Consider the following 57671-nt stretch of genomic DNA (forward strand, 5'->3'; position numbering starts at 1 on the left):
GCCAGCGCGGCGGTGCGCGCCTCCGGGTCGAGCCGGTCGACGAACACCACGCCGTCGAGGTGGTCGACCTCGTGCTGCACCGCGCGGGCCAGCAGGTGCGAGCCCTCGACCCGGACGGGGTCGCCGTGCTGGTTCCAGCCGGTCGCCACCACGTGCAGGTGCCGGCGGCAGTCGAAGCGGTACCCCGGGATGGACAGGCAGCCCTCGGGTGCCTCCTCGGTCTCCTCGCCGACCAGGTCCACCGACGGGTTGACCAGGTGGCCCACCTCGCCGTCGACGTACCAGGTGAACACCCGCAGCCCGACGCCGATCTGGGGCGCGGCCAGCCCGGCGCCGCCGGCGGCGTGCATCGTCTCGGTCAGGTCGGCGACCAGGCCGCGCAGCTCGGCGTCGAAGTCGACGACGGGGGCCGCGGGCCGGTGCAGGACGGGGTCGCCCAGCAGCCGGATCGGGGTGACGCTCACCGGCCGATCGTAGGTGAGCGGCGCAGATGGCCATCCCTGCCGCCCGAGGGCCGGGACTAGACGAGGTCCAGGGGGTCGAGCTGGACCCGCACGTGCTCGGGGACCTTCCTGGCGCTCCGCACGCTCTGCACCTCCGCGAGCGCGGTGGCCAGCGCCAGGCCCTCGCCGCGCGGCACCCGCACGAGGAAGCGCTCCCGCTCCCCCTCCTGCCCCGGCCGCGGCGGCTCGGGGACGGGGCCGAGCAGGTCAGCGGCGGCGGGCAGCCGGGCGGCGGCGAGGAACTCCGCCAGCGCCGACGGCGACCCCGACAGCGACGCCATCCGGGTGGCCGGCGGGAACCCGAGCTCGCGGCGGTCGGCGAGCTCGCGCTCGGCCAGCCAGCCCGGGTCCCAGCGGACCAGCGCCTGGACGACGGGGTGCGCGGCGTCGGCGGCGACGACGACCGAGCCGTGCGGCCGCACCAGCGTGGCGGCGTTCATCCAGCGGCGCAGGGTCTCCTCCCCCGCGCGCAGGTCGGCGCGCCCGAGCAGCGCCCACGAGTCGAGCAGCAGCGCCGCGCCGTAGCCGCCCTCGGCCACGGGCTCCGCGCCCGGGGTGGCCACCACCAGCGACGGCCCGCCCGGCACCGACGGCAGCACGCCCGAGCCGCGGCCCGACACCCGCACCGCCGCGCCGGGGAAGGCCCGGCCCAGCTCCTCCGCGGTCCGCGAGGCGCCGACGACGGAGGCGCGCAGCTTGGTGCCGTGGCAGTGCGGGCAGTCGAAGGTGGCCGCCGGCCGGGCGCACCAGCGGCAGGCCGGCACCCGCGAGCCGCCCGGCCCGGGGGCCGGCGCGATGCCCAGCGGGCCGGAGCAGACGGCGCAGCGGGCCGGTGCGCGGCAGCGGTCGCAGGACAGCCCGGGCGCGTAACCGGCGCGCGGCACCTGCACGAGCACCGGCGCGCCCTCCGCCAGTGCCGCCCGGGCGACGCGGTGGGCGAGGCTGGGCAGGCGGGCGGTGCGGGCGGCGGGGTCGCGGGCGAGCTCGGAGTCCTCGCCGAGGGCCTGCACCCGTGGCGCCACCGCGCGGAGGACGGCCCGCTCGGCGGCGAGCTCGTGCGCCCAGCCGCTCTGCACCAGCAGCTCCGCCTCGGCGGTCCGCGCGGTGGCCGCGACGACGGCGGCGCAGGAGGCCAGGTGCGCGCGGTGGACGAGCACGTCGCGGGCGTGCGCGTAGGGGGCCCGGGGCTCGGCGTGCAGGTCGTCGCCGTCGTCCCAGACGGCCACCAGGCCGAGGCCGGCGACCGGCGCGAAGGCCGCCGCCCGGGTGCCGAGGACGACCGTGGCGCTGCCGCGGGCGGCGTCGAGGAAGCGGCGGTAGCGGGCGTCGGGAGCGGCGTCGGCGCGCAGCACGACGAAGGAGCCCTGCGGCAGCCGGGCGGTGGCCGCGGCCTCCAGCCGGTCGAGGTCACGGCCGTCGGGGACGACGACGAGCGCGCCGCGGCCGCCGGACAGCGCCGCCTGGCACAGCTCGGCCAGCCGCGCGGGCCAGTCCTCCCCGGGCAGCGCCGTCCACACCGCGCGGGCGGGCCGGCCCTCGGCGACGGCGCCGAGCAGCGCCGGGCCGGTCGGGTACCGGGCGAAGCCGGCGGGGTCGGGCGCCTCCGGCGGCGGGGGCGGCTCGGCGGCCGGGCGCTTCTCCGCGGCCGCGCGGCGGGGCGGGACGGCCAGCCGCAGCACGTCGGTGAGCGTGCCGCCCCAGCGCTGGGCCACCGAGCGGGCCAGCGCGGCCACCTCCGGGGTGAGCACGGGCTCGCCGGAGACCAGCTTGGCCAGCGGCGCGAGCCTGCGGTCGGTCGCGCTGGTGTCGGCCAGCTCGAGGACGAACCCGTCGACGAGCTGCCCGGCGAAGCGCACCCGCACCCGGCAGCCGGCCCGGACCTCGCCGGCCATGTCGTCGGGGACCGCGTAGTCGAAGGGACGGTCGAGGTGCGCGAGGGGCACGTCGACGACGACCCGGGCGACCCGCGGGGTGCGGGTGCCCGGGTCGGCGGGTGCGTCGGTCTCGGCGGCCGAGGTCAGCGGGGTCTCCGATCGGGCGTGGTCTCGCCCGTCAGTCTCGTCGCGGGGTACGACGACATCGGGTGCGGCGGCCTCAGACCCCCACGGCCGAGCGCAGCGCCTCGACGCGGTCGGTGCGCTCCCACGGCAGCTCGACGTCGGTGCGGCCGAAGTGGCCGTAGGCGGCGGTGGGCCCGTAGATGGGCCGCAGCAGGTCCAGGTCGCGCACGATGGCGCCCGGGCGCAGGTCGAACACCGTGGTGACCGCCTTCTCCAGGACGTCGTCGGCGACGGTGCCGGTGCCGTGGGTGTCGACGAACAGGCCGACCGGGTGCGCGGCGCCGATGGCGTAGGCCACCTGCACCTCGCAGCGGCGGGCCAGGCCCGCGGCGACGACGTTCTTGGCCACCCAGCGCATCGCGTAGGCACCCGACCGGTCGACCTTCGACGGGTCCTTGCCGGAGAACGCGCCGCCGCCGTGGCGGGCCATGCCACCGTAGGTGTCGACGATGATCTTGCGGCCGGTCAGCCCGGCGTCGCCCATGGGGCCGCCGATGACGAACTTGCCGGTGGGGTTGACCAGCAGCCGGTAGCCGTCGGTGGGCAGGCCCAGGGCCTGCAGCTCGGGCTCGACGACGAGCTCCTGCACGTCGGGGGTGAGCAGCTGCTCGATCGAGATGTCCTCGGCGTGCTGCGAGGAGACGACGACGGTGTCGACACCGACCGGCCGGCCGTCCTCGTAGACGACGGTGACCTGGGTCTTGCCGTCGGGCCGCAGGTAGGGCACCGAGCCGTCCTTGCGCACCGCCGACAGCCGGCGCGAGAGCCGGTGGGCCAGCGCGATCGGCAGCGGCATGAGCTCGGGGGTCTCGTCGGTGGCGTAGCCGAACATCAGGCCCTGGTCGCCGGCGCCCTGGCGCTCGATCTCGTCGTCGTCGGCGGCGCCGCTGGTGCGGGCCTCGTAGGCGGTGTCGACGCCCTGGGCGATGTCGGGCGACTGCGCCCCGATCGAGACGCTGACGCCGCAGGAGGCGCCGTCGAAGCCCTTGCGGGAGGAGTCGTAGCCGATCCGCAGCACGGTCCTGCGGACGACCTCGGCGATGTCGACGTAGCCGGCGGTGGTGACCTCGCCGGCGATGTGGACCTGGCCGGTGGTGATGAGCGTCTCCACCGCGACGCGGCTGCGCGGGTCCTGCGTCAGCATCTCGTCGAGGATCGCGTCGCTGATCTGGTCGGCGATCTTGTCGGGGTGGCCCTCGGTCACCGACTCGGACGTGAAGAGGCGGCGTGGCACTCGGTTCTCCCTGCTTCGGTGACGAGGTCGGGGCGCGGGTGGACCGCACCGCCTGGAGACCGTACCGGCGGCACCGTCGGCGGGCAGCCGACGGTCACCCCAGACGGGGGAGCACCGTCTGCCAGACGGCCGCGGCGACGGCGTCCTTCGTGCCGTGCGGCACCTCGGTGGCCGTGCCGTCGGCGGCGAGCACGACGGCGGCGTTGTCCGGGCGCCCGAACACCCCGCCGCCGGAGACGTCGTTGACGACGAGCAGGTCGCAGCCCTTGCGGGCCAGCTTGGCGCGGGCGTGGGTCAGCACGTCGGCGTCGGCGTCACCGGTCTCGGCGGCGAAACCGACCACGAGCTGGCCGGGCGGGCGCTTGGTGACCAGCTCGGCGAGCACGTCGGGGTTGCGCACCAGCGGCACCTCGGGGACCTCGGAGGGGTCGTCCTTCTTCTTCAGCTTGGTGGCGGCGACCGACGCCGGCCGGAAGTCGGCGACCGCGGCGGCCATGACGACCACGTCCGCCACGGCTCCCCCACCCGACCCGGCCTCGGCCAGCACCGCCGTGCGCAGCTCCTCCGCCGTCCCCACGGGGACCACGCGGACGCCGAAGGGCGCGGGCAGGTCGACGTTGGCCGCGACGAGGGTGACCTCGGCGCCGCGGGCCGCGGCCACGCGGGCCAGTGCCCAGCCCTGCTTGCCCGAGGAGCGGTTGCCCAGGTAGCGCACCGGGTCCAGCGGCTCGCGGGTCCCGCCGGCGCTCACCACCACCCGCCGGCCGGCGAGGTCGGCGCGCAGCACGTCGGCGCCCGCGGCGAGGACCACCCGGGCGAGCTCGGCGACGTCGGCGGGCTCGGGCAGCCGGCCGGGGCCGGAGTCCGGGCCGGTCAGCCGGCCGACGGCCGGCGGCAGGACGAGCGAGCCGCGGCGGCGGAGCGTGGCGACGTTGTCCTGGGTGGCCGGGTGCAGCCACATCTCGGTGTGCATGGCCGGCACGAACACGACCGGGCAGTGCGCGGTGAGCAGCGTGGCGGTGAGCAGGTCGTCGGCCCGCCCGGCGGCGGCGCGGGCCAGCAGGTCGGCGGTGGCCGGGGCGACGACGACGAGGTCGGCGGTCTGCCCGATCCGCACGTGGGCGACCTCGGGGACGTGCGACCACACGTCGGTGGTCACCGGGTTGCCGCTCAGCGCCTCGAACGTGGCGGCGCCGACGAAGTGCAGCGCGGACTCGGTGGGCACCACGCGGACCTCGTGCCCCGCCTCGGTCAGCGCGCGCAGCAGCAGCGCCGCCTTGTACGCGGCCACGCCGCCGCCCACGCCCAGCACGATCCGGCTCATGCCGACCATCCTCCCGCAGACACGACGACGCCCCCGGTAGCAACCGGGGGCGTCACTCGCAAGGGACTGGAACGGCCTCGTCGTAGGGGCCCGCCGCGAGCGTGCGAGCGGTGGGGGGCGACGGGGTCCTTCTAGTTCTCGCCGGCGGTGTGGGTCAGCAGGCCCTCGTTGATCTCGCGCAGCGCGATCGAGAGGGGCTTCTCCTGCGGAGCGGTGTCGACCAGCGGGCCGACGTACTCCAGCAGGCCCTCGGAGAGCTGGCTGTAGTAGGCGTTGATCTGCCGCGCGCGCTTGGCGGCGAAGATCACCAGGCCGTACTTGCTGCTGGTGCGCTCGAGCAGCTCGTCGATCGGCGGGTTGGTGATGCCCTCGGGGGAGGGTGCGACTCCGGACACGGGCGCGTGTGCTCCTCGGCTGGTCTCGATGGGAGTGAGGGGCCTCGCGGCCGGTCACTCGGAGGCGCCGACGGTCCTTCCGGACGACGGCGCAGCTAGCAAGGATACCAACTCGTCCGCGGCCCTCGCGACGTCGTCGTTGACCACCACGACGTCGAACTCCCCCGACGCGTCCAGCTCGGCCTGCGCGATGTGCAGCCGGCGCTCCTGCACGGCCGGTGGCTCGGAGCCCCGGCCGGCCAGCCGGCTCCGCAGCTCGGCCCAGGACGGCGGGGCGAGGAACACCAGCTGCGCCTCCGGGGCCCGCGCGCGGACCTGGCGGGCGCCCTGCAGCTCGATCTCCAGCAGCGCCGGCGCCCCGGCCGCGAGGCGCTCGCGGACCGGGGCCGCCGGTGTGCCGTAGCGGTTGCCCGCGTACTCGGCCCACTCGAGCAGGCCGTCCTCGGCGACCAGCCGGTCGAACTCGGCGTCGGTGAGGAAGTGGTAGTGCACCCCGTCGACCTCGCCCGGGCGCTGCCGGCGGGTGGTGACCGACACCGACACCCACACGTCGGGGTGCCGGCGGCGGACCTCCGCGACGACGGTGCCCTTGCCGACCCCCGAGGGACCGGAGAGCACCGTCAGGCGCGCCTGGGAGGGAGCCGGCTGAGCTGTGGGCAACGCGTGGGTCCTCGTGGTGCTCGTGGTGCTCGTGTCGGACGGGGAGCGCGGCCGGGGACCTCAGGCCGTCGAGTCGGCGGGCACCTGGTCGGCGACCACCTGCTCGCCGCCGAACTCGCTCTCCAGCGCCCGGCGCTGGTTGGCGCCCAGGCCGCGCACCCGGCGGGTCGGGGAGATCTCGAGCCGCTCCATGATCTTCGCAGCCCGCGCCTTGCCCACGCCCGGCAGGGACTCCAGGACGGCGGAGACGCGCATCTTGCCTATGACCTCGTCGGTCTCGCCCTGCTTGAGAACGTCGCCGACCGTGGCGCCCTTGCTCTTGAGCCGCTCGCGGAGCTCGGCGCGCGCCTTGCGGGCGGCGGCGGCCTTCTCGAGGGCGGCGGCGCGTTGTTCCGGGGAGAGGTCGGGGAGGGGCATGGTGCGTCCCATCGTGTCGTTGCCGGGGATCTGGCACCCGGCGGGTGCGTGCGGTGTCGTCGGTCCGGAGCCGCGGTCTGAGCCCCGGCGGTCAACCTAGTAACCACGAATGCGCAGGTCACGCGCGGTGCGCGCGACCAGTTCGATCTCCGCGCGTCCGCTCGTGACGCACGGTGGAACCTCTCCGTGACCGTCCGTCAACACCGCAGGTCAGGAAGTATACGAAACGCATTCGTTTCGGCTGTACCAGGGCGGACGGCCTCGGCGCGACACGCCGGGGCCACCTGCGGGGCGGGACGCTCAGGCGCCGCCGCGGCGGGCCGACCGGCGCCCCAGGACCCAGCCGCCGACGGCGGCCAGGAGCAGGGCACCGGCCACGAGCAGGCCGGCGCCCACGAGGTGGCCGCGGGTCCACAGGACCGTCCCGCCGTCGAAGGTCACCGTGAGGGTGCTGTCGTGCGCCTCCGTCAGCGGCGCGTAGCTCCCGCCGTACCCGACCGCCGGCGTGGTGTTGGTCCGCCAGAAGACGGCGACCCCGGCGACGGCCAGGGCCGCACCCAGCACCGCGACCGCCCACGGCAGCCCACGCCTCACCCGCCCGGCTCCTGCGCCCAGCGGGCGGCCGCGGCACGCAGCGCGACCGGGTCCGGGCCGGCGGCCAGCACGTCGCGGGAGACGGTCGGGACGACGGCGCGGCCGGTGCCGAACAGCCGCCGCAGGTCCGCGGGCGTCCCGCCCTGCGCGCCCAGCCCCGGCGCCAGCACCGGACCGCCGAGCCCGTCGAGGTCGACGTCGAGCCGGGGCAGCGTGGCCCCCACGACGACGCCGAAGCTGCCCGTGCCGGCGCCCCAGCGGCTGCCGAGGTCCTGCACCGCGCCGAGGTCGGGCAGCGGGTCGCCGACCACCCAGCCGGGGGTGTTCCACCCGCGCACGGTGTCGACGACGACCTGTGCCACCGACCGCTCCCCCACCGCGGCGGACTGCAGCGTGGCGGCGTCGGGGTTGGACGTGCGGGCGAGCACGAACAGCCCGCCGCCGGACAGGCGCGCGGTGTCGACGGCCGGCTGCAGCGATCCGGGGCCCAGGTAGGGGCTGACCGTGAGCGCGTCGACGGCGCACGGGTGGTCGGGGCGAAGCACGTCGGCGTAGGCGTCCATCGTCGAGCCGATGTCGCCGCGCTTGGCGTCGAGCAGCACCAGCGCCCCCGCCGCGCGCGCCCGGGCGACGGCGTCCTCCAGCACGGCCAGGCCGCGCGACCCGTGCCGCTCGTAGAACGCCGACTGCGGCTTGAGGACGGCGACCTCGCCGGCGAGCGCGTCCACCACCGCGTCGGTGAACCGGCGCAGCCCGTCGACGTCGTCGGCCAGACCCCAGCGATGCAGGAGCCCGGCGTGCGGGTCGATGCCCACGCACAGCGGCCCGCGGGCGGCGACGGCATCGGCCAGGCGCTGACCGAAGGGCGCCGTCACCGCGGCACCGACCGCGGCAGGGCGTCGCCGAGGGCGGCGATGCAGTCCCGCGCGAGGAAGGGGTCGGCGAAGGCGCCGGAGGCGGCCTGGACGGCGTCGGCGCCGGCGTCGTACAGCGCCGCGAACGAGGCGACGTCGGTGACCCCGCCCATCGCCAGCACGTCGAAGCGGTGCCCGCCGGCGTCCCGCAGCGCGACCAGCCGGCGGGTGGCGTCCAGCGCGGCGTCGCGGACCGCCGCGCCGGAGAGCCCCGCCACCGCGCGGCCGGGGAACGTCGGCTGCCCGTCGCTGCGCACCACCCGGCTCGCGACGGTGTTGATGCCCGCCACGCCGTCGACGAGCGGGGCCAGCCGGGGCACCAGCGCGGCCAGCGCCGGCCCGTCGAGCCAGGACAGCTTGGCCACCAGGCCGGTGCGGTCGTCGAGCGCGCGGCGCACCCCCTCGACGACGGCGAGCGTGGCGTCCGCGTCGAGGCACAGCGGCGGCTTCACGCCGTCCGGTGAGCCGCTGAGCGTGTTCGGGCACGACAGGTTCAGCTCGACGACGGTCGCGCCGGCCTCCTGCGCCGTGCACGCGACCCGCGCGAAGTCGTCGACCAGGGCGGTCCCGTCCCCGGAGCCCATCACGCTGACGAGCAGCAGCTGGTCGTCGTCGACGGCGGCCAGCGACCGCTCCAGGTCGGGCATCCACTCCTCCGGCGCCGGCGAGGGGACGCCGAAGGAGTTGACCGTGCTGACGCCGGGATCGCCGGGGGGCGTCCAGTCCCACGGGTCGGAGACGACGGTCTCCCCCGCCGGCCGCGGCGCGAACGTCCAGTTCGGCTGGGCGTTCGGCTCGTGCGCCCGGCTGCGCACGGTCTTGTAGGTGAGCACGCTGAACCCGTTGCGGGCGTGGAAGCGCACCCACTCCTCGCCGCCGTTGAGCACGCAGGCCGGCACGCCCACCGGGAAGCCGACGTCGCGGCCGAGCACCCGCCAGCGCCGGTCGCCGGCCCGCGGGCGCTCGGCCAGCCGCGGCCCGACCGGGGTGGTCAGGTTGTCGCGGTAGGAGCCGAGCACGTCGTAGGACGGCGTCCGCACCCCGTGCGCGGCGAGCACGCCGCCGTGCCCGGCGGAGTACGCGACCCGGGTGAGCAGCGGCAGGTCGTCCTCCCCCGCCTCCCCGGCCCTCAGCCGGGCCGCCAGGGCCTCGGCGTCGGCCCGCAGCGCGTCGAGCTCCGCGGCCGGCGGCGTCGCGAACCGGGTGACGCCCGCGAGGAACGCCGCGGCCAGCCCGTCGAGCAGCCCGCGCGCGACGAGGTCGTCCCGCACCCGCCCGACGACGCCCCCGCGTGGGCCTCCCTCGCCACAGGGGCCGCTCACGGGCGCGGGGCCAGGACGGCGTGGACCTCCTGCAGGCTGCGCACCCCGAGCCCGCCGCGGCGCAGCGCCTCGACGCCCTGCACCGCCGCGGCCATGCCCTGGACCGTGGTGATGCACGGGATGCCGGCGCTGACCGCCGCGGTGCGGATCTCGTAGCCGTCCAGCCGCGGCCCGCTGTTGCCCGGCGACCCGAACGGCGTGTTGACGACGATGTCGACGTCGCCGGCCAGGATCCGCTCGACGCAGTTGCCCGGGCCCTCGCTGTACTTGCCGACCACCTCGCAGTCGACGCCGTTGCGCCGCAGCACCTGCGCGGTGCCCACGGTGGCGAGCACGCGGAAGCCGAGGTCGGCCAGCCGCTTGACCGGGAACACCGCGGCCCGCTTGTCCCGGTTGGCCAGCGACACGAACACCGTGCCCGCGGTGGGCAGCGAGCCGTAGGCGGCGGCCTGCGACTTGGCGAACGCCGTGCCGAAGCCGTCGTCGAGGCCCATGACCTCGCCGGTGGACTTCATCTCCGGCGAGAGGACCGTGTCCACGCCGTGGCCCTCGACGGTGCGGAACCGGTGGAAGGGCAGCACCGCCTCCTTGACCGCGATCGGCGCGTCCTCGGGCAGGTCGGTGCCGTCGCCGGTGGCCGGCAGCACCCCGGCCGCCCGCAGGTCGGCGACGGTCTCCCCCACCGCGACCCGCGCCGCCGCCTTGGCCAGCTGCACCGCCGTCGCCTTGGACACGAACGGCACCGTGCGGCTGGCCCGCGGGTTGGCCTCCAGCACGTAGAGGACGTCGTCCTTGAGCGCGTACTGCACGTTCATCAGCCCGCGGACGCCGATGCGCGCGGCCAGCGCCTCGGTCGCGGCGCGGATCTGCGCGAGGTCGGAGGAGCCCAGCGTGATCGGCGGGAGCGCGCACGCGGAGTCGCCGGAGTGGATGCCGGCCTCCTCGATGTGCTCCATGACGCCGCCGAGGTAGAGCTCGGTGCCGTCGTAGAGCGCGTCGACGTCGATCTCGACGGCGTCCTCGAGGAACCGGTCGACCAGCACCGGGTGCTCGGGGCTGACGTCGGTGGCCTTGGCGATGTAGGCCTCGAGCGTGGCGTCGTCGTAGACGATCTCCATGCCGCGGCCGCCGAGCACGTAGGAGGGCCGCACGAGCACCGGGTAGCCGATCTCCGCGGCGATGGCGCGGGCCTCGGCGAACGTCGTCGCGGTGCCGTGCTTGGGCGCGAGCAGTCCGGCGTCGGCGAGCACCCGGGAGAACGCCCCGCGGTCCTCGGCGTCGTCGATGGCCTCCGGCGAGGTGCCCAGCACCGGCACACCGGCGTCCTTCAGCCGCTGCGCCAGGCCCAGCGGCGTCTGCCCGCCGAGGGTGCAGATCACCCCGGCCACCGGGCCGGCGGCGCGCTCGGCCTCCACCACCTCGAGGACGTCCTCGAAGGTCAGCGGCTCGAAGTACAGCCGGTCGGCGGTGTCGTAGTCGGTGGAGACGGTCTCGGGGTTGCAGTTGACCATCACGGCCTCGTAGCCGGCGTCCTGCAGCGCCATCACCGCGTGCACGCAGGAGTAGTCGAACTCGATGCCCTGCCCGATCCGGTTGGGCCCCGAGCCGAGGATCAGCACCGCCGGCCTCTCGCGCGGCTCGACCTCGGTCTCCTCGTCGTAGGACGAGTAGTGGTACGGCGTGCGGGCGGCGAACTCCGCGGCGCAGGTGTCCACGGTCTTGAACACCGGGCGCACGCCGAGGCGGTGGCGCAGCAGCCGGACGCCGTCCTCCCCGGACAGCTCCGGGCGCAGCGACGCGATCTGCCGGTCGGACAGGCCGTGCCGCTTGGCCCGCCGCAGCACCGCGGCGGTGAGCGCCGGGGCGTCGCGGACCTCGGCGCCGACCTCGCCGACGAGCGCGATCTGGTCGACGAACCACGGGTCGAAGCCGCTGGCCGCCGCCACCTGCTCGACGGTCGCACCGGCCCGCAGCGCCGCCTCGGCCACGTACAGCCGGCCGTCGACCGGGGTGCGCAGCGCCTCGAGCAGCTCCTCGGCGCTCGACCCGTCCTCTGAGCCGGTCCAGAAGCCAGCCACCTTGGTCTCGGTGGACCGCATCGCCTTGCCCAGCGCCTCGGGGAAGTTGCGGCCCATCGCCATGACCTCGCCGACGCTCTTCATCGTCGTGGTCAGCCGCGGGTCGGCACCGGGGAACTTCTCGAAGGCGAACCGCGGGATCTTCACGACGACGTAGTCCAGCGCCGGCTCGAAGCTCGCCGGGGTGACGCCGGTGATGTCGTTGGTGATCTCGTCGAGGGTGTAGCCGATGGCGAGCTTCGCGGCGATCTTGGCGATCGGGAAGCCGGTGGCCTTCGACGCCAGCGCCGAGGACCGCGACACCCGCGGGTTCATCTCGATGACGACCAGGCGCCCGTCGGCGGGGTTGACGGCGAACTGGATGTTGCAGCCGCCGGTGTCGACGCCGACCTCGCGCAGCACCGCGATGCCGACGTCGCGCATCCGCTGGTACTCGCGGTCGGTGAGCGTCATCGCCGGGGCGACGGTGACCGAGTCGCCGGTGTGCACGCCCATCGCGTCGACGTTCTCGATCGAGCAGATGACGACCACGTTGTCGCTGCGGTCGCGCATGAGCTCGAGCTCGTACTCCTTCCAGCCGAGCACCGACTCCTCGATGAGCACGGTGTGCACCGGGGAGTCGGCCAGGCCGGCCGAGGCCATCCGCCGCAGCATCGCCTCGTCGGTGGCGAAGCCCGAGCCCAGACCGCCCATGGTGAAGCTGGGCCGGATGACGACGGGGTAGCCGACCTCCTCCGCCGTCTGCAGCGCCTCCTCGACGCTGGAGCAGACCCGTGAGCGCGGGGCGTCGGCGCCGATCGACCGCACGATGTCCTTGAACATCTGCCGGTCCTCGCCGCGGTTGATCGCGTCGACGTCGGCACCGATGAGCCGCACCCCGTACCGCTCCAGCGTGCCGTTCTCGTACAGGCCGATCGCGATGTTGAGCGCGGTCTGCCCGCCGAGGGTGGCCAGCAGCGCGTCGGGCCGCTCCTTGGCGATGACCCGCTCGACGAACTCCGGCGTCAGCGGCTCGACGTAGGTGGCGTCGGCGACGTCGGGGTCGGTCATGATCGTCGCCGGGTTGCTGTTGACCAGGCTGACCCGCAGCCCCTCGGCGCGCAGCACGCGGCAGGCCTGGGTGCCGGAGTAGTCGAACTCGGCGGCCTGGCCGATGAGGATCGGGCCGGAGCCGATGACCAGGACGTGGGAGATGTCGGTGCGCTTGGGCACGTCAGGCCTCCTTCTCGGCAGCCATCAGGTCGACGAAGCGGCCGAACAGCGGCGCGGCGTCGTGCGGTCCGGCGGCGGACTCCGGGTGGAACTGCACGCTGAACGCGGGGGCGTCGAGCAGCCGCAGGCCCTCGACGACGTCGTCGTTGAGGCCGACGTGGCTGACCTCGACCCGGCCGTACGGGGTGTCGGTGGGCCGGTCCAGCGGCGCGTCGACGGCGAACCCGTGGTTGTGGCTGGTCACCCGCACGGTGCCGCTGACCCGGTCGAGCACCGGCTGGTTGAGCCCGCGGTGGCCGAAGCGCAGCTTGTAGGTGCCCAGGCCCAGCGCGCGGCCGAGGATCTGGTTGCCGAAGCAGATGCCGAACAGCGGCCGCCCGGCGTCGAGCACGCCCCGCACGGCGTCCACCGCGTAGTCGGCGGCGGCCGGGTCGCCGGGGCCGTTGGAGAGGAAGACGCCGTCGGGGCCGTGCTCCAGCAGGTCGGCGGCGGTCGCGGTCGAGGGCAGCACGTGCGTCTCGACGCCGAGCTCGGCCAGGTGCCGCGGGGTGGCGGTCTTGATGCCGAGGTCGAGCGCGGCGATGGTGAAGCGCCGCTCGCCCACCGCCGGGACGACGTAGGGCTCGCGGGTGCTCACCTGCGGCGCGAGGTCGGCGCCGACCATGCCCTCGGCGGCGCGCACCCGGGCGAGCAGGGCGTCCGCGTCGGCGGACTCGCTGCTGATCCCCGCCCGCATCGCGCCGCGCTCGCGCAGGTGGCGGGTCAGCGCGCGGGTGTCGATGCCGCTGATCCCGACCACGCCCTGCGCGGCCAGCTCGTCGTCGAGGCTGCCGGTGGCCCGCCAGTTGGCCGGGCGGCGGGCGGGGTCGCGGACGACGAAGCCGGCCACCCACATGCGGGCGCTCTCGTCGTCCTCGCCGTTGACGCCGGTGTTGCCCACGTGCGGCGCGGTCATCGTGACGATCTGGCCGGCGTAGCTCGGGTCGGTCAGCGTCTCCTGGTAGCCGGTCATCCCGGTGGCGAACACCGCCTCGCCGACCGTCGTGCCGACCTTGCCGTAGGCCTCGCCGCGGAACGTCCTGCCGTCCTCGAGCACGAGGATCGCCTGGGTCACTTCTGTGCCTTTCCGTCCAGGACCGTCGCCTCGCCCCGCAGGAACGTGGCGACGACGCGGCCGGGCAGCTCCCGGCCGGCGTAGGGGCTGTTGCGGCTGCGGCTGGCCAGCGCGGCCGGGTCGACGACGGCCCGGGCGGCGGGGTCGAGCAGCAGCAGGTTGGCCGGCTCGCCCGGGGTGAGCGGGCGGCCGTGCCCGTCGAGGCGGCCGATCGCCGCCGGGCGCACCGCCATGCGGTCGGCGACGCCGGCCCAGTCGAGCAGGCCGGGCTCCACCAGCGTCTCGAGGACGACCGACAGCGCCTGCTCCAGCCCGAGCATCCCGGGCCGGGCCTGCGCCCACTCGCTCTCCTTGTCCTCCACCGCGTGCGGCGCGTGGTCGGTGGCGACGGCGTCGATCGTGCCGTCGGCCAGCCCGGCCCGCAGCGCCTGCACGTCGGTGTCGGTGCGCAGCGGCGGGTTGACCTTGAACACCGGGTCGTAGGACGCGGCGGCCGCCTCGGTGAGCAGCAGGTGGTGCGGGGTGACCTCCGCGGTCACCTGCACGCCGCGCGACTTCGCCCAGCGCAGGATCTCGACCGACCCGGCGGTGGACACGTGGCAGACGTGCAGCCGCGCGCCCACGTGCTCGGCGAGCAGCACGTCCCGGGCGACGACCGCCTCCTCGGCGGCGGCCGGCCAGCCGGTCAGCCCCAGCCGCGCGGACAGGTCGCCCTCGTTCATCTGCGCGCCGGCGGTCAGCCTCGGCTCCTCGGCGTGCTGGGCGACGACGCCGTCGAAGGCCTTCACGTACTCCAGCGCGCGGCGCATCAGCGCGGGGTCGGCGACGCAGTGCCCGTCGTCGGAGAAGACCCGCACCCGGGCGGCGGAGTCGGCCATCGCGCCGAGCTCGGCCAGCCGCTCGCCACGCAGCCCGACGGTCACCGCCCCCACGGGGACGACGTCGACCAGCCCGGACTGCCGGCCCAGCCGCCACACCTGCTCGACGACGCCGGCGGTGTCGGCGACCGGGTCGGTGTTGGCCATGGCGTGCACCGCGGTGAACCCGCCGAGGGCCGCGGCGCGGCTGCCGGTCTCGACGGTCTCGGCGTCCTCCCGGCCGGGCTCGCGCAGGTGGGTGTGCAGGTCGACCAGGCCGGGCAGCGCGACCAGCCCGTCGGCGTCGACGACGGTGGCGCCGGTCGCCGACAGGCGCCCGCCCACGGCGGCGATCCGGCCGTCATCCAGCAGCAGGTCGGCGGGGTCGCCGCCGAGGACGCGCGCCCCCTTGATCAGGACGGTCACGAGGAGGCCCCTCCCAGGAGCAGGTAGAGCACGGCCATCCGCACGCTGACGCCGTTGGCGACCTGCTCGACGATCGTCGAGCGGACCGAGTCGGCGACGTCGGCGGCGATCTCCATGCCGCGGTTCATCGGGCCGGGGTGCATGACGACCGCCTCGTCGCCCAGCGCGGCCAGCCGGAGCGCGTCGAGGCCGTAGCGGCGGCTGTACTCCCGGGCGCTGGGGAAGAACGAGGCGTTCATCCGCTCGAGCTGGACCCGCAGCATCATGACGACGTCGGCCTTGGGCAGGACGGCGTCGAGGTCGTAGGAGACCTGCACCGGCCAGGAGCCGACGCCGACCGGCAGCAGCGTCGGCGGGGCGACGAGGGTGACCTCCGCGCCGAGCGTCGACAGCAGCCAGACGTTGGACCGGGCCACCCGGCTGTGCAGGACGTCGCCGACGACGGCCACCCGGACGCCGTCGAGGCGGCCCAGCCGGCGCCGGATCGTGTAGGCGTCCAGCAGCGCCTGGGTGGGGTGCTCGTGCGTGCCGTCGCCGGCGTTGACGACGCTGCCGCGCACCCAGCCGGCCAGCCGGTGCGGCGCCCCGGAGGACGGGTGGCGGACGACGATCGCGTCGCTGCCCATGGCCTCGAGCGTGAGCGCGGTGTCCTTGAGGCTCTCGCCCTTGGAGACGCTGCTGCCCTTGGCGCTGAAGTTGATGACGTCGGCGGACAGCCGCTTGGCCGCGAGCTCGAAGGAGATGCGCGTGCGGGTGGAGTCCTCGTAGAAGAGGTTGACCACCGTGCGGCCGCGCAGCGTGGGCAGCTTCTTGACCTCGCGGCCGGCCAGCGCCGACTCGATCTGCGCGGCGGTGTCGAGGACCAGCGTGGCGTCGGCGCGGTCGAGGTCGGCGGCCTCCAGCAGGTGCCGCTTCACTGCCCCACCACCAGCACCTCGTCGGCGCCGTCGGTCTCGGCGAGGTGCACGCGCACCTTCTGCGCCCGCGACGTCGGCACGTTCTTGCCCACGTAGTCGGCGCGGATCGGCAGCTCGCGGTGACCGCGGTCGACCAGCACCGCCAGCTGCACCGCGCGGGGCCGGCCGAGGTCGCGCAGGGCGTCGAGCGCCGCGCGGACCGAGCGGCCGGAGAACAGGACGTCGTCGACGAGGACGACCAGCCGCCCGTCGATGCCGTCGGCCGGGAGGACGGTGTCCTCCAGCGCGCGGACCCCGCGCGTGCGCAGGTCGTCGCGGTAGAGGGTGATGTCGACGGTGCCGACGTCGACCGCGGTGCCGGCGAAGGCGGCGACGCGGCCGGCCAGCCGGCGGGCGAGCGGGGCGCCGCGGGTGGGGATGCCCACGAGGACGACGTCGGGGAGCGCGTCGCCGGCCTTCTCGATGACCTGGTGGGCGATCCGGTCGACGACGCGGGCGACGTCGGCGGCGCCGAGCAGGACGGTGGACGCGTTCTCGGGCACGGGCGCGGGCGAGCCGGCCATCGGGCCTCCTTCCCCGCCTCACGGGACGGGTCGTTAAAGGAGTGGGTGGACCGGCCCCGACCGTACTGCACCCGCCCGTGTGACCGTCGTCGCGCGTCGCGGTACCGCAGGTGGGCACCGGTGTCCGAGGATGATCCCGAGGAGGGATGCGCTGTCGTCATCCAGGATCACTGAGTACGCTGCGTGACGACGGAGCCCCGGCCACCACGACGGACAGTGAGCGACGAACGCATGAGCACCGATTACTCGCGGGCCCTCGGTGCCCGGCTGCGGGCGATCCGCAACCAGCAGGGCCTCTCCCTCCAGGGCGTGGAGGACAAGTCGCACGGCCGCTGGAAGGCCGTCGTCGTCGGCTCCTACGAGCGGGGTGACCGGGCGGTGACCGTGCAGCGGCTCTCCGAGCTGGCCGTCTTCTACGGCGTGCCGGTCTCCGAGCTGCTGCCCGACCCGCGCCCGTCCTCGGCGGTCACCTCGACGACGAAGATCGTGCTCAACCTCGAGTCGCTCGGCTCGCTGCCCGCCGACGAGGCCGGCCCGCTGGCCCGCTACGCCTCGACCATCCAGGCGCAGCGCCACGACTACAACGGCAAGGTCCTCTCCATCCGCGCGGAGGACCTCAAGTCGCTGGCGATCATCTACGACATGAGCCCCGACGAGCTGACCACCCGGCTCATCGAGTGGGGCGTGCTCAACCCCGGCATGGACGGCGCCGCCCTCATGGCCGACGACGAGGACGAGGGCTGGGACCGCCGCCGCGCCCCGCGCTGATCCGCCGCTCCCCCCACGAGCTCCCCCACGAGGCCCGCCCCGGCACGCGCCGGCGCGGGCCTCGCTGCGTCCGCCGGCCGCGCCGTGTGCACGCAGCGCGGTCGCGGCCTGCCGCGGCCAGCGGTCCGTGCACACGCCGGGGTCACACGCCGGGGTCACGCGGCCGGGGACCGGCCCGGCGGGTGCACGGTCACCCCGGCGCATCCCCGGGGAACTGTCAGGGGTCGGACCTAGCGTCGGCGGCGCCGAGAACGCGCACCCGAGGAGCACCCGTGAGCACCGTCCCGCCCGTCCCGATGCCCGACCGCGACACCCTGCTGGCCGTGGACCGCCGGGCCGCCCTGCGCCGCGCGCAGCGGCTCAACGCCGGGGTCCGGGCCGCGGCGATGCTGGCCGCCGCCGAGGCCGGCCTGCGCGGCTGAACCCGGGACGCGGTGCCGAGGCGCCCGGTGCCGGGCACCGCCGCGCTCAGGACGAGGTGGGGACCTCGGCGTCGAGGATGGCGCCGAGCACGCCGTTCACGTAGGCCGGCGAGTCGTCGGTCGACAGCGCCCGCGCGAGCTGCACGGCCTCGTCGATGACGACGGCGTCGGGCACGTCGTCGGCCCAGAGCAGCTCGAAGACCGCCATCCGCAGGATCGCGCGGTCGACGTCGGGCAGCCGCTCCAGCGACCAGCCGCGGGCGTGGCGGTCGATGAGCTCGTCGATGCGGGCGCCGTGGGCCGCCACGCCCTCGACCAGCCGGACGGCGTGGTCGGGGACGGGCGGGGAGACGTCGGCGATCCGCTCGCGCAGCAGCTCCACCGGGTCGGCACCCCGCAGGTCGGCCTCGTAGAGGACGTCGACGGCGCGCTTGCGCGCCTTGGTGCGGGCAGCCATGTCGTCGGGGAGCGCGTCAGTTGGCGCGGCCGAGGTACCGGCCGTCGCGGGTGTCGACCTTGAGCTTGTCGCCGGTGTTGACGAACAGCGGCACGTTGATCTGCGCGCCGGTCTCCAGGGTCGCGGGCTTGGTGCCGCCGGTCGAGCGGTCGCCCTGCAGGCCCGGGTCGGTGTGCTGCACGACGAGCTCCATCGTCACCGGCAGCTCGACGTAGAGCGGGGTGCCCTCGTGCACCGCGACGACGGCCTCGGTGTTGTCCAGCAGGTAGTCCGCGCCGGTGCCGACGGTGGCCGCCGGGACGTAGATCTGCTCGAAGGTGTCGCCGTCCATGAAGACGAAGTCGTCGCCCTCGCGGTAGAGGTAGGTCATGTTCCGCTTGTCGACCGTGGCCGTGTCGACCTTCGTGCCGGCGTTGAAGGTGCGGTCGACGACCTTGCCCGAGAGCACGTTCTTCAGCGTCGTCCGGACGAACGCGCCGCCCTTGCCGGGCTTGACGTGCTGGAACTCGGTGACGGCCCACAGCTGGCCGTCGAGGTTGAGGACCATGCCGTTCTTGAGGTCGTTGGTGGTAGCCATCTAGAGGACCAGCAGTTCCTTGCTCGTGAGGGTCAACAACTCGGGCGCGTCCGCCGTGACGACGAGCGTGTCCTCGATCCGGACACCGCCGTGGCCGGGGAGGTACACCCCCGGCTCCACGGTGACGGCCATGCCGGCGGCCAGACTACCCGCGCCCAGCGGGCCGATGCCCGGCGCCTCGTGGATCTCCAGGCCCACCCCGTGCCCGAGGCCGTGGGTGAAGTGGTCGGCGTGGCCGGCGGCGGCGATGACGTCGCGGGAGGCCGCGTCGACGGCGACGACGTCGGCCCCGACCGCCAGCGCCGCCCGCCCGGCCGCCTGCGACGCGGCCACGAGCTCGTAGACCTCCCGCTGCCAGTCGGCGGCGTGGCCCAGCACCAGCGTGCGGGTCATGTCGGAGTGGTAGCCGTCGACGGTGGCGCCGAAGTCGAGCTTGAGGAAGTCCCCGCCGGCCAGCACGGTGCGGTCCGGGCGGTGGTGCGGGATCGCCGAGTTGGCGCCGGTGGCCACGATCGTCTCGAACGACGGCGCCTCGGCACCCAGCGCCAGCATGCGGGCGTCGAGCTCCCGGCCCACCTCGAGCTCGGTGCGCCCGGGCCGCAGCGCGCCCTCGGCGGCGAGCTCGGCCAGCGCCTGGTCGGCGACCGCGCACGCCCGGCGCAGCGCGTCGACCTCGTCGTCGTCCTTGACCGCGCGCAGCGCCTCGACCGCGCGGCCGATCGACGTCAGCCGGGGCACCGTCCCGCCCGACGCGGCGTCGGCGAGCACCCGCTCGAGCTGCGCCAGCCCGTCGACGGTCACCTCGTGGCTCTCGTAGCCCAGTCGCCCGGCGCCGGCGCGCACCGCCTCGCGGGCCAGCGCGGGCACGGTGGCGCGGTCCACGAGCAGCTCGACGTCGGGGACCTGGGTGCCGGCCTGGGTCGTGTAGCGGCCGTCGGTGCCGAACAGGTCGGACCCGTCGGTGCGCAGCAGCAGCGCCCCGTTGGAGCCGGTGAACCCGGTCAGGTAGCGGACGTTGAGCAGGTTGGTCACCAGGACCGCGTCGAGGCCGCGCTCGGCCGCCGTCGCGCGCAGCCGCTCCCGCCGCTCGGCGGTGCGCCCGCTCACCGGTGCCCCCGCAGCGACATCCACTGCAGCGCGAGCACGTAGCCCTCGACGCCGAGGCCGGCGATGACGCCGTCGGCGACGCGGGAGACGTACGAGTGGTGCCGGAACGCCTCGCGCTTGTGGATGTTGCTGATGTGCACCTCGACCAGCGGCGTGTCCAGCGCCGCGAGGGCGTCGTGCAGCGCGATCGAGGTGTGCGACCACGACGCGGGGTTGAGGACGACGGGGTCGCCGGCGTCGGTGGCCTCGTGGATCCAGCGCAGCAGCTCGGCCTCGTCGTCGGTCTGGCGCACCCGGACGTCCATGCCCAGCTCCCGCCCCGCCGTCTCCAGGAGGTCGACGAGCTGGGCGTAGGTGGTCGAGCCGTAGATCTCCGGCTCGCGGGTGCCGAGGCGCCCGAGGTTGGCGCCGTTGAGCACCTGGATGGTCACGCGGTCTCCTCGCTCACTGCGGCCCACGCCGCGTCCAGCCACGCCGGGTCGGGGTCGGGGAGGATCCCCGGGTTGCCCAGGCCGTCGAGGACGACAAAGCGCAGCGTCGCGCCGCGGGCCTTCTTGTCCACGCGCATCACCGCCTGCAGCGCCGCCCAGTCGCCGGCGTAGCGGGTGGGCAGCCCCATCGCGGTGAGCAGCTCGCGGTGCCGGTCGGCCTCGGCCCGCGAGAGGCGCCCCGCCTGCACGCCCAACTCCGCGGCGAAGACCAGCCCGACGGCGACGGCCTCGCCGTGCCGCCAGCGGAAGTCCTCGACCCGCTCGATGGCGTGGCCGAGCGTGTGCCCGTAGTTGAGGTACTCGCGGACGCCAGTGTCGAACAGGTCCTGGCCCACGGCGTCGGCCTTGACCCGCACCGCGCGCTCGATGAGCTCCTCGGTGTCGCGGCGGCCGGTCGGGTCGGCGGCGAGCAGGTCGAGGATGGCGCCGTCGGCGATGAACCCGCACTTGACCACCTCGGCCATCCCGGCGCGGAACTCCGCCTCGGGCAGCCCGGCGAGGACGTCGGTGTCGGCGAGCACCCCGGTCGGCGGGTGGAAGGCGCCCACGAGGTTCTTGCCGGCGCCGGTGTTGATGCCGGTCTTGCCGCCCACCGCGGCGTCGACCATGCCGAGCACGGTGGTGGGCAGGTGCACCACCCGCACGCCGCGGGTCCACGTGGCGGCGAGGAAGCCGGCGAGGTCGGTCACCGCTCCCCCGCCGACCCCGACGACGGCGTCGGAGCGGGTCAGCCCGAGCCGGCCGAACTGCTCCCACGCCTGCGCGGCGACCGCGGCGGTCTTGGCGGCCTCCCCGTCGGGGACGACGACGGCCTCGGCGGCCACGCCGGCGGTCTGCAGCGTCTCGACGGCGGCTCCGGCCAGGGCGGCCAGCGGCGGGGCGTGCACGACGGCGGCCTTCGGCGTGCCGGCCAGCACCAGCCCCAGCTCGACCTGCGCGCCCGGGCCGATGACGACGTCGTAGGGCTTCTCTCCCCCGACGGTCACCCGCCTCACCGGCCGGCTCCCGCGGGGAGGGCGGCGAGCACGTCGGCGACGACGTCCTGCGGCGCGCGGCCGCCGGTGGGGACGACGGCGGTGGCGACCTCCGCGTACAGCGGGGCGCGCTGCTCGAGCAGGGTGCGCAGCATCGCCCGGGGGTTGACCGCCAGCAGCGGGCGGTCGCGGGAGAGCCCGGCGCGCTTCGCGGCCGAGGGCAGGTCGACGTCGAGGTGGACGACGGTCCCGCCGGCGCGGCCGTACGCGACGAGCAGTTCCCGGCTCGCCGCGCTGAGCACCGCGCCGCCGCCGAGGGCCAGGACGCCGTCGTGCTCGCCGAGGGCCCGGGCGACCGCCTGCTCCTCCAGCGCGCGGAAGTGCGGCTCGCCGGAGCTGATGAACAGGTCGGCGACCGTGGTGCCGGCGACGGCCTCGACGTCGGAATCGGTGTCCCGGAAGGGCAGCCCGAGCGCGGCGGCCACGGCGGTGCCGACGGTGGTCTTGCCGGACGCCGGCGGGCCGACCAGGACGAGGACGGGTCCGCTCACCGGTACGGGAGGGCGTCGAGGTAGCCCTGCGCGTTGCGGCGGGTCTCGGTCACCGAGTCGCCGCCGAACTTCTCCAGCGCGGCGTCGGCCAGGACGAGGGCGACCATCGCCTCCATCACCACGGCGCCCCGGGGCACCGCACAGGCGTCGCTGCGCTGGTTGATCGCGACCGCGGCGTCGCCGGTGGCGACGTCGACGGTGGCCAGCGCGCGCGGCACGGTGGAGATCGGCTTCATCGCCGCGCGCACCCGCAGCACCTCGCCGTTGGTCATCCCGCCCTCGATGCCGCCGGCGCGGTCGGTGACCCGCCGCAGCCGGCCCTCGGAGCTGACGATCTCGTCGTGGGCGACCGAGCCGCGGCGGCGCGCGGTCTCCAGGCCGTCGCCGACCTCCACGGCCTTCACCGACTGCACGCCCATGAGCGCGGCGGCCAGGCGGGAGTCCAGCCGGCGGTCCCAGTGCACGTGGCTGCCCAGGCCGGGCGGCAGCCCGTGCACGACGACCTCGACGACGCCGCCGAGGGTGTCGCCGTTCTTCCGGGCGTCGTCGACCTCGGCGACCATCGCCGCGCTGGTGGCGGGGTCGGCGCAGCGCACCGGGTCCTCGTCGATGCGGGGGTTGTCCTGCGGGCCCGGCAGCACGCCGTCGGGCACGGTCACCGGGCCGATGGCGACGACGTGGCTGACCACCTCGACGCCCAGCACCTGGCGCAGGAACGCCTTGGCGACGGCACCGAGCGCCACGCGGGCGGCGGTCTCGCGGGCGCTCGCGCGCTCGAGCACCGGACGCGCGTCGTCGAAGCCGTACTTCTGCATGCCGGCGAGGTCGGCGTGGCCGGGCCGCGGGCGGGTCAGCGGCGCGTTGCGGGCCTGGCCGGCGAGCACCTCGGGGTCGACCGGGTCGGCCGACATGACCGTCGTCCACTTCGGCCACTCGGTGTTGCCCACCTGGACGGCGATCGGGCCGCCCTGGGTCAGCCCGTGCCGCACACCGCCGGTCAGCGTGACGGCGTCCTGCTCGAAGGACATGCGGGCGCCGCGACCGTGGCCCAGGCGGCGGCGGGCGAGGTCGACGTCGAGGTCGGAGGTCTGCACCTGCACGCCGGCGGGCAGGCCCTCGAGGATGGCGGTGAGCTGCTGGCCGTGCGACTCACCGGCGGTCAGCCAGCGCAACATGCCCTGGATTGTGCCAGTCGGGTGTGGGACTCCCGGTCCCGGCTGGCCCCCGTGCAGGGTCCCGCCGCGAGCCTGCGAGCGGCGGGGGGCGAGGGGGTCCTCCCTCAGGCGAGCTGGCCCTCCACCAGGAGGGCCAGGACGGCGCCCGCCAGCAGCGGCGGGCCGAACGGCACCGGCGTGCGCCAGTCCGCGCGCCGGGTCGCCACCAGCAGCAGCGCGACCGCCGCGCCGGCGAGCAGGCCGAGGAACACCCCGGCCATGAGCACGCCCCAGCCGGCCCAGCCGAGCAGCAGGCCCAGCAGCGCGAGCAGCTTGACGTCGCCGAGGCCGAGACCCGACGGGCCGGCCAGCGCCGCGAGGAACGCGATCCCGCCGGCGGCGGCCGCGGCGAGCAGCGCCCGCGCCAGGGCCGGCCAGGTGCCGAGCAGCGCGGCGTCGGCGAGGAGGGCAGCGGCGCCGACGGCGGCGGCCGGGTACGTGACCCGGTCGGGCAGCCGGTGGACGGCGACGTCGACCTGGGCGAGGACCACCGCGGCCCCGGCCGCCCAGGCGTAGCCGGCGAGCGCCGGGCGCGGGCCGGTGAGCAGCACCGCGCCGCACAGGAGGGCGGCGAGGACGACGGCACTCGCGACCGCCCGGACGGGGGCGACGCGGGCGGTGCCGGGGCGGGCCAGCCGGACGGCGGTGCGCGCCAGCACCGGGCCGAGTGCCGCGGCGGCGAGGACGGCGGCCACCAGCAGCAGCGCGCGGGGGACGGTCGCGGTCAGCGGGCGTCCAGGGCGGCGCGCATGGGCCCCAGCGGCGCGGGCAGGCCGGTCATCAGCTCCACCTGCACCGTCGCCTGCCAGAACAGCACCTCGATGCCGCTGACCACCGTGGCGCCCGCCGCGGCGGCCCGGCCGGCCAGCGGCGTCGGCCACGGCGCGTAGAGGACGTCGAGCAGGGTCTGCCCCGTCCGCCACCGCAGGCCGGCGAGCTCGGGATGGGCGCCGATCGGCACGGTGCTGACGACGACGGGCGCCTCGACCGGGCCGGGCGCCAGCAGGCGGACCCTGGCCTCGACACCGAGCACGCCCAGCACCCGGGTCACGTCGGCGGCACGGCCGGGCGCGCGCACGAGCACGTCGACGGACTCCGCTCCCAGTTCGGCGAGGGCCACCGCCGCGGCCGCCGCCGTGCCGCCGGCGCCGACGATCGCCGCGTGCGCGACCCGCTCGACGCCGCCGGTCTGCAGCGCCATGCCGACGCCGTGGACGTCGGTGTTCTCCGCCCGCCAGCCGGTGTCGGTGTGCACGAGCGTGTTGGCGGCGCCGAGCAGGCGCGGCAGCGGGTCGACGTCGTCGGCGACGGCGACCGCGGCCTGTTTGCAGGGCATGGTCACCGAGAACCCGCGCCACTCCGGGCCCAGGCCGGCCACCAGGTCGGGCAGGTCCTCGGGCCCGACGTCGAGGGCGTCGTAGGTCCAGCCGGCCAGGCCGAGCGCGGCGTAGGCCGCGCGGTGCAGCAGCGGGGAGAGCGAGTGCCCGACCGGGCGGCCGAGGACGGCCGCCCGGCCGGGCGGGATCGGATCGGGCACCGGCCGGTCAGCCACCGCACCCGAGGCCGGCGTCGGCGCACTGCTGCCGCGCCACCAGGAACTCGTCGTAGCTGGCGGTGAAGAAGTGCCGGCCGTCCTCGGACGCCAGGACGTAGTAGAGGAGGTCCCCGGTGGTCGGCATGAGCGCCGCCTCCAGGCTCGCCTCACCCGGCGCGCCGATCGGCGTCGGCGGCAGGCCGGCCCGGGTGCGCGTGTTGTAGGGGCTGTCGGTCTGCAGGTCGCTGACGGTGAGGTCGTTGCCGTTCTTGTCCAGACCGTAGGCGAGCGCGGCGTCGATGCCGAGCGGGATGCCCTGCGTCAGCCGGTTGTAGATCACCTGCGCGACGTCCGCCCGCTCGTCGTCGACCCGGGTCTCCCGCTCGATCATCGAGGCGACGACGACGACGTCGTACACCGAGCGGCCGGCCGCGGCGGCCCGCTGCTCGAGCTGCATGCCGGTGGCCATGTCGGTGAAGCGGGAGACCATGGCGCGCAGCACGTCGGTGGCGGTGTCGTCGGGCTCGACGTCGTAGGTGGCCGGGAAGAGGAAGCCCTCGAGCTGCCCGTTCGCGTAGGCCGGCAGACCCAGCGCGGCGGGGTCGGCCGCGGCGGCCCGCAGGTCCTCGACGGGCAGGCCGGTGGACTCGGCGATGCGCTGCAGCGTGGCCTGGAGCGTGGTGCCCTCGGGGACCGTGACCCGCGAGACCTGCCGGGTGGCGGGGTCGAGCAGCAGGTCGAGCGCGGCCTGGCCGCTCATCTGCGCCCGCAGGACGTAGACGCCGGGCTGGATGCCGGTGGCGGCCGGGTCGGCCTCGGCGGCGTCGACGAACGGCTCGGAGGAGGCGATGACGCCGGAGTCGACGAGGGTGCGGGCGATGTCGCTGAGGGTGTCGCCGTCGCCGACGCGCACCTCGACGGTGCCGCTGCCCGCGCCGGCGTAGTCCTCGGCCTCGGGGTTGACCAGGCCGATGAGCGCCCGGCCGCCGAAGACGATGCCGGCGACCAGCCCGGCGAGGACGAGCAGTGCCAGCACGATGGCCAGCGGGCTGCGGCGACGGCGGCCGCTGCGTGTGCGGCGCGGCCCGTGGTCGTCGTCGTGGTGCCCGACGTCGTGGTGGTCGTCGTGGTGCCCGACGTCGTGGTGGTCGTCGTGGTGCTCGTCGGAGTCGTCGGCGAAGACACCGGGCGGCTCGACGGGGGCGGGCTCGGCGGCCTCGCGCCGGGCCCGGCGCCCGCGGCGGCGGCCGCGGTCGGAGCCGCCCGAGCCACCGGAGCCGAGGACCTCGAGGCCGCCGGTGGCGTCCTCGTCGTCGTGGTGCTCGTCGTGGACCTGGTGGTCGTGGACCTGGTGGTCGTGGAACTCGTGGTCGTGGGGCTGGTGGTCGTGGTTCCGGTGGTGCTCGTCGTGGGGGTCGCCGGCGCGCGGGCCGACGGCCTGCGCGGCCACGGTGGGCGCGTCGTCGGGATCGCCGGGAGCCGTGTCGTTGCGGCGGGCGAGCTTCGACCACGGCCCGGACGGCCGCGGCGGCAGCCCGGCGGCCGGCGGCACGGGCTGGTCTCCGCCGGTCAGGGGGCCGGTGCGGTCGTCCTGCGGGGCGCTGCCCTGCGGGCCGTCGGGGGCGGCGTGGCGCCCGGCGGTGACGGTCCGGACCTCCCGGTCCAGCAGCCCGGCGCGGGGCGAGCCGCCGGGCACCTGGCCGAGGGGCGCGAGCCGCGTCGTCGGCGGACCCGCCGTCCAGCCGGCCGGGGAGCTCCCGGGCGGGACGGCGGGCATGCCGGTCAGGCCCCGCCCGTACGGCGGGACCGGACCGTTCACGAGCGCCCCCGCTGGGCGTCGAGATAGGCCTGGAGGATGACCACGGCGGCGGCCTGGTCGATCACGGGGCGCTGGGCGCGGCTGTCGAGCCCGTTCGCCCGCAGGGAACTGGCTGCGGTCACGGTGGAGAGCCTCTCGTCGACGAGGTGCACGGGCACGCTGCCGATGCGCCCGGCGAGTGACCGAGAGTAGGCACGCGCTTCCCGCGCGGAGGCGCCCGACGCACCAGACAGGTGCCTCGGCTCCCCCACGATCACCTCTGTCACCTCGTGTTCCTCGACGAGGGCGACGATCCGGTCGAGGTCCCCGCCGTCGCGGCGGCGCTCGACGGTCTCCAGCGGGCTGGCCAGCGTGCCGGTGGGGTCCGACAGCGCGACGCCGATGCGGACCGTGCCGACGTCGATCCCCAGCCGCCGGCCCTGGCGCGTGCGCCGGGGCGGGAGGGGCAGCCCGGCGGGCAGTCCCTGCGACAGGTCGATCTCGGTCGTCTCGTTGCGCACCGGCGGGAAGCCGGCGCGCAGGTCGATCTGCTCGGTGCGGTGGTGCACCGGCTGCTGCGGCGGCGGGGCCTGCCGGGGCCTCGACGGGGGCACCGCCGGGCGGCCCTGCACCCGCCGCTCCTCCACCGGACCGGTCTCGTCGGGGCGCTGCTCGGGCACTCCGCTCACCTCCCTGCGGCGGTCGAGACCGCCTCTTCGCCGGCCTGCAGGGCGGCGGGGATGCCGCCCGGGTCCGTGCCGCCGCCCTGCGCGACGTCGGGCTTGCCACCGCCCCGGCCACCCACCGGGCCCGCCGCGGCGCGCAGGACGTCGCTGGCGGAGAGCCCGCGGTCCTGGGCGGCGGGGGTGAGGGCGGCGACCAGGGCCACCTTGCCGCCGCTCTCCGACGCCAGCAAGACGACGGCCGGGCGCTCGCCGAGCCGCCCGCGGACGTCGAGGGCGAGGGTGCGCAGGTCACCGCCGGACAGACCGGCGGGCGAGGCGGTGACGACGGCGACCCCGCCGACGTCCTTGGCGCCGGCTGCCAGCGACCCGGCCGCGGCCTGCGTCTGCTGCGCGCGCAGCTCGGCGATCTCCCGCTCGGTCTCGCGCAGCCGCGACAGGATCCCGCCGATCCGGTCGACCAGGCCGTCGGGAGGCGACTTGAGCAGCTCGCCGAGCTGGCGCACCAAGTCCCGCTCGCGGGCGAGGTAGCGGAAGCCCTCGATACCCACGACGGCCTCGACGCGGCGCGCGCCCGACCCGACCGAGGACTCCCCGGTCAGCGCCAGGGTGCCGATCTGCGCCGAGCCCGCGACGTGCGTGCCACCGCAGAGCTCGCGCGACCACGGCCCGCCGATCTCCACGACGCGCACCTGCTCGCCGTAGGTCTCGCCGAACAGCGCGAGCGCGCCGATGGCCTGGGCCTCCGGCAGCGTCATGTACGTCGCGCTCACCCGGTGGTCGGCGCGCACCGCGGCGTTGGCGACGTCCTCGATGTCGTGCCGCTGCCGAGGGGTCAGCGCGCCCTGCCACGCGAAGTCCAGCCGCAGGTAGCCGGGGCGGTTGTAGGAGCCCGACTGCAGGGCCTGCGGGCCGAGCACCTGGCGCAGCGCGGCGTGGACCACGTGCGTGCCCGAGTGCGCCTGGCAGGCCGACAGCCGCCACTCGCGGTCGACCTCGGCGGTCAGCTGCGCGCCCTCGGCCAGCTCGCCCTCGAGCACCCGCACCTGGTGCACGACCAGGCCCCTGACCGGGCGCTGGACGTCGAGCACCTCGGCGCGGCCGCCGTCCCAGGTCAGGGTGCCGGCGTCGGCCACCTGGCCGCCGGACTCGGCGTAGAACGGCGTCCGGTCCAGGACCACGCGGGTGACCTCGCCGGGCCCGGCCGGCGCGGCCTGGTCGCCGACCTGGCCGCCGTCCTCGCCGGCCAGGTCGGCGACCAGGCCGAGCACGCGGGAGTCGGTGCGCAGCGTCCGGTAGGCCTGCCAGTCGGTGGGGCCGTGGTCGGCGAGCAGCCGGCGGTAGGCGAGGACGTCGACCGAGCCGGTGCGCTTGGCGCGGGCGTCGGCGCGGGCCCGGTCGCGCTGCTGCTGCATGAGCGCGCGGAAACCGGCCTCGTCGACGGTCACGCCCTGCTCGGCGGCCATCTCGAGGGTGACGTCGATCGGGAAGCCGTAGGTGTCGTGCAGCGAGAACGCCTGCTCACCGCTCAGCGCCGGCGCCCCGGCGGCCTTGGCCTCCCGGACGGCGGTGTCGAACAGCGCGGTGCCGGAGGTGAGGGTGCGCCGGAACGCCTCCTCCTCGGCGTAGGCGACGGCGGAGATGCGGTCGAAGTCGGTGGCCAGCTCCGGGTAGCTGGAGCTCATCGCGTCGCGGGACACCGGCAGCAGCTCGGGCAGCGACGCGGCGTCGACACCGAGCAGCCGCATCGAGCGGACGGCGCGGCGCAGCAGCCGGCGCAGGATGTAGCCGCGGCCCTCGTTGCCGGGCGTGACGCCGTCGCCGATGAGCATCAGGCCGCTGCGGACGTGGTCGGCGACCACGCGCAGCCGCACGTCGGCCTCGTGGTCCTTGCCGTAGGTGACGCCGGCGAGGTCGGCCGCGCGGCGCAGCACCGGCGCCACCTCGTCGATCTCGTACATGTTGTCGACGCCCTGCAGCAGGAAGGCCACCCGCTCCAGGCCCATGCCGGTGTCGATGTTCTTCTTCGGCAGCTCGCCGACGACCCGGAAGTCCTCCTTGCTCCGGACGTCGGTGAGCTCGTACTGCATGAAGACGAGGTTCCAGATCTCGAGGAACCGGTCACCGGCGGTGTCGACCAGCGGGCCGCCGTCGGGCCCGAACTCCGGCCCGCGGTCGTAGTAGATCTCCGAGCAGGGCCCGCCCGGGCCGTCGGCGCCGGTGTGCCAGTAGTTGTCCTTCTTGCCCAGCCGTTGGATCCGCTCGAGCGGCAGCCCCGCGATGCGGTGCCAGGCCTCGGCGGCCTCGTCGTCGTCGAGGTAGACGGTCACCCAGATGCGGTCGGGGTCGAAGCCCAGCCCGCCGTCGGCCACGGGGCCGGTCACCAGCTCCCAGGCGTGCGCGATGGCCCCCTCCTTGAAGTAGTCGCCGAAGGAGAAGTTGCCGTTCATCTGGAAGAAGGTGCCGTGGCGGGTGGTCTTGCCCACCTCCTCGATGTCGAGGGTGCGCACGCACTTCTGCACGCTGGTGGCCCGCGGGAACGGCGCGGGCTCGCGGCCGGTCAGGTACGGGATGAAGGGCACCATGCCGGCGACGGTGAACAGCAGGGAGGGGTCCGGCGACACCAGCGAGGCGCTGGGGACGACGGTGTGGCCGCGCTGCTCGAAGTGCTGCAGGAAGCGGCGGCGGATCTCGGCGGTCTGCATGGCCTCTTCGGTCCTCGGGGCGGGGTGTCCCCCGCGGGGTGGGTGCGGCTCAGCGGTCGGCGGCGTGCGCGCCCCGTCGCCCGGGGAGCTGCCGGCCGGGGAGCTGGAGCTGGGCGTCGTCGCGCTCGGGGAGCGGCGCGTCCAGGCCGGTGCCCGAGCGCAGCTCCTCCTCGCGCGCCGCGGCCGCGGCGCGCACGTCGGCGCCGAAGTCGCCGATCGCGTCGGCGAGGTCGCGCAGGCCCTCGACCAGCGCCCCCGCGATGCCCTGCGGGGTCAGCTTCTCGGCGGCGCGGGAGAGCTTGCGGACGACGAGGGCGCCGATGGTGATCCCCATCGCCAGCCAGAACAGCCGGCGCATCAGGCGGCCCGCCGGGCGGCGCGGCGCTCGCGGCGCGAGGCCTTGTCACGGGCGGCGGCCTCGGCGATCGCCTGGCCCTCGCGGCGCTTCCTCGTGGCGCTGCGCACGCCGTAGCTGAACGCCGCGACCTTGATCAGCGGGCTGCCCACGGTGGCGGCGACGACGCTGGTCAGCGCGGCGACGTTGCTCGACACGTTGGCCGCGTTGCCGGTGATGTCGTCGACCCGCTCGAGGTTGCTGTTGACCTGGGCGATCGTCGTCTGGGCCTGGCCGAGGATCGGCGCGCTCTGCTCCCGCACCTGGCGGATGGTCAGCGTCGTCTCGTCCAGCGTGCGCCCCAGCTTGAGCAGCGGGACGGCGAGCAGCACCACCAGCAGCACCAGCGCCAGGGCGGCGATCAGTCCGGCCCACTCTCCTGCGGACACGCGGGATCTCCTCTACCTCGTCGGCTCGTTCGTCGGCGGCCGGCGTGGTCGCACGCCCGGCGTGGCAACAGTAGTCGCGGCCTCCGGCGGTCAGCGGGTGCGGCGGAGGATCGCGCGGAGCTTGCCCAGCCGGGCGCCGATCCCGGCCTCGGCGCCGCGCGAGGTGGGGCGGTAGTAGTCGCGGCCGACCAGCGCGTCCGGCGGGTACTGCTGCGGGACGATGCCCTCGGGCGCGTCGTGCGGGTACACGTAGGTCCTCCCGTGCCCGAGCTTCTTCGCCCCCGCGTAGTGCGCGTCGCGCAGGCCGGCAGGGACGGGGCCGCCGAGCCCCGCGCGGACGTCGGCCACCGACTCGCCGATCGCCACGGTGACGGCGTTGGACTTCGGCGCGGTGGCCAGGTGCACGACGGCGTGCGCCAGCGGGAAGTGGCCCTCGGGCATGCCGATGAGGGCGACGGCCTCGGCCGCGGCGACGGCGGTCTGCAGCGCCGTGGGGTCGGCCATGCCGATGTCCTCGCTGGCGGAGATGACCAGCCGCCGGGCGATGAAGCGCGGGTCCTCCCCCGCCACGACCATCCGGGCGAGGTAGTGCAGGGCGGCGTCGACGTCGCTGCCGCGGATGGACTTGATCAGCGCGCTGGCGACGTCGTAGTGCATGTCGCCCTGGCGGTCGTAGCGCACGGCGGCCTGGGCGACGGCGGTCTCGAGCGTGGGCAGGTCGATCTCGGCGGCGCCCGCCGCGACGGCCGCGCCGGCACCGGACTCCAGCGCCGTCAGCGCCTTGCGCGCGTCGCCGCTGGCCACCCGGACGAGGTGCTCCTCGGCCTCGGCGCCCAGCGTCACCGCGCCGGCCAGGCCGCGCTCGTCGGTCAGCGCCCGGCGCAGCACGGCGCGGACGTCGTCGTCGCTCAGCGGCTGCAGGGCGAGGACGAGGCTGCGGCTCAGCAGCGGGCTGACGACGGAGAAGAACGGGTTCTCGGTGGTGGCCGCGACCAGGCTGACGATGCGGTCCTCGACGGCCGACAGCAGCGAGTCCTGCTGGGTCTTGGAGAACCGGTGGACCTCGTCGATGAACAGCACGGTGCGCCGGCCGGCGTAGGTGAGCTCGCGCTTGGCGCCGGAGATGACCGCGCGCACCTCCTTGACCCCGGCGTCGAGCGCGGACAGCTGCACGAACTGCCGCCGGGTGGCCAGGGAGATGACGTGCGCGAGCGTCGTCTTGCCGGTGCCGGGCGGGCCGTAGAGGACCAGCGACATCGGCTCGTCGGCTTCGACCAGGCGGCGCAGCGGGGAGCGCGGGCCCAGCAGGTGCGCCTGGCCGACGACCTCGTCCAGCGACCGCGGGCGCATCCGCACGGCCAGCGGCGCGCCCGGGTCGACGGCCTCGCCGCCGGGCTCCGCGGGCTCGTCGAACAGGGACGTCACGGGTAGCGACGCTACCCGCGGGGCACGACACCTCCCGTGCAGCAGCGACGCATCGGCGACCGTCCCGTCAGCGCCATCGGCCTCGGGGCGATGCCCCTGTCCACCAAGACCGACCGGCCCTCCCGCGAGGACGCGGTCGCCGTCGTCCACGCCGCCCTCGACGCCGGGGTGACGCTGGTCGACACCGCGGACGCCTACGCCCGCGACGAGGCGGAGTTCGGGCACAACGAGTCGCTGGTCGCCGAGGCGCTGGCGTCCGCCGGAGCTCCCGACGTGCTGGTCGCCACCAAGGGCGGGCACACGCGAGAGGGCGCGGACTGGCTGCTCGACGGGTCGCCGGCGTACCTGCGGCGGGCGTGCGAGGCCTCGCTGCGGCGGCTCGGCGTCGACGCGATCGGGCTCTACCAGTTCCACCGGCCCGACCCGGACACGCCGTGGGAGGACTCGATGGGCGCGCTGCGGCAGCTCGCCGACGACGGCCTGGTGCAGATGGTGGGCATCTCCAACGCCGACGTCGCGCAGATCGACGTCGCCCGCTCGATCGTGGGGCCGGCGCTGGTGAGCGTGCAGAACCAGTTCTCGCCGGGCTGGCGCTCCTCCGCCGACGAGGTGGCGCACTGCGCGGCGCACGGGCTGGCGTTCCTCCCGTGGAGCCCGTTCGGCGGCGTGACCGCGGCCGGGTCGCTGGCGGCGACGGCTCCGGCGTTCGCCGAGGTGGCCGCCGAGGTGGGCGTGTCGGTCCACCAGGTGACGCTGGCCTGGCACCTCGCGCAGTCCGACGCCGTGGTGCCCATCCCGGGGGCGTCGCGCCCGGCGTCGATCCAGGACTCCGCGGCGGCGGCGGACCTGCGGCTGACCCCGGAGCAGCTCGCCCGCCTGGACGCCTGAGGAGCCGCCCCGGGTGTCGATCATCGCCTGCCTGCACGACACCGCGCGGGACACGCCGCCGGAGCGTGCACGCATCCGATGATCACGACGGACGTCCTGCCGCTGCCCACAGCAGACGCCCCCGTCCACAGATGACGACGGCGACGCCGCGACCGGGCGGGTGCGCCCGAGCGTAGCGCCGTGGAACCCCTGGACCTCGGGTCGGCCTGGACGTGGCGGGACGCACGTGCCCGTGGCGCCACCCGGTGGCAGGTCACCGCGGGCGGCGAGGAGCTCACCCGCGGCCTGTACCTCTCGCACGCGGACGCTGCCTCCTTCCGCGCGCGGTGCGGGGCCTGGACCCGGCTGCTGCCCGCGGACGCCGCCTTCGGCCTGGAGAGCGCCGCCGTGCTGCTCGGCGCACACACTGAACCTCCGGTCGAGGTCCAGGTCGTGCTGCGCCCGCGCCCCGTCCTCCCGCAACGGCGCAGGCTGTCGGTGGCGGTGCGGCAGCTGCGCAGCGAGGACGTCGTCGTCTCGGGCGGGCTGCGGGTCACCTCGGGCGCGCAGACCCTCCTCGACCTCGCGGCCGGCCTGCCGCCCGCCGAGCTGGTGGCCGTCGGCGATGCGCTCCTCCGCCGCGGCGTCCTGACCCGGCAGGCACTCGACGCCCGTCTGCGCCGTGCCGACCGGGTGCGCGGCGTCGTCCGGGCGCGGGAGTGCGCTCCCCTGCTCGACGGCAGAGCGATGTCCCGTCCGGAGAGCTTCCTGCGGTACTGGCTCTCGACCAGTGACCTGCCGCCGCCCGAACCGCAGCTGCCGGTGTGCGACCGCCGGGGCCGGGTGGTCGCGCGCGCCGACCTGGGCTGGCACCGGTACCGGGTCGCCGTCGAGTACGAGGGACGCCAGCACGCCGACGCCGGCCAGTTCGGGCGGGACGTCGACCGCTACTCGTTCATGGCCGCCGACGGCTGGCTGGTGCTGCGATTCGCCGGCAGGCACCTGTCCGGACCTGCCGTGGTCGTCGAGCGGTGCCGAGGCGCCCTGCTCAGCCGCGGATGGCGCCCCGGGGCCCAGCCGTGTTGATCATCGGCTGCGTGCACGCGACACGTGCCGACACCCCGGTCGACCGTGCACCCGTCCGATGGTCAACCCTGGGCGGCGCCCCCACCGCGGCGGCGGCCGTCGAGCAGCACCGCTCCGAACACGGCCCCGACGACGGCGACCACCCACGGCGCCCAGTGACGGGCTCCCGGCGACGCCGCCAGCCCGAAGACCTGCCAGGCGCCGGCGAGGGAGTCGCCGAGGGTGCGCGGCAGGCCCGTCCCGGGACGCAGCAGCGGCTCCAGCCAGGACACCGCGGTCAGCGCCGGCCCGACCAGCCACGCCAGCAGCACCACGACCGGCCACAGCACCAGCCGCGCCGCCGGCCGGACGCCGACCACGACCAGCGCCGTGCCGAGCACCAGCGCCTGCAGCCACACCAGCGCGGTGCCCAGCGCCGGGCCGTAGAGCGACGACGGCAGCAGCGACGAGAGCCACCCCGGCAGCACCGCGGCGAGCAGCCCGAGCACGACGCCGGAACCGGCGGCGCCCGCGACCACCAGCGAGCCGGCGCCCCATGCCAGCGCCCCGAGCGCCGCGGTCAGCACGGCCAGCCCGGTGAGCACCCGCGGATCGGCGTCGAACCCGGTGCCGGCGTCGGAGGCCGCCACGGACTGCGCCAGCGTGACGACGATCCCGGTGGCGGCGCCGCAACCGGTGGCCAGCAGGGCCGCGCCGCGCCGTCCCGGGGCCGCGAGACGCGCCAGTCCGCCGGCCAGCAACCCACCGACGGCGGCGCTCAGCACGAGGGTGGTGAGCATCCCCGCGCGCAGCGGCAGCAGGATCGGCGCCGCCCGCCCCGCGCCGTGCACCAGCCACGGCAGGGAGCCGGCGCACCACGCGAGCGCTGCGAACGGCACCAGCGCCCACACCGGCAGGCGCCGGGCGTGGGCCGCCGGCGCCGGGGAGAGGACCGGTGCGCTCAGCGGCCCAGCACCTCGCGCAGCGCGGCCAGCACCAGGGCGACCCTGTCAGGGGCGGCGTTGGGCCCCATCAGCCCGATCCGCCACACCGTGGCCGCGTGGGCGCCCACGCCGCCGCCGATCTCCAGGTCGTAGCGCTCGAGCAGCTCCTTGCGCACCGCGGCGGAGTCGACGCCCTCGGGCACCCGCACGGTGGTCAGCTCCGGCAGCCGGTGCCCCTCGGCGGCGAACAGCTCCAGGCCCATCGCCTGCAGGCCCTCCTGCAGCAGCCGCCCGGCCTCGGCGTGGCGGGCGTGGACGGCGTCGAGGCCCTCGTCGAGGATCCGGCCGAGGCCGGCGTGCAGCGACACGACCATCCCGGTCGGCGCGGTGTGGTGGTAGGTGCGGCCACCGGACCCGGCTGCCTCGCCCGCGTAGCCGCCGAGCATGCCGAGGTCGAGGTACCAGCTGCGCGGGGTCTCGATCCGCCGCTCCCACGCGCGGTCGGAGATGGTGAACGGCGCGAGCCCCGGCGCGACGCCCAGGCACTTCTGCGAGCCGGAGTACGCGAGGTCCACGCCCCAGTCGTCCAGCCGCACCGGGATGCCGCCGAGGGAGGTCACGCAGTCGGCCAGCAGCAGCGCGTCGCCCTTCCCGGCGGCCAGCGGCTCGAGGTCCGACAGCACCCCGGTCGAGGTCTCCGCGTGCACGGCGGCGACGAGCTTCGGCGACGGGTGCGCCGCGAGCACGCGCTCGGCGTCCACCGGCGTGCCCCAGTCGTGGTCCACCCGCACGACCTCGGCGCCGCACCGCGCCGCGACGTCGACCATCCGCTCGCCGAAGAGGCCGTTGACCGCCACGACGACGACGTCGCCCGGTCCCACGGTGTTGACGAACGCGGCCTCCATGCCCGCCGACCCGGTGGCCGACAGCGGCAGCGTGCGCCGGTTGGCGGTGCCGAACACCGTCCGCAGCCGCTCGGAGGTCTCGTCGAGGATGCCGAGGAACACCGGGTCCAGGTGCCCGAGCAGCGGCTGCCCGAGGGCGACCGTGGCCTCCGGGTAGGGGTTCGAGGGACCGGGACCGAGCAGGGTGCGGGCGCGCAGCGGCATGCGCCGCACCCTAGGACCGGCCCGTGGCCGCCGCTCCCCCGACACCCCACGGGTCGGCGTCCGCGCGCGGCACCGGCCCGCCCTCGCGGACCAGCCGTTCCACGAGGTCGACGGCGGCCACCGCACCGCCGTGCCGCGCCAGCGACGCCGCGACGACGCGCGCCCTGTCCCGGTAGCCGGGGTCGGCGAGCACCTCGGCGACGGCGTCGGCCACCCGGCGCGGCGCGGGCCGTCCGGTCCGCAGGTCGACGCCGGCGCCCGAGCGGGCCACCCGGCGGGCGATCTCGGGCTTGTCGAGCGTGCCGCCGGCCACCACGAGCGGCACGCCGGCCGCGAGCGCCGCGAGCACCCCGCCCCAGCCGCCGTTGGTGACGACCACCGAGGTCCGCGGGAGCAGCACGTCGTACGGGAGGAGCTCCGCCTGCCGGGCGTTCGCCGGCACCGCGTCGGCGGGCAGGGACCCGGACCCGGTCGCGGCCGCCACGACGACGCCGGCACCGGCCAGCCCGCGCAGCGCCGGGAGCAGCAGGTCGCGCGGGTCGACGTCGTAGGTGCCCTGGGTGACGTGCACGAGCGGGCGGCCGTCGGCGAGCAGCTCCGGCCACCACGACGGCGGCTCGCGGCCGGCCGGCGGCGGCGCGAGCTGCCCGACGAAGTGCACCTGCGGGGGCAGGTCGCTGCGCGGGTGCTCGAGCTCCGGGACGCCGTGCGCGAGGACCAGCTGCGGGGAGGCGAAGGCGTCCAGCGCCGAGGACCGCGCCGGCGGCAGGTCGAGCTCCGCCCGGACCGCGGTCAGGACGGCGTCGATCCGGCGCACGAGCGTCCGTGCGACGAGCGCCCGCAGGGCGGCGTCCCGCGCCCGCCCGATCCGGCCGCGCCCCGGCAGCAGCCCCGTCCCGAACGGCGGCAGGTCCGCTGACGGCATCGACAGCGGGACCAGCGACACCGACGCCCACGGGGTCCCCCGCCGCTCGGCGACCAGGCCGCAGCCGATGGCCAGCTGGTCGCTGACCAGCAGGTCCACCGGCCCGGCGGCCTCGATGTCGCGGGCCTGCCCGGCGCCGGTGCGCAGGAACACGTGCTCCAGGTTCACCGCCACCGCCCGCAGGCCACGGCCGTCACCGACCTGCGGGAAGGTGGCGCGCAGGTCGGTGTCGTCGAAGTCGGGAGCCCGCTCCCACGGCTGCCAGGACGCGCCGACGGCGGTGAAGCGTCCGGCGTACCGGCGGCCGGTGTAGGCGACCACCTCGTGGCCGCGCGCGGTCAGCTCGCCGGCGAGCGCCGCCATGGGCGCGGCGTGGCCGGCGAAGGGCATCGCGGCGACCAGGACGCGCATGGCCCACCTCCGTCCGTGCGCCGGCAGTCTCCCGCCGCAGCGGCGGACCCGTCGAGGATGGGCACCGTGGACGACGCACCGGGACCGCTCCGCCGCGACGAGGCCGCCGCGATGTGGCGCGCCTACGCCGCCACCCGGCCGGCGGGCGGCCCGCCCGAGGACGAGCCGCCCGTCGAGCGCTTCGGTGACAGCCGGTCGCTGGCCGACGAGCTGATCGCCCTCGTGCTGGCCGGGACCAAGCGGGCCACCGCCGGCCTGGTCGCCGACTTCGCGCACGACGGCGAGCCGCTCCCCCGCGTCGGCGGGCACTGGATCGCCTGCGACGGCGACGGCCGGCCCCGCGCGGTCCTGCGCAGCACCGAGCTGCGCGTGGGCCGCCTGGACAGCGTCGACGACGCCTTCGCCCGGGACGAGGGCGAGGCCGACCGCACCCGGGCCGGCTGGCTGGCCGGCCACCTCCGCTACTTCACCCGCACCCTCGCCGTCCGCGGGGAGGCCTGGGACGACGACCTCGAGGTGCTCTTCGAGCGCTTCGAGGTCGTCTTCCCCGAGGAGGCCGCGAACCAGGAGGCCGCGGACCAGGAGGCCACGGGCCAGGAGGCCACGGGCCAGGAGGGCGCGGACCAGGAGGGCGCGGACTAGGACGTCGGGTCGGTCGGCCCCGGGGCGCCGGGCTGGCCGGGCAGCGCCGGTTCCGCGGGCGTCGCGTCGATGCCGGCCTCCTTGCGCTGCGCGTCGCTGATCGGGGTGGGCGCGCCGGTCAGCGGGTCGTAGCCGGCGCCGGTCTTCGGGAAGGCGATGACCTCGCGGATGGAGTCGACGCCGGCCAGCAGCGCGGTCAGCCGGTCCCAGCCGAGCGCGGCGCCGGCGTGCGGCGGCGGGCCGTAGGCGAAGGCCTCGAGGAAGAAGCCGAAGCGCTCGCGGGCCTCCTCGCGCGACATCCCGAGGGTCTCGAACACCCGCTCCTGCAGGTCCGGGTCGGCGATCCGGACCGAGCCGCTGGCCAGCTCGTTGCCGTTGACGACCAGGTCGTAGGCGTCGGACAGGGCGTTGGCCTTGTCGTCGGCGAAGCCCTCGCGCCACTCGGGCGTGGGCGAGGTGAACGGGTGGTGCATGAACGTCCAGTCGCCGTCCTCGGTCTCCTCGAACATCGGGAAGTCGACGACGAACAGGAACGACCAGCTGCCCGGCTCGATGAGCTCCAGCCGCCGGGCGATCTCGTTGCGGGCGGCGCCGAGCAGCTCCTGCGAGGAGCGCCGCGGGCCGGCGGCGAAGAACACGCAGTCCCCCGGCGCGGCGCCGACGGCCTCGACCAGCCCGGCGCGCTCGGCGTCGGAGACGTTCTTGGCCACCGGCCCGCCGAGCGTGCCGTCCTCGGCGACGGTCACGTAGGCCAGGCCGCGGTAGCCGCGGGAGCGGGCCCAGTCCTGCCAGGCGTCGAACGCGCGCCGCGGCTGCGAGCCGCCGCCGGGCATGACCACCGCGCCCACGTAGGGCGCCTGGAAGACGCGGAACGGCGTGTCGGCGAAGAAGGAGGTCAGCTCGGTGAGCTCGATGCCGAAGCGCAGGTCGGGCTTGTCCGACCCGAAGCGGTCCATGGCCTCGCGGTAGGTCATCCGCGGGATCTCGCCGACCTGGTGGCCGGCCAGCTCCGACCACAGCTCCCGGACGACGTCCTCGACCACGGCCAGGACGTCGTCGCGCTCGACGAAGCTCATCTCGAAGTCGAGCTGGGTGAACTCCGGCTGCCGGTCGGCGCGGAAGTCCTCGTCCCGGAAGCAGCGGGCGATCTGGTAGTAGCGCTCCAGCCCGCCGATCATCAGCAGCTGCTTGAACAGCTGCGGGGACTGCGGCAGCGCGTACCACTTGCCCGGCTGCAGCCGCACCGGCACGACGAAGTCGCGCGCGCCCTCGGGCGTCGAGCGGGTCAGGTCCGGCGTCTCCACCTCGGTGAAGCCGTTGCGGGCCATGACGCCGCGGGCGATCCGGTTGACCTCGCTGCGCAGCCGCAGGATCCGGGCCGGGCCCTGCCGGCGCAGGTCCAGGTAGCGGTACTTGTAGCGGACGTCGTCGGAGGCGGCCTGGTCGGTCTCGATCGGGAACGGCAGCGGCGCCGCCGACGACAGCACCCGCAGCTCGGCGGCGGCCACCTCGATCTCGCCGGTGGGCAGCTCGGGGTTCTCGTTGCCCGCCGGGCGCTGCCGCACCTCGCCGGTGACCAGCACGCAGAACTCGTTGCGGAGGGCGTGCGCCTCCTCCTCGCGGACGACGACCTGGACGTAGCCCGAGGCGTCGCGGAGGTCGACGAAGACGACGCCGCCGTGGTCGCGCCGGCGGGCCACCCAGCCGGCGAGGGTGACGGTGGAGCCGGCGTCCGAGGCGCGCAGCGTCCCGGCGTCGTGGGTGCGGAGCACGAGGGGTCTCTCTTCCAGGGGGTCGGGCTGGTCAGCTCACCAGCGGTCGTGCACGTGCGGCCGGATGCGCTCGTCGTAGAGGCGCTCGAGGTCGGCGAGCTCGGCGTCGGTGAGCGGCGGCAGGTCGGCCGCGGCGGCGTTGGACCGTGCCTGCTCCACCGACCGCGCGCCGGGGATGACGCAGGTGACGCCGGGCTGCTGCACGACCCAGCGCAGCGCGACCTGGGCGGGCACGCGGTCGCCGCAGATCCCGGTGAACTCCCGCGCCGCGGCGACGCCGACCTCGTAGGGCACGCCGGCGAAGGTCTCGCCGACGTCGAAGGCCTCGCCGTTGCGGTTGAAGTTCCGGTGGTCGTCGGCGCCGAACGTGGTCGACTCGGTGTACCGCCCCGACAGCAGGCCGCTGGCCAGCGGCACCCGCGCCAGGATCCCGACGCCGCGCGCGGCCGCGGCCGGCAGCAGCTCCTCCAGCGGCTTGCGCCGGAAGACGTTGAGGATGACCTGGATGCTCTGCACGCCCGGGTGCTCCAGGGCGGTCAGCCCCTCGGCGACGGTCTCCACCGAGACGCCGTAGGCCGCGATCGCCCCGTCGGCGACGAGGGAGTCCAGGGCGTCGTACACGCGCTGGTCGGAGTAGACCGCGGTCGGCGGGCAGTGCAGCTGCACGAGGTCGAGGGTGTCGACGCCGAGGTTGCGCCGCGACCGGTCGACCCAGGCCCGCAGGTTCTCCGGCGTGTACTGCTCCGCCTCGAACGGATCGGCGCGGCGGCCGGCCTTGGTGGCCACGAACGGCCGGTCGGAGCGCGCGGCCAGCGCCTTGCGGATCCGCTCCTCGCTGCGCCCGTCGCCGTAGACGTCGGCGGTGTCGAGCAGGGTCACGCCGGCGTCGAGGGCGGCGTCGAGGACGTCGCCGGCGGTCTCCTCGTCGACGTCGCCCCAGTCACCGCCCAGCTGCCAGGTGCCCAGGCCGACGACGCTCACGTCGGCGCCGGTCCGCCCGAGGGGTCGGGTCTCCATCACGCACTCACCACTTCCTGGGATACCGCCGTCGTCAGCGCCTCGAACAGCTCACCCACGGGGACGGCGCGCTGCTCCCCCGTGCGCAGGTCCTTCAGCTGGCCGACGCCGTCGGCCAGGTCCCGCTCGCCGACGACGACGGCGTGCGACGCCCCCGACCGGTCGGCGGCCTTCATGGCGCCCTTGAGCCCGCGGTCGCCGTACACCGTGTCGGCGGACACGCCGGCCGCTCGCAGCTGCCCGACCAGCCGGACCGCCAGCCGCTTCGCCTCGGCGCCCAGGGGGACGACGAACGCCTGCACCCCGGCGGCCGCGGCGACGTCGAGCCCCTCGGCCTGCACCGCGAGCAGCGTCCGGTCCACGCCGACGGCGTACCCGATGCCCGACACGTCCGGACCGCCCAGCGCCGCCGACAGCCCGTCGTAGCGGCCGCCGCCGCCGATCGCCGACTGCGCGCCCAGGCCGGAGTGCACGAACTCGAACGTCGTCTTCGTGTAGTAGTCCAGGCCGCGCACCAGCCGGGGCGCCTCGGTCCACGTCACGCCGAGGTCGGTGAGGTGCTGGCGGACGGCGTCGTAGTGCGCCCTGGTGGAGTCCGACAGGTGGTCGACCATCAGCGGGGCGTCGTCGAGCTGGGCCTGCACCTCCGGCCGCTTGTCGTCGAGCACCCGCAGCGGGTTGATCGCCGCCCGGCGCCGGGTCTCCTCGTCGAGGTCGAGCTTCTCCAGGTGGGCCACGAGCAGCTCGCGGTACTGCGGCCGGCACGTGGCGTCACCGAGCGAGGTGAGCAGCAGCTCGAAGTCGGTGAGCCCGAGGTCGCGGAAGCCCTGCACGCCCAGCGCCACGACCTCGGCGTCCAGCGCGGGGTCGTCGACGCCGAGCGCCTCCATGTCGACCTGGGTGAAGTGCCGGTAGCGGCCGGCCTGGGGGCGCTCGTAGCGGAAGGCCGAGCCGACCGTCCACAGCTTCACCGGCAGCGAGCCGGAGTACAGGCGGTGCTCGATGAAGGCGCGCATGAGCCCGGCGGTGAGCTCCGGGCGCAGGGTGAGCGAGCGGCCGCCGCGGTCGTCGAAGGTGTACATCTCCTTCGTCACGACGTCGGTGGACTCCCCGACGCCGCGGGAGAACACCGCGGTCTCCTCGAACACCGGCGTCTCGACGTAGCCGTAGCCGGCCCGCCGCAGCGGCGCGGTGAGCGTCTCGCGGACGGCGAGGAAGCGCGCCGAGTCCGGCGGCAGGACGTCGAACGTGCCCTTCGGGGCGCTGAGGCCGCTCACAGACCCCGCCCCTTCGGCGCCGCCGCGCCGGCCTCGGCGAGGTAGGGGTTGGTGGCCCGTTCGCGGCCGATCGTCGTCGCCGGGCCGTGGCCGGGCAGCACCACCGTCTCGTCGTCGAGGGGCAGGACGACGTCGCGCAGGGAGGTGAGCATCGCCTCCCACGATCCCCCCGGCAGGTCCACCCGGCCGACCGACCCGGCGAAGAGCACGTCCCCGGCGAGCAGGCCCGGTGCCTCGCCCAGGTCGAGGGAGAACACGACCGAGCCCTGCGTGTGCCCGGGCGCGTGGCGCACGGTCAGCTCGACGCCGGCCAGCGACAGCACCGCGCCGTCGTCGAGCCGGCGGACCTCCGAGGGGTCGGGCAGGCGCACGCCGGTGATCAGCGGCGCGAGCGCCGGCCCGTGCCAGCGCGCGGGGTCCGACAGCATCCCGGAGTCGTCGGGGTGCAGGTAGGCAGGGATGTAGTAGCCCTCGCAGACCGGCAGCACGGAGAAGGTGTGGTCGAGGTGGCCGTGGGTGAGCACGACGGCGACCGGCTTGAGGCCGTCCTCGGCGAGCACCCGGGCCAGCGGCTCCACCGCGTCCATGCCCGGGTCGACGACGACGCACTCCTGGCCCGGCCCGGGAGCGACGGCGTAGCAGTTGGTGCCGAAGGCGCCGGCCGGGAAGGAGCGGATGAGCACCCGTGCAGGTTACGCGGGTGATCAGCGGCCCTCCGGTCCGGCAACCGGGCGTCCACAGGCGCGCCACCTACACTCGCGCATCGACCAGCGGGCTGACCGCGGAGCGCGGCCGGGAGCCGCGGCCCGGCCCCGCGGAACACGTCGTCCCGTCCGAGGAGTGCCCGACCCCGTGCCGACCAACAAGCAGCAGCGTCTCGCCGCCCAGCGCCGCCTGCAGCGCCAGCTCGAGAAGCGCGCCGAGCTCGCCCGCAAGCGTCGCCGCAACCTGCTCGTCGTCGTGACCGTCGTCGCCGTCGTGCTCGTGGCCGGGGCGGTGGCCCTCGTGGCCGGGCTCGGTGGGGACGACGACCCGAGCGCCCAGGCCGCCTCCAGCAGCACCTCGTCGGCCGCCGCGGAGGCCACCGCGGCACCGGCGGTCACCAACGCCGACGGCACGGTCACCTGCACCTACGCGCCCGACACCTCCGGCAACCCGAGCCTGACCGACGTCGGCACCCCGCCGGACCCGGCCTCCACGCCGGCCAGCGGCACCGTCGGGCTGCTGATGTCGACCGACCAGGGCGACATCCCGCTCACCCTCGACCGCGCGAAGGCCCCGTGCGCGGCCGCCAGCTTCGCCTACCTGGCCTCCGTGCAGTTCTTCGACGGCAGTCCCTGCCACCGCGAGGTCAACCAGCCGACCTTCGGCGTGCTGCAGTGCGGCGACCCGACCGGCTCCGGCTCCGGCGGCCCCAGCTACAAGTTCGCCGAGGAGGTCACGCCGGAGACGACCTACCCGCGCGGGACGATCGCCATGGCCAACAGCGGCACGCCCGGCTCCACCGGCAGCCAGTTCTTCCTGTGCTTCGTCGACACCCAGCTCCCGCCGGACTACACCGCCGTCGGCACCGTCGACGAGGCCGGCCTGGCGGTGCTCGACACCATCGCGGCGGCCGGCAACGACGGCTCCTTCGAGCCCAGCCCCGGTGGGGGCGCGCCCAACACCCCGGTGACCATCACCTCGATGACCGTCGTCGCGTGAGGCAGGCGCGGGCGGGCGCCGGCCTGGCCGGCGCCCTGCTGGCGCTCACCGCCTGCACGAGCACCGTGAGCGGCGCGGCGTCTCCGGTCCCCGGCGGGACCGGCGACGCCTCCGGCGGCGGGCACGCCGGCACCACGACGGCGGCCTGCGAGTGGGTGGCCGCCCGCTCGGGCAACCCCTACGCCGTGGAGGTCGCCCCGCCCGACGACGAGGTGCCCGCCGAGGGCACCGCGGCGCTGCGGATGACGACGAGCCTCGGCGAGCTGGTGCTCACCCTCGACCGGGCCGGCGCCCCGTGCGCCGCGGCGAGCATGGTCCACCTGGCCGGGCTCGGCTTCTTCGACGGCTCGGCCTGCCACCGCGAGGTCGACTCGGCGGGCCTGCAGGTGCTGCAGTGCGGCGACCCCACCGGCACCGGTGCCGGCGGGCCCACCTACGCCTTCCCCACGGAGGTCGACGGCAGCGAGACCTATCCCCGCGGCACGATCGCCATGGCCAACAGCGGGCAGGGCCTCGACGGCAGCCAGTTCTTCCTCGTCTGGGGCGACAGCGAGCTGCCGCCGGACTACACCGTCGTCGGCACCGTCGACGACGCCGGACTGGCGGTGCTCGACGTCGTCGCGGCCAACGGCAACGACGGGTCGCTGGACCCCTCGCCCGGCGGCGGCGCCCCCACGGTCCCGGTGACGGTCACCGCCATGACCCCGGTCGGATGACCGGGGACCCGACCGGGGACCCCTACGCCGGGTTCCCGCCCGGCTTCTTCGCCCGCGACGACGAGCGGCCCGACGCGGTGTTCTACGGCCCGCCGCGGCTGGTCACCCACATCGACGACGCCGCCGTCGCCGCTGTCGGTGACCTCTACGCCGAGCTCGGCATCGACGGGTCCGCGCCGGTCCCCCGCCGGGTCCTCGACCTCATGTCCTCGTGGATCTCGCACTTCCGCACCCCGCCCGCCGAGCTCGTGGTGCTCGGTATGAACGCGGCGGAACTGGACGCCAACGCCGCGGCCACCGAGCGGATGGTGCGGGACCTCAACGCCGACCCGGCGCTGCCGCTGCCCGACGCCGACGTCGACGCCGTCGTGTGCTGCGTGTCGATCGACTACCTGACCCGGCCGATCGAGGTGCTCGCCGAGGCCGGGCGGGTGCTGCGGCCGGGCGGGCCGCTGGCGATCACCTACTCGAACCGCTGTTTCCCGACCAAGGCCGTCCACGGCTGGCTGGCCACCACCGACGAGCAGCACGGCGCGGTGGTCGCCGAGCTGGTCCGGCGCACCGGGCTGTTCACCGAGCCGGACGTGTCGCTGCGCACCCGCCCCGGCCGCGGCGACCCGCTGTACGCCGTCGTCGCTCGCCGCACCTGAGGTCGGCGACGCGACCAGCCGTCCTCGGCCCCGTCCCGGGTCCCGCCACGGGCTCGCGGAGGGTGAGGAGGGGTCCTCCTAGGCGGTGACGCGCTCGACGTCGAAGACGCCGTCGACGTTGCGCACCGTCTGCAGCACCGCGCCCAGGTGCGCCGGGTCGGCCAGCTCGAAGGTGAACCGGCTGACGGCCACCCGGTCGCGGCTGGTCTGCACCGACGCCGAGAGGATGTTCACCCGCTCGTCGGCCAGCGCCTTGGTGACGTCGGAGAGCAGCCGGTGCCGGTCGAGCGCCTCGACCTGGATCGACACCAGGAACACCGAGCCGGGCTGGCTGGCCCACTCGACCTCGACCAGCCGCTCGCTCTTGCGGCGCAGGTCGGCGGCGTTGGTGCAGTCGGTGCGGTGCACGCTGACCCCGCCGCCGCGGGTCACGAAGCCCAGGACGTCGTCGCCGGGCACCGGGGTGCAGCACTTGGCGAGCTTGGCCCAGACGTCGCTCATCCCGTGGACGACGATGCCGGGGTCGCCGCTGGCCGTGCGCCGGTGCACCGGCCGGCGGGTGGGGATCGCGGTCTCGGCGATGTCCTCGGCCGCGCCCTCGGCGCCGCCGAGCGCGATGATCAGCTTCTCGACCACCGACGAGGCGGAGATCTGGTTCTCCCCCACCGCCGCGTACAGCGCGGTGACGTCGGCGTAGCGGAGGTCCTTGGCCAGCGTGACCAGCGCCTCGCCGCCCAGCAGCCGCTGCAGCGGGAGGCCGGACTTGCGCATGGCCCGGGTGAGGGCCTCCTTGCCGGCCTCGACGGCGTCGTCGCGGCGCTCCTTGGTGAACCACTGGCGGATCTTGGTCCGGGCGCGGGAGGAGCCGACGAAGGCCAGCCAGTCCTTGGAGGGGCCGGCCGTGGGCGAGCGGGAGGTGAAGATCTCGACAACGTCGCCGTTGGACAGCGTGCTGTCCAGGCTGACCAGCGTGCCGTTGACGCGGGCGCCGATGCAGCGGTGGCCGACCTCGGTGTGCACCGCGTAGGCGAAGTCCACCGGCGTCGCCCCGCCCGGCAGGCTCACCACGTCGCCCTTCGGCGTGAAGACGAAGACCTCCTGCGGACCGAGGTCGTAGCGCAGGGTCTCGAGGAACTCGCCGGGCTCCTGGGCCTCGCGCTGCCAGTCCAGCAGCTGGCGCAGCCACAGCATGTCGTCGGGCGAGCCGACCTTGGTGGCGCCGAACTCGCCGGGACCGGGCTTGCCGCCCTGCCGGGCCTTCTCCTTGTACTTCCAGTGCGCGGCGATGCCGTACTCGGCGGTGCGGTGCATGTCGTGCGTGCGGATCTGCAGCTCGACCGGCTTGCCCTGCGGCCCGATCACCGTCGTGTGCAGCGACTGGTACATGTTGAACTTCGGCATCGCCACGAAGTCCTTGAACCGCCCCGGTACCGGCTGCCAGTGCGCGTGCATGATGCCCAGCGCCGCGTAGCAGTCGCGCACGGTGTCGACCAGGATCCGGATGCCGACGAGGTCCCAGATGTCGGTGAAGTCCCGGCCGCGGACGATCATCTTCTGGTAGATCGAGTAGTAGTGCTTGGGCCGGCCGGTGACGACGGCCTCGATCTTGGCGGCCTTGAGCTGCTCGGTGACCGAGGTGGTGACCTCGGCGAGGTAGGTGTCGCGCGAGGGCGCCCGCTCGGCCACGAGGCGGACGATCTCGTCGTAGCGCTTCGGGTAGAGCGTGGCGAACGCGAGGTCCTCGAGCTCCCACTTGATCGTGTTCATGCCCAGCCGGTGGGCCAGCGGGGCGAGGATCTCCAGCGTCTCGCGCGCCTTCTTCTCCTGCTTCTCCGGCGGGAGGAAGCGCAGCGTGCGCATGTTGTGCAGCCGGTCGGCGAGCTTGATGACCAGCACCCGCGGGTCGCGGGCCATCGCGACGATCATCTTGCGGATCGTCTCGGCCTGCGCGGCGTCGCCCAGCTTGACCTTGTCGATCTTCGTGACGCCGTCGACGAGGTGGGCGACCTCCGGGCCGAAGTCGGCGCTGATCGCCTCGAGCGTCTTGCCCGTGTCCTCGACGGTGTCGTGCAGCAGCGCGGCCACCAGGGTGGTGGTGTCCATCCCGAGCCCGGCCAGGACGGTGGCGACGGCGAGCGGGTGGGTGATGTAGGGGTCGCCGCTCTTGCGCTTCTGGCTGGCGTGCGCGGCCTCGGCGACGTCGTAGGCCCGCTGCAGCAGCGCGAGGTCGGCCTTCGGGTGGCTCTGCCGGTGCAGGGCGGCCAGCGGCTCGAGGACCGGGCGGACCTCGCTGCGCGGGCCGGCGACGATGCGGCGGGCCAGCCGGTCGCGCACGCGGCGCGGGCGGGGGGCACCCTCCTCCGGCGGCTCGCTGCCGACGTCGTCGGGACGGCGGACCAGCGGGCGGGACGGCAGCGGCGTGCGCTCCTCCCCCGGCGCGGCCGTGTCCTCCTCCGGCCGCGCTGCAGCCACGCGGGTGGCGGGCGCGTCGGGGGCCACGGCGACTCCTGCACTGTTGCGGAGGGGCGACCCTCACCATGCTAGCCGCGCCCGCTCCGGGCGGACCCACGCCGGGCGGGAGAGCTCCCCCTCAGGTGGTCCAGAGGGTGTGCACGGCGTGCGGGGCGAGCCGCTGGCGCCCCCCGAGGGCGGCCAACTCGATGACCACCGACACCGCCGTCACCACCGCGCCGAGCTCCTCGACCAGGGCCACCGCGGCCGCCAGCGTCCCGCCGGTGGCGAGGACGTCGTCCACCAGGAGCACGCGCTGCCCGGGGCGCAGCGAGTCGGTGTGCATCTCGATGGTGGCGGTGCCGTACTCCAGCGCGTAGTCGGCGGCGATGCGCGCGCGGGGCAGCTTGCCGGCCTTGCGGACCGGGACGACGCCCACGCCGGCGTGCAGCGCGACCGCCGCGGCCAGCAGGAACCCGCGGGCCTCCACCCCCACGACGACGTCGAACCCGGGATCGCCGGACGGGCCGTCGTCGGCGTGCGCGACCGCCGCCGCGCGCGGGTCCTCCAGCGACGGCGCGGCCAGCCCCTCGACCATCCGGCGGAACGCCGGGCCGTCGGCGAACACCGGCGTCAGGTCGCGGAACACGACGCCGGGCTCCGGGAAGTCCGGGACGTCGACGGCCAGGCCGGCGATGACCTCGTCGAGGGGCGGCAGCGCCTCGGCGGTGCTCACCGGCGCTTCTTCCCCCCACCGGGCCGCTGCGGGCGGACACCCGGGCGCGGCGCGGCCGTGGCGCCCGCGGGCGGCCGGCGTCGGGACCGACGGTGGCCGGGGACTCCACCACGACGTCGGCCCGCGCGGGGCCCAGTGACCCGGGGTCCCGCTCGGCGAGGGCCACCCCGCCGCGCGCCGCCCCGCGGGCGCGGCGGGCGCTGGCGACCGGGCCGGCCGCGACACGGGCACCCTGGCGGGCCGCCGCCGACCGGCGGGCGAGCACCCGGCGGCGGAGAGCGACCTGCTCGGGCTCGCGTTCCTTGAGGTCGGCGACGATCGGCGTGGCCAGGAAGATCGACGAGTAGGCGCCCGCCGCGAGCCCGACGAACAGCACCAGCGCGAGGTCCTTGAGCGTGCCGACACCCAGCAGCCCGGCGCCGACGAACAGCAGGCCGGCCACCGGCAGCAGCGCGATGACCGAGGTGTTGATCGAGCGCATGAGGGTCTGGTTGACCGCCAGGTTGGCCGCCTCCCCCCAGGTCATCCGGGCGCCCGAGGACAGGCCGCGGGTGTTCTCGTCGACCTTGTCGAAGACCACGACGGTGTCGTAGAGCGAGAAGCCCAGGATGGTCAGCAGGCCGACCACCGTCGACGGCGTGACCTCGAAGCCGATCAGCGAGTAGACGCCGGCGGTCACGACGAGGTCGTGCACCAGCGCCGCGATGGCCCCGATCGCCATCTTCGGCTGGAACCGGATGGCCAGGAACAGCACGACGGCGACGAGGAACACCACGAGCGCGATCAGCGCCTGGTCGGTGATGTCCTGACCCCACTCGGCGCTCACCGACTCGGGGCTGACCTGGTTCGCCTCGACACCGGCGGCGCCGGCGACCGCCTCGACGACGGCCCGCTCGCCGTCGTTGTCCAGGCCGCCGGTGCGCAGCAGGATCTCGCCGCCGCCGACCACCTGGGCGGAGGCGACGTCGGCCCCGGCGTCGGTGGCGGCCTCGCGCACCTGCTCGAGCTGCTCGGCGGTACCGGGCAGCCGGAAGCTGTTGCCGCCGGCGAAGTCGATGCCGAAGTTGAACCCGCGGAACACCATCGAGGCGATGCAGATCAGCACGACCACCGCGGTGACCTTGTAGATCAGCCGGCTGCGGCCCACGACGTCGAGGCCGGCCTCGCCGTTGTAGAGCCGGTGCGCCAGCGAGGACCGCCCCTGCCGGCGTGGCGAGGCGCCCTCGGCCGGCAGGTTCGCGTCGGCGAGCGCGGTGTCGTCGGCGGCGGCGGCCGCGTCCTCGGCGGCGTCGGCGTCGAGGGCACGCGCCTCGTCGGCCTCGGTGCCCACCGGCACCGGGGTCCCGGCCTCGTGCTCGGTGCCGTCCTGACGGCCGGTCATGGCTGGCTCCTGTCCTGCGACGCGCGGGTGCCCGACCCGGCGCCGACCAGTTCGCGGTCGGCGGGCACGGAGGGCGCGGCCGAGCGGCGGGTCCGGTCGACCCGGCCCAGGCCGGAGAACCGGCTGGTGCCGAAGCTGCGGAACCGGGCGAGCACGGCCATCAGCGGGTGGGTGAAGAGGAAGACGACGACGAGGTCGAGAACGGTGGACAGGCCCAGGGTGAACGCGAAGCCCTTCACGTCGCCGATGGCCAGCCAGTACAGGATCGCCGCGGCGAGGAAGCTGACCGCGTCGGCCGACAGGATCGTGCGGCGGGCGCGGACCCAGGCCCGCGGCACCGCCGAGCGCAGCGTCCGGCCCTCGCGGATCTCGTCCTTGAGCCGTTCGAAGTAGACGACGAACGAGTCCGCCGTGATGCCGATCGACACGATGAACCCTGCGATGCCGGCGAGGCTCAGCGTGAAGCCGATCTCGCGGCCCAGCAGCACCAGGCTGGCGTAGACCACGACCGCCGACAGCAGCAGGCTGACGATCATCACCAGGCCGAGCAGCCGGTAGTAGAGCAGCGCGTAGACGAAGACCAGCGCGATGCCGATGGCGCCGGCGATGAGACCCGCCCGCAGCTGCTCGGCGCCGAGCTCGGTGGAGATCGACTGCGCGGTCGCCTGCTCGAAGGTCAACGGCAGCGCGCCGTAGCGCAGCTGGTTGGCCAGCTCCTCGGCGCCGGCCTGGTCGAACGAGCCGGTGATCGTCGTCTGGCCGTTGATGGCGCCCTGGATGGTGGGCGCGGAGACCACCCGGCCGTCGAGGGTGAAGGCGACGTTGCTGCCGACGTTGGCGGCGGTGTACTCCGCCCACGTCGTGCGGCCCTCGGAGTCGAAGTCCAGCAGGACGACCCACTCACCGGTGGTCTGCTGCGTGCCGGCGCTGGCGTCGGCGATCTGGGTGCCCTCGATGATCGTCGGGCCGAGCAGGTACTTGACCGAGCCGTCCTCGCTGCAGGCGGCGACGAAGTCGTCGGGACGGGCGACCTCGGTCGTGGTGTCCGCGGCGTCGCAGGTGAGCGTCGCGTACCGCGCGGCCGCCTCCTCCTGCGTCACGGCGGGCCGGTCGGTGTCCAGCGCCGGGTCGCTCACCGCGCCGTCGCTGGGGGTGGCCGCATCCGTCGCGGTCGCGCTCTCGGTGGCGGCGTCGGTGGGCGTGGCGGCGTCGGTGGGCGTGGCGGCGTCGGTGGTCGTGGCGGCGTCGGTCGGCGTGGCGGAGTCCGTGGGCGTCGCCCCGTCGGTCGGCGTCGCGCTGTCGGTGGCCTCCGCGGGCGCGGCCGGCTCGGGGCCGGTGACGACCGGACGGAACCGCAGCTGCGCGGTCTGGCCGAGCTCGCGCGCCTGGTCGCCGTCGTCACCGGGAACCGAGATGACGATGTTGGCGTCGCCCTCGGTGACCACCTCGGCCTCGGCGACGCCCAGGCCGTTGACCCGCTGCTCGATGATCTGGCGGGCCAGCTCGAGGTCCTCGGGTGCCGGCGCCTGCCCGTCGGGGGTGCGGGCGGTCAGCGTGACCGTCGTCCCGCCGCGCAGGTCCAGGCCGAGCTGGGGCGTGCGGTCGGTGCCGGTGAAGAAGATCAGGCCGTACATGACGGCGATGATCAGGACCAGCGCGCCGAAGTACCGGCGGGCGGGCAGGGCGCGGTTGGCCACGGGTCCTCCGTCAGAGGGTCTTGCCGGACGGGCCGTCACCGGGACGGTCGTCCCGGACGGAGGGCTCGTCCACGGTGGGGTCGACCACGGTCTCCCCCGTCACCACGGGGCCGGGCACCTCGCCGGCCGGCGGGCGCACCTGGATGACCGCCTGCCGCGCGTAGGTGACGACGACGCCGGGCGCGATCTCGACCTGGATGGTGGCCGGGTCGCTCAGTCCGGCCACCGTGCCGTACACGCCGCCGGCCATGGTGACCGGCACGCCGATCGCCAGCGCCGACTGCGTCTGGGTCTGCTGGCGCTTGCGCGCCCGCGCCGGCAGCACGATGAGCGCCACGAACGCCAGGGCGAGCAGGAGCAGGGGGAACAGTTCCACGACGGGAGTGCCTCTCTACCGCGCAGGCTGCACGCGGTCGGTGCGGCCCGGGTCGGGACCGCTCGGGTACGTCGGTCGTGGCGCGCGGACACCGGCCCACGCCGACACGGGATCCGCGCGGCCGGGACCGGTCGGCCCGGGAGGGGCCGAGTTGCGCGCCAGCGCCGATGAGTCTAGGCGTCGAAGAGCGGTTCCGACGACGCCCCCGGGTCACGCGGGACGGCTGTGACACCACCGAGGGGGATCCCGCCGCGCGGCACCGGGTGGCCGAGGTGCCGCCAGGCCGCCTCGGTGGCCACCCGCCCGCGCGGGGTGCGGGCGAGCAGGCCGGCGCGCACGAGGAAGGGCTCGCACACCTCCTCCACGGTGCTCGGCTCCTCCCCCACCGCGACGGCGAGCGTGGACACACCCACCGGCCCGCCGGAGAAGCGCACGACCAGGGCCTCGAGGACCGCCCGGTCCAGGCGGTCCAGTCCGAGGTCGTCGACGTCGTAGAGCGCGAGGGCGGCCCGGGCGACCGCGCGGGTCACCCGGCCGTCGGCCTCCACCTCGGCGTAGTCGCGGACCCGGCGCAGCAGCCGGTTGGCGATGCGCGGTGTCCCCCGCGAGCGGCCGGCGATCTCCGCCGAGCCGTCGTCGGTGAGCTCGACCCCGAGCAGCTCGGCGCTGCGCGCCAGGACCAGCTGCAGCTCGGCGGGCTCGTAGAACTCCATCTGCCCGACGAAGCCGAAGCGGTCGCGCAGCGGCCCGGTGAGCAGGCCGGCCCGGGTGGTCGCCCCGACGAGGGTGAACGGGCTGATCTCCAGCGGGATGGCGGTGGCACCGGGCCCCTTGCCGACGACGACGTCGACGCGGAAGTCCTCCATCGCCATGTACAGCAGTTCCTCGGCGGGCCGGGCGATGCGGTGGATCTCGTCGATGAACAGCACGTCGCCGGGACCGAGGTTGGACAGCATCGCCGCGAGGTCGCCGGAGCGCTCGATCGCCGGGCCGCTGGTGATCTTCACCGAGGTGCCGAGCTCCGAGCCGATGATGAGGGCGAGGCTCGTCTTGCCGAGCCCGGGCGGGCCGGACAGCAGCACGTGGTCCGGCGGCCGGCCCCGGCGCTTCGCGCCCTCGAGGACCAGCGCGAGCTGGCGGGCCACCTTGGGCTGGCCGATGAAGTCGTGCAGCGAGTGGGGCCGCAGCGCCGACTCGACGACCCGCTCCTCGTCCCCGGCCTGCGGCGAGACGCCGAAGTCCCGGCTGATGCCGGACTCCAGCTCCCCGGTCAGGGACCGGTCGAACGGGGCGCTCACGACCGGCCCAGCAGCTGCAGCGCCTGGCGCAGGAGCGCGGCGACGTCGACCCGGCCGGTACCGGCGAGCTGCTCGTCGGCGACCGGCGCCAGCGCGGCGAGCGCGGTGTCGGCCTCGCGGGTGGACCAGCCGAGCCCGACCAGCGCGGAGGACAGCTGGTCGCGCCAGGGCGCCACGGCGGTGATCGGCGCGGCGCCGGCGGCCGGCGGGCCGTCGAGCTGCGTGTCGGCGGTGGTGGTGCCCAGCCGGTCGCGCAGCTCGAGGATCAGCCGCTCGGCGCCCTTCTTGCCGATGCCGGGCACCTGCATGAGCGCCTTGACGTCGGCCATCGAGACCGCGCGCCGGACCTCCCGGGGCGGGTGGATGGCCAGCACCGCCTGCGCCAGCCGCGGGCCGACGCCGTTGGCGGTCTGCAGCAGCTCGAACAGCTGCCGCTCGTCGTCGTCGGCGAAGCCGTAGAGGGTCAGGGAGTCCTCGCGCACGACCAGGCTGGTGGCCAGGCGGGCGTCCTCCCCCACCGCGAGCCGGGCGATGGTGCCCGGGGTGCACTGCACCGCCAGGCCGATGCCGCCGACCTCGACGACCGCGCCGTCGGGCGAGACGGCCGCCACGCGGCCGCTGACCGAGGCGATCACCGCGACACCCCCTGCCAGCGCGGCAGCGTCCGCTGCACCACCGGCGCGCCGATGCCGCCGGCGATGGCGGCGACCCTCAGCCGCTGCTGCGCCGGGCCCCGCCACACGTGGCAGACGGCCAGCGCGAGGGCGTCGGCGGCGTCGGCCGGCTTGGGGGCCGACGCCAGGCCCAGCACCCGGGTGACCATGAGGGTGACCTGCTCCTTGTCCGCGCGGCCGTTGCCGGAGATGGCCGCCTTGACCTCGCTGGGCGTGTGCCAGGCGACCGGGCGGTCGGCCTGCGCCGCTGCCAGTGCCGCGACCCCGGCCGCCTGCGCGGTGCCGGTGGCGGTGCCCTTGTTGTTCTGGGTGAACACCCGCTCGATGGCCACGACGTCGGGCCGGTGCTCGCGCAGCAGCGCGGTCACCTGCGTGTGCAGCTCCAGCAGCCGCAGCTCCAGGTCCAGCTCCGCGGAGCTGCGGATCACGCCCACCCCGACGGCGGCCGGGCGCGCGCCGGGACGGCCGTCGACGACCCCCCAGCCGCACCGGGTCAGCCCCGGGTCGATGCCGAGCACCCGCATGCCCGCTCCCCCTCTCACCGAACGCGTGTTCGACGGTCACGGTAACCGTCCCCGACGACGGCGCGGGAACGCAACACGCCGCCCTCGGCTCAGCCCACACCGATGGCGATCAGCGGTCCGGCCGCGGGGTCCAGCCAGCGCAGCAGCGTCTGCAGGCGCCCGCGCTCGAGCGCGACGCAGCCCGCGGTCGGGGCGCCGTCGCTGACGTGCAGGAAGAACGCCGACCCGGCGCCCGGGATCCCGGCCGGGTTGTAGCCGATCACCACGGCGTGGTCGTAGACCGCGCCGGCCGCGAGCAGGTTCTCCCCGGCGCCCTCGTCGAACGGGCAGGTCCCGGGGGCGCAGCGGGCGTGCTGGTCGTACAGCGGGCTGGCGACGTCGGAGACCCACCAGTCCTGCTCGTCGACCTGCCGGTAGGGCAGCCCGCTGCCGGGGTCGGGCGCGCGGCCGAACGCCTCGGGGAGCGGGAAGGTGCCGGCCGGCGTGCGGGTGGCGCCCTCGCGGGCCGCCCCGACGCCGGACGCGCCGACCCGGGCCGGCCAGGGGCCGTGTACCACCGTCCAGCCGCCGGGGCCCAGCTCCCACCCGGTCAGCTCCGCCGTCGTGGCCCCGGACGAGGCGGCCACCACGGTGACGACCTGCGTCGAGCCGCCGGCCGCCACGTCCAGCGGCAGGGCCACGGCCCGCGGCCCCGGCCCGGGCTGCTCGGGGGCGGCCACGACCGGCTCGGGCACCGGCGCCGACGCCGGCGACGGCACCGGGTCGGCCGCCGGCCCGGGAGCGGGCACGGCGGTCGTCGGTGCGGCGGTCGCCCGGGGCACCTGGCCGACCGCGGGCCGCCGGCCGACGGGGTCGCCCTCGGCGGCCGGGACGCCCGCGACCACCGCGGCAGGGACCGTGGCCGCCGCCCCGGGGGTGGGCGGCGCGAGGACGCCCAGCACGCCGGCGGTCAGCAGCAGGGCGACGCCCGCGCGCGCCACGCGCGTCCACGCTCCGGCCACCCGCCCATGCTGGGACCTGGGGGCCGGATCGGGCCGCTACCGCCGGGGTGTCCGGGACCGGTGGGGCGCCCGTGGCGATCAGCCCACGTTGGCCATGACCTCGTCGGGGACGTCGTAGTTGGCGTAGACGTTCTGCACGTCGTCGCAGTCCTCGAGCGCGTCGATGAGGCGGAACACCTTCCCGGCGCCCTCCTCGTCGAGCTCGACGGTGACGCTGGGCACGAAGCCGGCCTCGGCCGAGTCGTAGTCGATGCCGGCGTCCTGCAGCGCGGTGCGGACGGCCACCAGGTCGCCGGGCTCGCAGACGACCTCGAAGGTGTCGCCGAGGTCGCGGACCTCCTCGGCACCGGCGTCGAGGACGGCCATGAGCACGGTGTCCTCGTCGACGCCGTCGGCCTGCGGCACGACGATGACGCCCTTGCGGGTGAACAGGTAGGACACCGAGCCGGGGTCGGCCATCGAGCCGCCGTTGCGGGTCATCGCGGTGCGCACCTCGGAGGCCGACCGGTTCTTGTTGTCGGTGAGGCACTCGATGAGCACCGCGACGCCGCCCGCGGCGTAGCCCTCGTAGGTGATGTTCAGGTACTCGACGCCGCCGGCCTCGGCGCCGGACCCGCGCTTGACCGCGCGGTCGATGTTGTCGTTGGGGACCGAGCTCTTCTTCGCCTTCTGGATGGCGTCGTAGAGCGTCGGGTTGCCCGCCGGGTCACCCCCACCGGTGCGCGCCGCGACCTCGACGTTCTTGATCAGCTTGGCGAACAGCTTGCCGCGCTTGGCGTCGATGGCGGCCTTCTTGTGCTTCGTGGTCGCCCACTTGGAATGGCCGCTCACAGTGCTCCTCCGGGTCGGGGGCGCCGGCACCGGCGCCACTGGGGACTGCCACCGCCCCGCCGACCGCGCACCGCACGATCCCCACGATCGGCTCGTGGGCCCGGGTGTCCCCGGTCAGCTCGGGGTGGAGCTGGTGGCCACGACGTCGCCCTGGCGCACCGCGACGATCCTACCGTCGGCCGGTTCGTGTCCGGCCCGCCCGAGACCGATCCGCTCAGGCGCGCGGGACCCCGGCCCCCAGCGGGACAGCGTCCAGGCCGTCCTCGACGTCGAAGAAGCGCGGCAGCGGGCGGTCGGCGTGCAGCCGCAGCAGGCGGGGCAGCCGGCGCTGACGCAGCAGCGCGGTGTCGCGGACGGCGTCGTTGTAGAAGCGCCGGGCCAGGCCCATGCGGGCGTCGGCCTCGGCCAGGTCGGCCAGCAGCGCCCGGGGCACCCCCGGCACGTCCCGGGGCAGCGCGCGGAGCTCCCGGCCGAGGGCGTTCTCCGCCAGCTCCCGGTCGCCGGCCGGCGTCTCGCGGGCCTCGTACGCGGCGGTCTTCAGCCGGCTCGCGCGGTCCTCACCCAGGGCGGCGCTGTACACCGACGCGAGGTCCTCGGCGAGCGCGGCGCGGTGCCGGAGCCGGTGGTCGAGCACCGCCCGGGCCCGCGCGACGCGGGCCTCCAGCCGGCGCAGCCGGGTGAGCGTCCAGGCGGTCCAGGCCGCGAGCAGGAGCACGGCGACGCCCACGACCAGCACCAGGGCGTCGGGCGTCACGACCGGTCACGCTAGCGCCGGACCCGCCGCAGCAGGGAGGGCAACACCCCGTCGGTGGCGCTGCTCGCCCCGGTCACCTGCGCCCACGACTCGTCGTCGCTGACGGTCACCTCACCGGCACCGGGCAGCACGACGGTCTCGTAGACGGCGAGCACGCGGCGGGCGACGACCTGCCAGTCGTAGCCGGCCGCCGCCGCGCGGCCGGCCGCCGACAGCGCCTCCCGGCGGGCGGGGTCGGCGAGCAGGTCCGACAGGGCCCGCGCCAGCGCCGCGCTGTCGCCGCGCCGCACGAGCACCCCGGCGGCGCCGTCGGCGAGGACCCGGGTGAAGGCGTCGAGGTCACTGGCCACGATCGGCGCGCCGGCGGCCATCGCCTCGATGAGGACCACGCCGAAGGACTCCCCCAGCAGGTTGGGGGCGCAGTAGACGTCCACCGACCGCAGGAAGGCGGCCTTGTCGGCCTCGGAGATCTCCCCCAGCAGCGCCACGTGCGCGCGCAGGTCCTCCCCCAGCCCCTCGCGCAGCGCGTCGGGGTCGCCCCGGCCGGCCACCAGCAGCCGGGCGCCGGGGTGCTCGCGCAGGACGGTGCGCATCGCCTCCAGCAGCACCGGCAGGCCCTTGCGCGGCTCGTCGAAGCGGCCGAGGAACCCGATGGTCGGCCCGTCGACGCCGCGCTGCACGCCGGGCAGCGTCGGCCCGTCGGCGAAGGCGTCCACGTGCACGCCGTTGGGGATGATCACCGCGTCGCCGCCGAGGTGCTCGACCTGCAC

Annotated in this window: 56 protein-coding genes and 1 pseudogene (2 of these 57 only partly in view); 8 read left to right on the forward strand and 49 right to left on the reverse strand. The window is 75.7% G+C overall.

The window, feature by feature from the left end; all coding sequences use genetic code 11:
* The 15 genes from def to pyrR all read right to left on the reverse strand — a co-directional run.
* On the reverse strand, positions 1-464 hold the 5' portion of the coding sequence (def, locus tag JD79_RS18435) for a peptide deformylase (protein ID WP_110006700.1). 70 nt of this gene lie to the left of the window's left edge; 464 of the gene's 534 nt are visible here — the first part of the coding sequence; it begins with the start codon at positions 462-464; its stop codon lies off the left edge, out of view.
* A 56-nt stretch (positions 465-520) separates the two neighbouring features.
* Positions 521-2524: a primosomal protein N' gene (locus JD79_RS18440; protein WP_170149385.1), complete on the reverse strand. Its 2004-nt coding sequence runs from the start codon at positions 2522-2524 to the stop codon at positions 521-523.
* Positions 2525-2597: 73 nt separating this feature from the next.
* Positions 2598-3797, reverse strand: a complete 1200-nt coding sequence (metK, locus tag JD79_RS18445; RefSeq protein ID WP_110006701.1) for a methionine adenosyltransferase — start codon at positions 3795-3797, stop codon at positions 2598-2600.
* A 94-nt stretch (positions 3798-3891) separates the two neighbouring features.
* A complete protein-coding gene (coaBC, locus tag JD79_RS18450; RefSeq protein ID WP_110006702.1) occupies positions 3892-5121 on the reverse strand; it encodes a bifunctional phosphopantothenoylcysteine decarboxylase/phosphopantothenate--cysteine ligase CoaBC in 1230 nt (409 codons plus the stop codon).
* A 131-nt stretch (positions 5122-5252) separates the two neighbouring features.
* Positions 5253-5516 (reverse strand): DNA-directed RNA polymerase subunit omega, encoded by a 264-nt coding sequence (rpoZ, locus tag JD79_RS18455; RefSeq protein WP_093579838.1) that lies wholly within the window; start codon positions 5514-5516, stop codon positions 5253-5255.
* A 54-nt stretch (positions 5517-5570) separates the two neighbouring features.
* A complete protein-coding gene (gmk, locus tag JD79_RS18460) occupies positions 5571-6176 on the reverse strand; it encodes a guanylate kinase (protein ID WP_110006703.1) in 606 nt (201 codons plus the stop codon).
* Between the two features lie 60 nt (positions 6177-6236).
* Positions 6237-6593 carry an integration host factor, actinobacterial type gene (gene mihF / locus JD79_RS18465; RefSeq protein WP_110007854.1) on the reverse strand — a complete coding sequence of 119 codons (357 nt, stop codon included), beginning with the start codon at positions 6591-6593 and terminating at the stop codon, positions 6237-6239.
* 300 nt (positions 6594-6893) lie between these two features.
* Positions 6894-7187: a hypothetical protein gene (locus tag JD79_RS18470; RefSeq protein ID WP_110006704.1), complete on the reverse strand. Its 294-nt coding sequence runs from the start codon at positions 7185-7187 to the stop codon at positions 6894-6896.
* Positions 7184-8062: an orotidine-5'-phosphate decarboxylase gene (gene pyrF, locus JD79_RS18475; protein ID WP_110006705.1), complete on the reverse strand. Its 879-nt coding sequence runs from the start codon at positions 8060-8062 to the stop codon at positions 7184-7186. The genes JD79_RS18470 and pyrF overlap by 4 nt, the downstream gene beginning before the upstream one ends.
* Positions 8059-9372, reverse strand: coding sequence for a beta/alpha barrel domain-containing protein (locus JD79_RS18480; protein WP_245900214.1), 1314 nt, complete (start codon positions 9370-9372; stop codon positions 8059-8061). The genes pyrF and JD79_RS18480 overlap by 4 nt, the downstream gene beginning before the upstream one ends.
* A gap of 47 nt (positions 9373-9419) precedes the next feature.
* Positions 9420-12713, reverse strand: a complete 3294-nt coding sequence (gene carB, locus JD79_RS18485; protein ID WP_110006706.1) for a carbamoyl-phosphate synthase large subunit — start codon at positions 12711-12713, stop codon at positions 9420-9422.
* 1 nt (position 12714) lies between these two features.
* The gene (gene carA / locus JD79_RS18490) at positions 12715-13827 is read right to left on the reverse strand and encodes a glutamine-hydrolyzing carbamoyl-phosphate synthase small subunit (RefSeq protein ID WP_110006707.1); all 1113 of its coding nucleotides are present in this window, start codon (positions 13825-13827) and stop codon (positions 12715-12717) included.
* Complete coding sequence (locus JD79_RS18495) at positions 13824-15110, reverse strand: dihydroorotase (RefSeq protein WP_110006708.1); 1287 nt, start codon at positions 15108-15110, stop codon at positions 13824-13826. Before JD79_RS18495 ends, carA begins: the two co-directional genes overlap by 4 nt.
* Entirely contained in the window at positions 15107-16027 is a 921-nt protein-coding gene (locus JD79_RS18500; RefSeq protein WP_110006709.1) for an aspartate carbamoyltransferase catalytic subunit, read from the reverse strand. The genes JD79_RS18495 and JD79_RS18500 overlap by 4 nt, the downstream gene beginning before the upstream one ends.
* Complete coding sequence (pyrR, locus tag JD79_RS18505; protein WP_110006710.1) at positions 16024-16590, reverse strand: bifunctional pyr operon transcriptional regulator/uracil phosphoribosyltransferase PyrR; 567 nt, start codon at positions 16588-16590, stop codon at positions 16024-16026. The genes JD79_RS18500 and pyrR overlap by 4 nt, the downstream gene beginning before the upstream one ends.
* 231 nt (positions 16591-16821) lie before the next feature.
* Between pyrR and bldD the strand changes: the two genes are divergently transcribed.
* Both bldD and JD79_RS22785 read left to right on the forward strand, forming a co-directional pair.
* Positions 16822-17358, forward strand: coding sequence for a transcriptional regulator BldD (bldD, locus tag JD79_RS18510; RefSeq protein ID WP_110007856.1), 537 nt, complete (start codon positions 16822-16824; stop codon positions 17356-17358).
* Positions 17359-17630: 272 nt separating this feature from the next.
* Positions 17631-17780 carry a hypothetical protein gene (locus tag JD79_RS22785; protein ID WP_170149267.1) on the forward strand — a complete coding sequence of 50 codons (150 nt, stop codon included), beginning with the start codon at positions 17631-17633 and terminating at the stop codon, positions 17778-17780.
* A gap of 46 nt (positions 17781-17826) precedes the next feature.
* On the opposite strand, the gene nusB is transcribed toward JD79_RS22785, so the two are convergent.
* The 15 genes from nusB to JD79_RS18585 all read right to left on the reverse strand — a co-directional run bounded on the left by nusB (position 17827) and on the right by JD79_RS18585 (position 32079).
* A complete protein-coding gene (gene nusB / locus JD79_RS18515) occupies positions 17827-18237 on the reverse strand; it encodes a transcription antitermination factor NusB (RefSeq protein WP_110006711.1) in 411 nt (136 codons plus the stop codon).
* A 16-nt stretch (positions 18238-18253) separates the two neighbouring features.
* Positions 18254-18814 (reverse strand): elongation factor P, encoded by a 561-nt coding sequence (gene efp / locus JD79_RS18520; protein ID WP_110006712.1) that lies wholly within the window; start codon positions 18812-18814, stop codon positions 18254-18256.
* Entirely contained in the window at positions 18815-19921 is a 1107-nt protein-coding gene (locus tag JD79_RS18525; RefSeq protein ID WP_110006713.1) for a M24 family metallopeptidase, read from the reverse strand.
* A complete protein-coding gene (gene aroQ / locus JD79_RS18530) occupies positions 19918-20352 on the reverse strand; it encodes a type II 3-dehydroquinate dehydratase (protein ID WP_211308048.1) in 435 nt (144 codons plus the stop codon). The genes JD79_RS18525 and aroQ overlap by 4 nt, the downstream gene beginning before the upstream one ends.
* Entirely contained in the window at positions 20349-21398 is a 1050-nt protein-coding gene (gene aroB / locus JD79_RS18535; protein WP_245900215.1) for a 3-dehydroquinate synthase, read from the reverse strand. The genes aroQ and aroB overlap by 4 nt, the downstream gene beginning before the upstream one ends.
* A 5-nt stretch (positions 21399-21403) precedes the next feature.
* Entirely contained in the window at positions 21404-21937 is a 534-nt protein-coding gene (locus JD79_RS18540; RefSeq protein ID WP_110006715.1) for a shikimate kinase, read from the reverse strand.
* Complete coding sequence (gene aroC, locus JD79_RS18545; RefSeq protein WP_110006716.1) at positions 21934-23112, reverse strand: chorismate synthase; 1179 nt, start codon at positions 23110-23112, stop codon at positions 21934-21936. The genes JD79_RS18540 and aroC overlap by 4 nt, the downstream gene beginning before the upstream one ends.
* A gap of 104 nt (positions 23113-23216) precedes the next feature.
* Positions 23217-23846 (reverse strand): prepilin peptidase, encoded by a 630-nt coding sequence (locus JD79_RS18550; RefSeq protein WP_245900216.1) that lies wholly within the window; start codon positions 23844-23846, stop codon positions 23217-23219.
* Positions 23847-23875: 29 nt separating this feature from the next.
* Positions 23876-24688 carry a shikimate dehydrogenase gene (locus tag JD79_RS18555; protein WP_211308049.1) on the reverse strand — a complete coding sequence of 271 codons (813 nt, stop codon included), beginning with the start codon at positions 24686-24688 and terminating at the stop codon, positions 23876-23878.
* Between the two features lie 7 nt (positions 24689-24695).
* Positions 24696-26504, reverse strand: coding sequence for an endolytic transglycosylase MltG (gene mltG, locus JD79_RS18560; RefSeq protein ID WP_110006718.1), 1809 nt, complete (start codon positions 26502-26504; stop codon positions 24696-24698).
* Entirely contained in the window at positions 26501-27163 is a 663-nt protein-coding gene (gene ruvX / locus JD79_RS18565) for a Holliday junction resolvase RuvX (RefSeq protein ID WP_211308050.1), read from the reverse strand. Before ruvX ends, mltG begins: the two co-directional genes overlap by 4 nt.
* A 5-nt stretch (positions 27164-27168) precedes the next feature.
* Positions 27169-29871, reverse strand: coding sequence for an alanine--tRNA ligase (gene alaS, locus JD79_RS18570; RefSeq protein WP_110006719.1), 2703 nt, complete (start codon positions 29869-29871; stop codon positions 27169-27171).
* 49 nt (positions 29872-29920) lie between these two features.
* Positions 29921-30229 (reverse strand): hypothetical protein, encoded by a 309-nt coding sequence (locus tag JD79_RS18575; protein ID WP_110006720.1) that lies wholly within the window; start codon positions 30227-30229, stop codon positions 29921-29923.
* Entirely contained in the window at positions 30229-30654 is a 426-nt protein-coding gene (locus tag JD79_RS18580; RefSeq protein WP_110006721.1) for a DUF948 domain-containing protein, read from the reverse strand. Before JD79_RS18580 ends, JD79_RS18575 begins: the two co-directional genes overlap by 1 nt.
* A 90-nt stretch (positions 30655-30744) precedes the next feature.
* Positions 30745-32079: a replication-associated recombination protein A gene (locus JD79_RS18585; RefSeq protein ID WP_110006722.1), complete on the reverse strand. Its 1335-nt coding sequence runs from the start codon at positions 32077-32079 to the stop codon at positions 30745-30747.
* A gap of 36 nt (positions 32080-32115) precedes the next feature.
* Here JD79_RS18585 and JD79_RS18590 point away from each other — a divergent pair, with 36 nt between their 5' ends.
* A complete protein-coding gene (locus tag JD79_RS18590; RefSeq protein ID WP_110006723.1) occupies positions 32116-32967 on the forward strand; it encodes an aldo/keto reductase in 852 nt (283 codons plus the stop codon).
* Positions 32968-33147: 180 nt separating this feature from the next.
* The gene (locus tag JD79_RS18595; protein ID WP_110006724.1) at positions 33148-34032 is read left to right on the forward strand and encodes a hypothetical protein; all 885 of its coding nucleotides are present in this window, start codon (positions 33148-33150) and stop codon (positions 34030-34032) included.
* 62 nt (positions 34033-34094) lie between these two features.
* Here JD79_RS18595 and JD79_RS18600 read toward each other — a convergent pair whose 3' ends face one another.
* From JD79_RS18600 to JD79_RS18610, 3 genes are all read right to left on the reverse strand, one after another.
* Positions 34095-34910, reverse strand: a complete 816-nt coding sequence (locus JD79_RS18600; protein ID WP_110006725.1) for a hypothetical protein — start codon at positions 34908-34910, stop codon at positions 34095-34097.
* A 62-nt stretch (positions 34911-34972) separates the two neighbouring features.
* Complete coding sequence (locus JD79_RS18605; RefSeq protein ID WP_110007860.1) at positions 34973-36064, reverse strand: pyridoxal-phosphate-dependent aminotransferase family protein; 1092 nt, start codon at positions 36062-36064, stop codon at positions 34973-34975.
* Positions 36065-36074: 10 nt separating this feature from the next.
* Positions 36075-37400, reverse strand: coding sequence for a glycosyltransferase (locus JD79_RS18610; RefSeq protein WP_110006726.1), 1326 nt, complete (start codon positions 37398-37400; stop codon positions 36075-36077).
* A gap of 66 nt (positions 37401-37466) precedes the next feature.
* On the opposite strand from JD79_RS18610, the gene JD79_RS18615 reads away from it, so the two are divergent.
* Positions 37467-38042, forward strand: coding sequence for an ASCH domain-containing protein (locus JD79_RS18615; protein ID WP_211308051.1), 576 nt, complete (start codon positions 37467-37469; stop codon positions 38040-38042).
* Here JD79_RS18615 and aspS read toward each other — a convergent pair.
* The 4 genes from aspS to JD79_RS18635 are packed head-to-tail and all read right to left on the reverse strand — an operon-like array spanning position 38039 to position 42791.
* Positions 38039-39814: an aspartate--tRNA ligase gene (aspS, locus tag JD79_RS18620; RefSeq protein ID WP_110006727.1), complete on the reverse strand. Its 1776-nt coding sequence runs from the start codon at positions 39812-39814 to the stop codon at positions 38039-38041. The two genes, JD79_RS18615 and aspS, sit on opposite strands and share 4 nt — an antisense overlap.
* Before the next feature lie 36 nt (positions 39815-39850).
* Positions 39851-40831 (reverse strand): aldo/keto reductase, encoded by a 981-nt coding sequence (locus JD79_RS18625; protein ID WP_110006728.1) that lies wholly within the window; start codon positions 40829-40831, stop codon positions 39851-39853.
* Positions 40831-42108, reverse strand: coding sequence for a histidine--tRNA ligase (gene hisS, locus JD79_RS18630; RefSeq protein ID WP_110006729.1), 1278 nt, complete (start codon positions 42106-42108; stop codon positions 40831-40833). Before hisS ends, JD79_RS18625 begins: the two co-directional genes overlap by 1 nt.
* Positions 42105-42791, reverse strand: coding sequence for an MBL fold metallo-hydrolase (locus JD79_RS18635; protein ID WP_110007862.1), 687 nt, complete (start codon positions 42789-42791; stop codon positions 42105-42107). Before JD79_RS18635 ends, hisS begins: the two co-directional genes overlap by 4 nt.
* Positions 42792-42960: 169 nt before the next feature.
* On the opposite strand from JD79_RS18635, the gene JD79_RS18640 reads away from it, so the two are divergent.
* Genes JD79_RS18640 through JD79_RS18650 form a run of 3 tightly spaced genes read left to right on the forward strand, consistent with a single transcriptional unit; the run spans position 42961 to position 45178 of the window.
* A complete protein-coding gene (locus tag JD79_RS18640; protein WP_211308052.1) occupies positions 42961-43812 on the forward strand; it encodes a peptidylprolyl isomerase in 852 nt (283 codons plus the stop codon).
* A complete protein-coding gene (locus JD79_RS18645; protein ID WP_110006730.1) occupies positions 43809-44528 on the forward strand; it encodes a peptidylprolyl isomerase in 720 nt (239 codons plus the stop codon). Before JD79_RS18640 ends, JD79_RS18645 begins: the two co-directional genes overlap by 4 nt.
* The gene (locus JD79_RS18650; RefSeq protein WP_110006731.1) at positions 44525-45178 is read left to right on the forward strand and encodes a methyltransferase domain-containing protein; all 654 of its coding nucleotides are present in this window, start codon (positions 44525-44527) and stop codon (positions 45176-45178) included. Before JD79_RS18645 ends, JD79_RS18650 begins: the two co-directional genes overlap by 4 nt.
* Before the next feature lie 78 nt (positions 45179-45256).
* Here JD79_RS18650 and JD79_RS18655 read toward each other — a convergent pair whose 3' ends face one another.
* From JD79_RS18655 to JD79_RS18715, 12 genes and pseudogenes are all read right to left on the reverse strand, one after another.
* Positions 45257-47677, reverse strand: a complete 2421-nt coding sequence (locus JD79_RS18655) for a RelA/SpoT family protein (RefSeq protein WP_281270329.1) — start codon at positions 47675-47677, stop codon at positions 45257-45259.
* A 91-nt stretch (positions 47678-47768) separates the two neighbouring features.
* Positions 47769-48365, reverse strand: coding sequence for an adenine phosphoribosyltransferase (locus tag JD79_RS18660; RefSeq protein WP_110006732.1), 597 nt, complete (start codon positions 48363-48365; stop codon positions 47769-47771).
* Positions 48366-48723: 358 nt separating this feature from the next.
* A pseudogene (secF, locus tag JD79_RS18665) lies at positions 48724-49746 on the reverse strand (protein translocase subunit SecF); the annotation flags it as partial.
* Entirely contained in the window at positions 49743-51443 is a 1701-nt protein-coding gene (gene secD, locus JD79_RS18670; RefSeq protein WP_110006733.1) for a protein translocase subunit SecD, read from the reverse strand. The pseudogene secF and the gene secD, both read right to left, overlap by 4 nt.
* 10 nt (positions 51444-51453) lie before the next feature.
* Entirely contained in the window at positions 51454-51819 is a 366-nt protein-coding gene (locus tag JD79_RS18675) for a preprotein translocase subunit YajC (protein ID WP_110006734.1), read from the reverse strand.
* A 173-nt stretch (positions 51820-51992) separates the two neighbouring features.
* Entirely contained in the window at positions 51993-53117 is a 1125-nt protein-coding gene (gene ruvB, locus JD79_RS18680; protein WP_110006735.1) for a Holliday junction branch migration DNA helicase RuvB, read from the reverse strand.
* On the reverse strand, positions 53114-53752 hold the full coding sequence (gene ruvA, locus JD79_RS18685) for a Holliday junction branch migration protein RuvA (RefSeq protein WP_110006736.1): 639 nt from the start codon (positions 53750-53752) through the stop codon (positions 53114-53116). The genes ruvB and ruvA overlap by 4 nt, the downstream gene beginning before the upstream one ends.
* Positions 53749-54315, reverse strand: coding sequence for a crossover junction endodeoxyribonuclease RuvC (ruvC, locus tag JD79_RS18690; RefSeq protein WP_110006737.1), 567 nt, complete (start codon positions 54313-54315; stop codon positions 53749-53751). Before ruvC ends, ruvA begins: the two co-directional genes overlap by 4 nt.
* 89 nt (positions 54316-54404) lie before the next feature.
* Positions 54405-55316 carry a L,D-transpeptidase family protein gene (locus JD79_RS18695; protein WP_211308053.1) on the reverse strand — a complete coding sequence of 304 codons (912 nt, stop codon included), beginning with the start codon at positions 55314-55316 and terminating at the stop codon, positions 54405-54407.
* Between the two features lie 78 nt (positions 55317-55394).
* Positions 55395-56147 carry a YebC/PmpR family DNA-binding transcriptional regulator gene (locus JD79_RS18700; RefSeq protein WP_110006738.1) on the reverse strand — a complete coding sequence of 251 codons (753 nt, stop codon included), beginning with the start codon at positions 56145-56147 and terminating at the stop codon, positions 55395-55397.
* A gap of 214 nt (positions 56148-56361) precedes the next feature.
* Entirely contained in the window at positions 56362-56901 is a 540-nt protein-coding gene (locus JD79_RS18710) for a hypothetical protein (RefSeq protein WP_110006739.1), read from the reverse strand.
* Positions 56902-56912: 11 nt separating this feature from the next.
* Positions 56913-57671 carry the 3' portion of a glycosyltransferase family 4 protein gene (locus JD79_RS18715; RefSeq protein WP_110006740.1) on the reverse strand. It continues 462 nt past the right edge of the window, so the window shows 759 of its 1221 coding nt (coding positions 463-1221); the start codon falls outside the window, past its right edge; its stop codon occupies positions 56913-56915.

This window comes from Geodermatophilus normandii (assembly GCF_003182485.1).
Classification (GTDB): domain Bacteria; phylum Actinomycetota; class Actinomycetes; order Mycobacteriales; family Geodermatophilaceae; genus Geodermatophilus; species Geodermatophilus normandii.

Excerpts from the sequence above, each read along its gene's own strand:
- coaBC (WP_110006702.1), bottom strand. The coding sequence starts at position 5,121 with ATGAGCCGGATCGTGCTGGGCGTGGGCGGCGGCGTGGCCGCGTACAAG.
- mihF (WP_110007854.1), bottom strand. The coding sequence starts at position 6,593 with ATGCCCCTCCCCGACCTCTCCCCGGAACAACGCGCCGCCGCCCTCGAG.
- pyrR (WP_110006710.1), bottom strand. The coding sequence starts at position 16,590 with ATGGCCGGCTCGCCCGCGCCCGTGCCCGAGAACGCGTCCACCGTCCTG.
- bldD (WP_110007856.1), top strand. The coding sequence starts at position 16,822 with ATGAGCACCGATTACTCGCGGGCCCTCGGTGCCCGGCTGCGGGCGATC.
- nusB (WP_110006711.1), bottom strand. The coding sequence starts at position 18,237 with ATGGCTGCCCGCACCAAGGCGCGCAAGCGCGCCGTCGACGTCCTCTAC.
- efp (WP_110006712.1), bottom strand. The coding sequence starts at position 18,814 with ATGGCTACCACCAACGACCTCAAGAACGGCATGGTCCTCAACCTCGAC.
- aroC (WP_110006716.1), bottom strand. The coding sequence starts at position 23,112 with ATGTTGCGCTGGCTGACCGCCGGTGAGTCGCACGGCCAGCAGCTCACC.
- alaS (WP_110006719.1), bottom strand. The coding sequence starts at position 29,871 with ATGCAGACCGCCGAGATCCGCCGCCGCTTCCTGCAGCACTTCGAGCAG.
- JD79_RS18575 (WP_110006720.1), bottom strand. The coding sequence starts at position 30,229 with ATGCGCCGGCTGTTCTGGCTGGCGATGGGGATCACCATCGGCGCCCTC.
- JD79_RS18605 (WP_110007860.1), bottom strand. The coding sequence starts at position 36,064 with ATGCCGCTGCGCGCCCGCACCCTGCTCGGTCCCGGTCCCTCGAACCCC.
- JD79_RS18610 (WP_110006726.1), bottom strand. The coding sequence starts at position 37,400 with ATGCGCGTCCTGGTCGCCGCGATGCCCTTCGCCGGCCACGCCGCGCCC.
- JD79_RS18625 (WP_110006728.1), bottom strand. The coding sequence starts at position 40,831 with ATGGAGACCCGACCCCTCGGGCGGACCGGCGCCGACGTGAGCGTCGTC.
- JD79_RS18650 (WP_110006731.1), top strand. The coding sequence starts at position 44,525 with ATGACCGGGGACCCGACCGGGGACCCCTACGCCGGGTTCCCGCCCGGC.
- ruvC (WP_110006737.1), bottom strand. The coding sequence starts at position 54,315 with ATGCGGGTGCTCGGCATCGACCCGGGGCTGACCCGGTGCGGCTGGGGG.